General features: G+C 70.8%; 41 protein-coding genes and 4 pseudogenes. 24 read left to right on the top strand and 21 right to left on the bottom strand.

What is annotated here, in order from left to right:
* Positions 1 to 129 precede the first annotated feature (129 nt).
* A complete protein-coding gene (locus tag ACWDAS_RS32905; protein ID WP_450398242.1) occupies positions 130 to 1140 on the bottom strand; it encodes a carbohydrate kinase family protein in 1011 nt (336 codons plus the stop codon).
* A gap of 261 nt (positions 1141 to 1401) precedes the next feature.
* Here ACWDAS_RS32905 and ACWDAS_RS32900 point away from each other — a divergent pair, with 261 nt between their 5' ends.
* Genes ACWDAS_RS32900 through ACWDAS_RS32885 form a run of 4 tightly spaced genes read left to right on the top strand, consistent with a single transcriptional unit; the run spans position 1402 to position 5399 of the window.
* Complete coding sequence (locus ACWDAS_RS32900; protein WP_450398240.1) at positions 1402 to 2403, top strand: substrate-binding domain-containing protein; 1002 nt, start codon at positions 1402 to 1404, stop codon at positions 2401 to 2403.
* 5 nt (positions 2404 to 2408) lie between these two features.
* On the top strand, positions 2409 to 3404 hold the full coding sequence (locus ACWDAS_RS32895; RefSeq protein ID WP_450398238.1) for an ABC transporter permease: 996 nt from the start codon (positions 2409 to 2411) through the stop codon (positions 3402 to 3404).
* The gene (locus tag ACWDAS_RS32890; protein WP_450398236.1) at positions 3401 to 4312 is read left to right on the top strand and encodes an ATP-binding cassette domain-containing protein; all 912 of its coding nucleotides are present in this window, start codon (positions 3401 to 3403) and stop codon (positions 4310 to 4312) included. Before ACWDAS_RS32895 ends, ACWDAS_RS32890 begins: the two co-directional genes overlap by 4 nt.
* A 49-nt stretch (positions 4313 to 4361) precedes the next feature.
* Positions 4362 to 5399 carry a LacI family DNA-binding transcriptional regulator gene (locus ACWDAS_RS32885; RefSeq protein WP_450398234.1) on the top strand — a complete coding sequence of 346 codons (1038 nt, stop codon included), beginning with the start codon at positions 4362 to 4364 and terminating at the stop codon, positions 5397 to 5399.
* Between the two features lie 173 nt (positions 5400 to 5572).
* Here the strand turns inward: ACWDAS_RS32885 and ACWDAS_RS32880 are convergent, their stop codons facing one another.
* Positions 5573 to 6928 (bottom strand): mycothione reductase, encoded by a 1356-nt coding sequence (locus ACWDAS_RS32880; protein WP_450398232.1) that lies wholly within the window; start codon positions 6926 to 6928, stop codon positions 5573 to 5575.
* Between the two features lie 247 nt (positions 6929 to 7175).
* Between ACWDAS_RS32880 and ACWDAS_RS32875 the strand changes: the two genes are divergently transcribed.
* On the top strand, positions 7176 to 7799 hold the full coding sequence (locus ACWDAS_RS32875) for a hypothetical protein (protein ID WP_450398230.1): 624 nt from the start codon (positions 7176 to 7178) through the stop codon (positions 7797 to 7799).
* Between the two features lie 68 nt (positions 7800 to 7867).
* On the opposite strand, the gene ACWDAS_RS32870 is transcribed toward ACWDAS_RS32875, so the two are convergent.
* From ACWDAS_RS32870 to ACWDAS_RS32840, 7 genes are all read right to left on the bottom strand, one after another.
* Positions 7868 to 8587, bottom strand: coding sequence for a hypothetical protein (locus ACWDAS_RS32870; RefSeq protein ID WP_450398228.1), 720 nt, complete (start codon positions 8585 to 8587; stop codon positions 7868 to 7870).
* Between the two features lie 254 nt (positions 8588 to 8841).
* The gene (locus tag ACWDAS_RS32865; RefSeq protein ID WP_450398227.1) at positions 8842 to 11817 is read right to left on the bottom strand and encodes a glycoside hydrolase family 2 TIM barrel-domain containing protein; all 2976 of its coding nucleotides are present in this window, start codon (positions 11815 to 11817) and stop codon (positions 8842 to 8844) included.
* A gap of 58 nt (positions 11818 to 11875) precedes the next feature.
* Positions 11876 to 14605, bottom strand: coding sequence for a glycoside hydrolase family 38 N-terminal domain-containing protein (locus ACWDAS_RS32860; protein ID WP_450398225.1), 2730 nt, complete (start codon positions 14603 to 14605; stop codon positions 11876 to 11878).
* A 56-nt stretch (positions 14606 to 14661) separates the two neighbouring features.
* The gene (locus ACWDAS_RS32855) at positions 14662 to 15468 is read right to left on the bottom strand and encodes a carbohydrate ABC transporter permease (protein WP_450398293.1); all 807 of its coding nucleotides are present in this window, start codon (positions 15466 to 15468) and stop codon (positions 14662 to 14664) included.
* Between the two features lie 47 nt (positions 15469 to 15515).
* Entirely contained in the window at positions 15516 to 16463 is a 948-nt protein-coding gene (locus ACWDAS_RS32850; RefSeq protein WP_450398224.1) for a carbohydrate ABC transporter permease, read from the bottom strand.
* A gap of 7 nt (positions 16464 to 16470) precedes the next feature.
* On the bottom strand, positions 16471 to 17805 hold the full coding sequence (locus tag ACWDAS_RS32845; protein ID WP_450398223.1) for an ABC transporter substrate-binding protein: 1335 nt from the start codon (positions 17803 to 17805) through the stop codon (positions 16471 to 16473).
* 275 nt (positions 17806 to 18080) lie between these two features.
* On the bottom strand, positions 18081 to 19085 hold the full coding sequence (locus tag ACWDAS_RS32840) for a LacI family DNA-binding transcriptional regulator (RefSeq protein WP_450398221.1): 1005 nt from the start codon (positions 19083 to 19085) through the stop codon (positions 18081 to 18083).
* Between the two features lie 193 nt (positions 19086 to 19278).
* Here ACWDAS_RS32840 and ACWDAS_RS32835 point away from each other — a divergent pair, with 193 nt between their 5' ends.
* Complete coding sequence (locus tag ACWDAS_RS32835; RefSeq protein WP_450398220.1) at positions 19279 to 20001, top strand: DUF2625 domain-containing protein; 723 nt, start codon at positions 19279 to 19281, stop codon at positions 19999 to 20001.
* Between the two features lie 104 nt (positions 20002 to 20105).
* Here ACWDAS_RS32835 and gap read toward each other — a convergent pair whose 3' ends face one another.
* Both gap and ACWDAS_RS32825 read right to left on the bottom strand, forming a co-directional pair.
* On the bottom strand, positions 20106 to 21104 hold the full coding sequence (gene gap, locus ACWDAS_RS32830) for a type I glyceraldehyde-3-phosphate dehydrogenase (RefSeq protein ID WP_450398218.1): 999 nt from the start codon (positions 21102 to 21104) through the stop codon (positions 20106 to 20108).
* Positions 21105 to 21286: 182 nt separating this feature from the next.
* Positions 21287 to 22255: a GlxA family transcriptional regulator gene (locus tag ACWDAS_RS32825; RefSeq protein WP_450398217.1), complete on the bottom strand. Its 969-nt coding sequence runs from the start codon at positions 22253 to 22255 to the stop codon at positions 21287 to 21289.
* 309 nt (positions 22256 to 22564) lie between these two features.
* On the opposite strand from ACWDAS_RS32825, the gene ACWDAS_RS32820 reads away from it, so the two are divergent.
* Both ACWDAS_RS32820 and ACWDAS_RS32815 read left to right on the top strand, forming a co-directional pair.
* Positions 22565 to 23359, top strand: coding sequence for an SGNH/GDSL hydrolase family protein (locus ACWDAS_RS32820; protein WP_450398215.1), 795 nt, complete (start codon positions 22565 to 22567; stop codon positions 23357 to 23359).
* Between the two features lie 619 nt (positions 23360 to 23978).
* Positions 23979 to 26192, top strand: a complete 2214-nt coding sequence (locus ACWDAS_RS32815) for a TIGR03767 family metallophosphoesterase (RefSeq protein ID WP_450398213.1) — start codon at positions 23979 to 23981, stop codon at positions 26190 to 26192.
* 63 nt (positions 26193 to 26255) lie between these two features.
* Here ACWDAS_RS32815 and ACWDAS_RS32810 read toward each other — a convergent pair whose 3' ends face one another.
* Positions 26256 to 30062 (bottom strand): GH92 family glycosyl hydrolase, encoded by a 3807-nt coding sequence (locus ACWDAS_RS32810; RefSeq protein ID WP_450398211.1) that lies wholly within the window; start codon positions 30060 to 30062, stop codon positions 26256 to 26258.
* A gap of 263 nt (positions 30063 to 30325) precedes the next feature.
* Here ACWDAS_RS32810 and ACWDAS_RS32805 point away from each other — a divergent pair.
* Positions 30326 to 30876 (top strand): annotated as a pseudogene (locus tag ACWDAS_RS32805) (DUF7873 family protein); the annotation flags it as partial.
* Between the two features lie 340 nt (positions 30877 to 31216).
* Here ACWDAS_RS32805 and ACWDAS_RS32800 read toward each other — a convergent pair.
* Positions 31217 to 31555, bottom strand: coding sequence for a hypothetical protein (locus ACWDAS_RS32800; RefSeq protein WP_450398209.1), 339 nt, complete (start codon positions 31553 to 31555; stop codon positions 31217 to 31219).
* A gap of 80 nt (positions 31556 to 31635) precedes the next feature.
* Complete coding sequence (locus ACWDAS_RS32795) at positions 31636 to 33672, bottom strand: S9 family peptidase (protein WP_450398208.1); 2037 nt, start codon at positions 33670 to 33672, stop codon at positions 31636 to 31638.
* Between the two features lie 425 nt (positions 33673 to 34097).
* On the opposite strand from ACWDAS_RS32795, the gene ACWDAS_RS32790 reads away from it, so the two are divergent.
* The 4 genes and pseudogenes from ACWDAS_RS32790 (at position 34098) to ACWDAS_RS32775 (ending at position 40631) form a co-directional block, all read left to right on the top strand.
* Positions 34098 to 35360, top strand: a complete 1263-nt coding sequence (locus tag ACWDAS_RS32790) for an acetamidase/formamidase family protein (RefSeq protein ID WP_450398207.1) — start codon at positions 34098 to 34100, stop codon at positions 35358 to 35360.
* A 138-nt stretch (positions 35361 to 35498) separates the two neighbouring features.
* Positions 35499 to 36290, top strand: a pseudogene (locus tag ACWDAS_RS32785) (transglutaminase domain-containing protein); the annotation flags it as partial.
* Between the two features lie 89 nt (positions 36291 to 36379).
* Positions 36380 to 36763, top strand: a complete 384-nt coding sequence (locus ACWDAS_RS32780; protein WP_450398205.1) for a VOC family protein — start codon at positions 36380 to 36382, stop codon at positions 36761 to 36763.
* Between the two features lie 589 nt (positions 36764 to 37352).
* Positions 37353 to 40631, top strand: a complete 3279-nt coding sequence (locus ACWDAS_RS32775; protein ID WP_450398203.1) for a GH92 family glycosyl hydrolase — start codon at positions 37353 to 37355, stop codon at positions 40629 to 40631.
* Between the two features lie 99 nt (positions 40632 to 40730).
* Here ACWDAS_RS32775 and ACWDAS_RS32770 read toward each other — a convergent pair whose 3' ends face one another.
* Positions 40731 to 41333 carry a TetR/AcrR family transcriptional regulator gene (locus ACWDAS_RS32770; RefSeq protein ID WP_450398201.1) on the bottom strand — a complete coding sequence of 201 codons (603 nt, stop codon included), beginning with the start codon at positions 41331 to 41333 and terminating at the stop codon, positions 40731 to 40733.
* Positions 41334 to 41491: 158 nt separating this feature from the next.
* Between ACWDAS_RS32770 and ACWDAS_RS32765 the strand changes: the two genes are divergently transcribed.
* Both ACWDAS_RS32765 and ACWDAS_RS32760 read left to right on the top strand, forming a co-directional pair.
* Positions 41492 to 42511 carry an aldo/keto reductase gene (locus ACWDAS_RS32765; RefSeq protein ID WP_450398199.1) on the top strand — a complete coding sequence of 340 codons (1020 nt, stop codon included), beginning with the start codon at positions 41492 to 41494 and terminating at the stop codon, positions 42509 to 42511.
* 290 nt (positions 42512 to 42801) lie between these two features.
* Positions 42802 to 43203, top strand: a complete 402-nt coding sequence (locus tag ACWDAS_RS32760) for a DUF6457 domain-containing protein (RefSeq protein ID WP_450398197.1) — start codon at positions 42802 to 42804, stop codon at positions 43201 to 43203.
* A 71-nt stretch (positions 43204 to 43274) separates the two neighbouring features.
* Here ACWDAS_RS32760 and ACWDAS_RS32755 read toward each other — a convergent pair whose 3' ends face one another.
* Positions 43275 to 43751: a GreA/GreB family elongation factor gene (locus tag ACWDAS_RS32755; protein ID WP_450398196.1), complete on the bottom strand. Its 477-nt coding sequence runs from the start codon at positions 43749 to 43751 to the stop codon at positions 43275 to 43277.
* Positions 43752 to 44001: 250 nt separating this feature from the next.
* Here ACWDAS_RS32755 and ACWDAS_RS32750 point away from each other — a divergent pair, with 250 nt between their 5' ends.
* Both ACWDAS_RS32750 and ACWDAS_RS32745 read left to right on the top strand, forming a co-directional pair.
* Positions 44002 to 44352 carry an alpha/beta hydrolase fold domain-containing protein gene (locus ACWDAS_RS32750; protein ID WP_450398194.1) on the top strand — a complete coding sequence of 117 codons (351 nt, stop codon included), beginning with the start codon at positions 44002 to 44004 and terminating at the stop codon, positions 44350 to 44352.
* A gap of 88 nt (positions 44353 to 44440) precedes the next feature.
* A complete protein-coding gene (locus tag ACWDAS_RS32745) occupies positions 44441 to 45094 on the top strand; it encodes a class I SAM-dependent DNA methyltransferase (RefSeq protein WP_450398192.1) in 654 nt (217 codons plus the stop codon).
* A gap of 82 nt (positions 45095 to 45176) precedes the next feature.
* Here ACWDAS_RS32745 and ACWDAS_RS32740 read toward each other — a convergent pair whose 3' ends face one another.
* A complete protein-coding gene (locus tag ACWDAS_RS32740) occupies positions 45177 to 46328 on the bottom strand; it encodes a methyltransferase (RefSeq protein ID WP_450398191.1) in 1152 nt (383 codons plus the stop codon).
* Positions 46329 to 46570: 242 nt separating this feature from the next.
* Here ACWDAS_RS32740 and ACWDAS_RS32735 point away from each other — a divergent pair, with 242 nt between their 5' ends.
* Positions 46571 to 47524, top strand: coding sequence for an AraC family transcriptional regulator (locus ACWDAS_RS32735; protein ID WP_450398189.1), 954 nt, complete (start codon positions 46571 to 46573; stop codon positions 47522 to 47524).
* Between the two features lie 20 nt (positions 47525 to 47544).
* Here ACWDAS_RS32735 and ACWDAS_RS32730 read toward each other — a convergent pair.
* A pseudogene (locus ACWDAS_RS32730) lies at positions 47545 to 47667 on the bottom strand (phosphotriesterase family protein); the annotation flags it as partial.
* Positions 47668 to 47724: 57 nt separating this feature from the next.
* A complete protein-coding gene (locus tag ACWDAS_RS32725; RefSeq protein ID WP_450398188.1) occupies positions 47725 to 50664 on the bottom strand; it encodes an AAA family ATPase in 2940 nt (979 codons plus the stop codon).
* Between the two features lie 628 nt (positions 50665 to 51292).
* Between ACWDAS_RS32725 and ACWDAS_RS32720 the strand changes: the two genes are divergently transcribed.
* A complete protein-coding gene (locus tag ACWDAS_RS32720; protein ID WP_450398186.1) occupies positions 51293 to 51985 on the top strand; it encodes an alpha/beta fold hydrolase in 693 nt (230 codons plus the stop codon).
* Between the two features lie 119 nt (positions 51986 to 52104).
* Positions 52105 to 52950 carry an alpha/beta fold hydrolase gene (locus tag ACWDAS_RS32715; RefSeq protein WP_450398185.1) on the top strand — a complete coding sequence of 282 codons (846 nt, stop codon included), beginning with the start codon at positions 52105 to 52107 and terminating at the stop codon, positions 52948 to 52950.
* Between the two features lie 708 nt (positions 52951 to 53658).
* Here ACWDAS_RS32715 and ACWDAS_RS32710 read toward each other — a convergent pair.
* A pseudogene (locus tag ACWDAS_RS32710) lies at positions 53659 to 53835 on the bottom strand (IS982 family transposase); the annotation flags it as partial.
* Between the two features lie 101 nt (positions 53836 to 53936).
* Here ACWDAS_RS32710 and ACWDAS_RS32705 point away from each other — a divergent pair.
* From ACWDAS_RS32705 to ACWDAS_RS32690, 4 genes are all read left to right on the top strand, one after another.
* Positions 53937 to 54398 (top strand): nuclear transport factor 2 family protein, encoded by a 462-nt coding sequence (locus ACWDAS_RS32705; protein ID WP_450398183.1) that lies wholly within the window; start codon positions 53937 to 53939, stop codon positions 54396 to 54398.
* A 148-nt stretch (positions 54399 to 54546) separates the two neighbouring features.
* Positions 54547 to 55404, top strand: a complete 858-nt coding sequence (locus ACWDAS_RS32700) for a HEAT repeat domain-containing protein (protein ID WP_450398181.1) — start codon at positions 54547 to 54549, stop codon at positions 55402 to 55404.
* 78 nt (positions 55405 to 55482) lie between these two features.
* Positions 55483 to 56250 (top strand): transposase, encoded by a 768-nt coding sequence (locus ACWDAS_RS32695; protein ID WP_450398179.1) that lies wholly within the window; start codon positions 55483 to 55485, stop codon positions 56248 to 56250.
* A gap of 174 nt (positions 56251 to 56424) precedes the next feature.
* A complete protein-coding gene (locus ACWDAS_RS32690; RefSeq protein ID WP_450398177.1) occupies positions 56425 to 56952 on the top strand; it encodes a hypothetical protein in 528 nt (175 codons plus the stop codon).
* 66 nt (positions 56953 to 57018) lie between these two features.
* On the opposite strand, the gene ACWDAS_RS32685 is transcribed toward ACWDAS_RS32690, so the two are convergent.
* Positions 57019 to 57474, bottom strand: coding sequence for a VOC family protein (locus ACWDAS_RS32685; RefSeq protein WP_450398175.1), 456 nt, complete (start codon positions 57472 to 57474; stop codon positions 57019 to 57021).
* Positions 57475 to 57671 lie beyond the last annotated feature (197 nt).

The raw sequence follows: 57671 nt of genomic DNA, 5'->3' as shown, positions 1-57671 counted from the left end.
ACTCTCTGGACATCGGTGCTGAGTGTCATCGTTGACACATGTCATCGCTGACATCCGATCGATGTCAGATGATGGGTGTGCGTCGGGGGTGCGTCAACTGTGCAGGCGAGATCGAATTCTGACTGTCGATCAGCAGATGGTCGCGTCCTGGCCGCCGCGACCGGCTGTGACTTCGTGCGCCCACGGCGGGTTGGGACCGGCGACTGCGCAGGTCAGCGCGGCGACGCGGACGGCGTACGCACAGGCCGCCGCGACCTCGGCCGGTTCGAGTCGGTCGAGCCGGCCACCCAGCAGGCCGCGCCCGCCGAGGAAGTGGAGCAGTCCCGCGGTGAAGGAGTCGCCGGCGCCCACGGTGTCGACGACCCGCGTCGGCACGCCGGGAACCGATACGCGCCGTCCGTCGAGCGACGCGAGTGCGCCGTGCGCGCCGCGGGTGACCACGACGAGTCGCGCGCCCGCCGCGTGGAACTCGTCGCAGGCCGCCTCGGCCGCCGTGCCCGGCGCCACCGCGCCGAGGTCGTCCTCGCTCAGCCGCAGGATGTCCGCCACCGCGCACCAGCGGGGCAGTCGCTCACGGTAGACGTCCGGGTCGACCAGGGCGGGCCTGACGTTGGGGTCGATGCTGACGGTGGCGTGCCTCCGCGCCCTGGTCAGCAGCTCCTCCACGAGTGGGCCGCCCGGCTCGCGGACCAGCGCGAGCGAGCCGGAGTGCACGCAGGCCGTTCCGCTCAGGTCGGCCCGGTCCAGTTCCTCGCGGGTCCACTGCCAGTCCGCCGTGGCCTCGGCGTGGAAGGAGTACGCGGCCTGCCCTCCGGTGTCCACGTCGGCGACCGCGAGTGTGCTGGGTTCGGCCGCGGCCGTCGCGTCCGACAGGTCCACGCCCGAGTCCAGCAGATGACCGCGGAACAGCCGGCCGAAGACGTCGCCCGACAGCCGGGCCAGCAGCCGGGTCGGCGTGCCGAGACGGGCCAGGCCCACAGCGGTGTTGGCGGGGCCTCCGCCGGGGAGGACGCGCAGGCTCAGGCCCTGCTCCGCGCCCCGGGAGGGGCCCTGCCCCGAGGGGGGCGGGAGTGGGGAACCGGGGACGGCGAAGACGTCGGCGACGCACTCTCCCAGCACAGTGACCGGACGCGGCTGCATGCGAGGGTTCCTCCAGGTGGGACGTGGGGCGGGGGTCGGGGCCGACCCGCGGGCCGGGCGGCGCCCGTGGGTGACGATCCGTTGTGTTGCCAACTCGTGTTCGCCACAAGGCATTGACGTTGCCGGAGCGGGAGTCCATCATCCTCCGCAAGCGGTGTCAACGATGACATGTGTCAACGATGGCACCGACTCCGGCGATGTCTCTCGCCGCCCGCAGCGCTGCACGGTCGTCCCGCTCACTGCTTCCCGTAGGAGTCGCACATGTCCCGTAGAGCCCGCCCGGCCCTCGTCATCGGCGCCGCCGGCCTCGCCCTGTCCCTGGCGGCCTGCGGAGCCGGTTCCGGTGGTGGCTCCCCTTCCGGGGGCAAGGTCAAGGTCGGCCTGATCACCAAGACCGACACCAATCCCTACTTCGTCAAGATGAAGGAGGGCGCCGAGCAGGCCGCCAAGAGCGAGAACGTCGAGCTGACCACCGCGGCGGGCAAGTTCGACGGCGACAACGCCGGCCAGGTCACCGCCCTGGAGAACATGGTCGCCGCCGGCGTCAAGGGCGTGCTGATCACCCCCAACGACTCCAAGGCCATCGTCCCCGCGATCGCGAAGGCCCGCGCCAAGGGTGTGCTGGTCATCGCCCTGGACACCCCGCCGGAGCCGGAGAACGCGGCCGACGCCCTCTTCGCCACCGACAACGTGAAGGCCGGCGAACTCATCGGCGCGTACGCCAAGGCCGCCATGGCCGGCAAGAAGGCGAAGATCGCCACGCTGGACCTCGCCCCCGGCGTGTCGGTGGGCGTGCAGCGGCACGAGGGCTTCATCAAGGGCTTCGGCGTCGGCGCCTCGGACCCCTCGATCGTCTGCTCCCAGGACACCGGCGGCGACCAGGCCAAGGGCCAGACCGCCATGGAGAACTGCCTGCAGAAGGCGCCGGACATCAACCTCGTCTACGCGATCAACGAGCCCGCGGCGCTCGGTGCCTACACCGCCGTCAAGGCCAAGGGACGCGAGAAGGACGTCATGATCGTCGCCATCGACGGCGGCTGCACCGGCGTGCAGGCGGTCAAGGACGGGAAGATCGCGGCGACTTCGCAGCAGTACCCGCTGAAGATGGCCGCCGACGGTGTCAAGGCGGTCGCCGAGTACGCCAAGAGCGGCAAGAAGAGCAGCGGTTACACCGACACCGGCGTCACCCTGATCACCGACAAGCAGCAGACGGGCACGGAGTCCAAGGACACCGGTTTCGGCCTGCAGAACTGCTGGGGCTGAGCACGGTGACCGTGTCCACCTCGCTCCCCGTGGCCGCGAAGGAGTCGACCGCCCTGCGGCGGCTCCTCACGGCCCCCGCCGCGGGGCCGTTCGCGGCCCTGGTCCTCGCCTCGGTCTTCTTCTCCCTGACCACCGACCAGTTCCTCTCCGGCGGCAACTTCTCCCTGATCCTCCAGCAGGTCATGGTCGTCGGCACCCTCGCCATCGGCCAGACGCTCATCATCCTCACCGCCGGGATCGACCTGTCCTGCGGTGCCGTGATGGCCTTCGGCGGCATCCTCATCGCCAAGCTCGCCGTCGAGGGGCCGCTGCCGCCGGCGCTCGCCATCGGTATCGGCATTCTGGCCTGCGGTGTGTTCGGGCTGGTCAACGGGTTGCTGGTCCGGGTCGTCCCGCTGCCGCCGTTCATCGTGACGCTGGGCATGCTCAACGTGGCCTTCGCGCTCACCCACATCTACTCCGCCGAGCAGACGGTCACCGGTCTCCCCGGGCCGCTCACCGCGCTGGGCCGCACCTTCCCGCTCGGCCGGACCGACGTCACATACGGGTCGCTGGTCACCGTCGCCCTCTTCCTCGGCTTCGCCTACGCGCTGAGCAGCACCGCCTGGGGCCGGCACGTCTACGCCCTCGGCAACAGCGCGGAGAGCGCCCGCCTCAGCGGCATCCGCGTGTCCCGGCTCACCGTCGGCGTCTACACGGTGGCCGGACTCGTCTACGGGATCGCGGCCCTGCTGCTGGTGTCGCGGACCGGGGTCGGCGACCCGCAGGCCGGCCAGACCGACAACCTCGACAGCATCACCGCGGTGGTGCTCGGCGGCACGAGCCTGTTCGGCGGGCGCGGCACCGTGCTCGGCACGTTCGTCGGCGTGCTCATCGTCGGTGTCTTCCGCAACGGCCTGCAGCTGATGGGCGTCTCGTCCATCTACCAGACACTGGTCACCGGCGTCCTGGTGATCCTCGCGGTCACCGTCGACCAGCTCTCGCGAAAGGGCACCCGATGAGCGGCCCCGCCTCCTCTGACGACCCGGCGGCCCGCGACGCGGGTACCGCCCACCGCCCGGAGCCCGAGCCCGCAGCGGAGGCCGCCGCGCCGACACCCGTCCTCAGCGCGCGCGGGCTGGTCAAGCGCTACGGGCACGTCACCGCGATCGACGAGGCCGACTTCGACCTCATGCCCGGCGAGGTGCTCGCCGTCATCGGCGACAACGGCGCGGGCAAGACCAGCCTCATCAAGGCACTCACCGGCGCACTGGTGCCGGACGCCGGCGAGATCCGGCTGCACGGCAGGCCGATCAGGTTCGCCGGACCGCAGGAGGCACGGGCGTACGGCATCGAGACGGTGTACCAGGACCTCGCCGTCGCCGCGTCCATGGACATCGCCTCCAACATGTTCCTCGGACGGGAGATCCGCCGCCCGGGCGTGCTCGGGTCGGTGTTCCGCATGCTCGACAAGAAGGCCATGCGCCGGCAGGCCGCGGCGCACATGGCGGAGCTGAAGGTCGGAGTGGGCTCGCTCGCGCAGCCGGTCGAGACGCTCTCCGGCGGCCAGCGGCAGGCCGTGGCGGTCGCCCGCGCCGCCGCCTGGGCTCGCAGCGTCGTCGTCATGGACGAGCCGACGGCGGCCCTGGGCGTCAAGGAGTCCGGGCAGGTGCTCGACCTGATCCGCCGGGTACGGGACAAGGGCGTGCCGGTCATCCTCATCAGCCACAACATGCCGCACGTCTTCGAGATCGCCGACCGCATCCACGTCCACCGGCTCGGCAGGCGCGAGGCCGTGATCAAGCCGTCGGACTACACCATGGCCGAGGTGGTGGCCATCATGACCGGCGCGCTCACCGTGCGCCCCGACGGCGGTACCGTCGTGGCGGACAGTGACGCGGCCACGGCGGCCGGCGTGCGGGGGAGCTGATCCACGTCCCCGGCATCCGCGCACCGAGGCCCTCAGGAGAAGGTGGTTTATGACAGCGACCCGCAGACCGACCCTCGCCGACGTCGCCCGCGAGGTCGGCGTGAGCGCCAAAACGGTCTCCCGGGTCCTCAATGAGGACGGCCCCAGTTCCCCCGAGACCAGGAAGCGGGTACTGGCGGCCGTCGCGAAACTCGGCTTCCAGCCGAACCTGATGGCCAGGAGCATGCGGGTCGGCGGGCCCGACACCACCGTCGGCCTGGTGGTGCCCGACCTCGGCAACCCGTTCTTCGGCGCCGTCGCGGGCGGCATCGAGGACGCGGTGCACGGCCGCGGGCTCACCTTGCTGATGGGCTCGTCGGACGACGACCCGGAGCGGGAGCACGCGCTGATCCGGACGTTCCTGGCCCGCCGGGTCAGCGTGCTCATGGTCGCGCCGGCGGTGGGCGCCGACCACGCCCACCTCAAGGCGCAGCGGGCCGCCGGAATGCCGGTCGTCTTCCTGGACCGTCCCGGCAACGGGCTCACCACCGACACCGTGGTCAGCTCCAACCGCTCCGGCACCCAGGAGGGCGTCGCCCACCTGATCGCCGGCGGGCACCGCAGGATCGGGTTCATCGGCGACCTGCCGTCCCGCCTCTACACGCGCCGCGAGCGGCTCGCCGGTTACCGCGCGGCCCTCGCCGACGCGGGCCTGCCCCACGACCGGGCGCTGGTCGTCGACGCCCACGACCCGGCGGGGGCCGCCGAGGCCACGGCCCGGCTGCTCGCTCTGCCCGACCCGCCCACCGCGCTGCTGTCGGGCAACAACGTCATGACCATCGGCGTCCTGTCGGAGCTCTCCCGCAGCCGCCGCAAGGACGTCGCCGTGGTCGCCTTCGACGACGTCCCCATGGCGTCCATCCTGGAACCCGCGCTGACCGTGGTCGCCCAGAACCCGGTCGCCATGGGTGAGTTGGCGGGTGCCACCGCCATCGAGCGCCTTGAGGGCGACCGCTCCCGCGCCCGTACCCTCATGGTCGACACACGTCTCGTGGCCCGCGGCTCGGGCGAACTCCCCGCCCCCGGCCGCATCGCCGCCGTCAGGTAGACCGGAGGGCTCTGGTCAGCGCTTCCAGGACGGCCTGGACCGCCTCCACAGAGGCGGTGTTGCCGAGTTCGGGGTCCCCGGCGGTCTGCAGGGCCAGGCATTGGTGGATCGCGTTGAGCACGCGGGCGAGACCGTCGGCCGGCCGCCCCGCCGCCGTTCCCGTGGCCGGCGTACTACAGGTCCAGCAGGGCCTGTTCGACGGCCTCGGTCAGCGCCGGGTGGATGTACAGCACGTCGCGGCCGACCTGGTCCACCGTCAGGCCCAGCGTCATCGCCTGGATCAGCGGCTGGATGAGCGTCGCGGCCTGGGGGCCGATGATGTGCGCGCCGAGGACCGTGCGGTCGGCGGGATCCGCCAGCACTTTCACGAAGCCGCTGGTGTCCTCCAGCGCCCATCCGTACGCGGTGTCCGCGTAGTCGCGGACGCTCACCAGGCAGGCGATCCCGCGGCGGCGCGCCTCCTGTTCGGTCAGCCCGACGCTCGCGATCTGCGGGCTGGTGAAGACCGCGTGCGGCGCGACCCTGTTGGAGAGCGTGCGCAGGTCCTCCGGGTGGAGCAGGTTGTGCCGCACCAGCCGTGCCTCGGCGTTGGCCATGTGCTTGAGCTGGAAGTGGTTCACCGCGTCGCCGAGGGCCCAGACCCCCGGTACGGACGTACGGTAGGCGCTGTCGGTCACGATGTGGCCGTGCCCGTCGAGTTCCAGCCCGCCGGCGGCCGCGTCGAGCCGGTCGGTGTTGGGCCGGCGGCCGACGCACACCAGCAGGGTGGCGGCTTCGACGACCTCGTCGCCTTCCGGGCAGGTCACGGCCACCGAGACACCGCCGGCGCGCCGTTCGACAGCGGTGACCGTGGCACCGAGCAGTACGCGATGCCGCCGGGAGACGAGTTCGGTGAACCGGGCCGAGACCTGCTCGTCCTCCGCCGTCAGCAGGCGCGGCCCGCGCTGCAGGATCGTGACCTCCGTGCCGAACGCCTCGAACACATGGCTGAACTCGGCCGCGATGAAACCGCCGCCGATGACCACCATGGACGCGGGCGCGTCGTCGATCCGCATGATGGTGTCCGAGGTGTGGTACGGCACGGTGTCGAGACCCGGGATGTCCGGGATCACCGGCCGGGACCCGACCCCGACGACGAACGTGTCGGCGGTGATCTGCTCCGATCCCACCTGCAGCACCTTCGGCGCGACGAATCGCCCCTCCGCGGGGTACACGTCGATGCCGTTGTCCGTGCGGTACTCCAGCGCGCTGTCGTGCAGCGGATCGATGCGGCGGAACACCCGGTCGCGGACGGTCTTCCAGTCGACGGGCTCGACGGTGGCACGGACGCCCAGGCGCGCCGCCGCCCGCGCGTCCTCGGCCGCGTCGGCGGTGATGACGAACATCTTGCTCGGAATGCAGCCCCGGTTCAGGCACGTTCCGCCGAAGCGGTCCGGCTCCACGATGGCGGTGCGCAGATGGGCCAGTGAGTCGTCGGGCAGCATGTTGCCGCTGCCCGCCCCCAGGATCACCAGATCGTAGTGCGGCACGCTCGTCAACCTTCCGCCGGCGACAATGGGCGGCCCCGCAGCGCGAGGCCGCGCGTGACCTCGTGGATATTCCATGCAATTCAGGTACTTATCACGGAAATGGGGCACAGGTCGGCAATGCCGGTGCGACATCAGGCCGTGCCGCAGTTCCCAAATGGGGCGACCGCGGGTCCACTGGATCAGCGTTGGCTCACCGGGATCGACACCCCCCTGGTGAAAGGCGCGTCGGCCCCGGGAGACTTTCGCCATGGACGCAGGACTCGCAGGGCTTCTCGGAGGTGTCATCGGTGCTGCTGTCGGCGCGCTCGGCGCCACGCTGTCCGCATGGATCTCCGGAAAGAAGGCGGAAGGCCAGGCCCACATCCAGTCGTCGACTCAGATACGCCAAGCCCGTCTGCAGATCGAGGCCGACCGCTCCCGCGCACTGCGCGAGTCACGCAAGGCGGCCTACATAGCCTTCGCCGATGGCTGGAACCTCGTGTACGGAACGCTGAGCGAAGCGGCCATCAAGCTGGGCGGCATTGAGCCGCACGATCCACCGGAAGAACGCGAGGAGCGGCGCCGGACCGCCCGCAGGCTGTGGGGTGAAGCGCGTGATCTGCAACGAGCGCTCCTACGGCTGATGCACGTTGTCCACGTGGAAGGACCGGAGCCGTTGAAGGGTGCCGCGGGGGAGGCGACCGGCGCCTTGGTTCCCTACTTCGGAGCGGTGCTCGATTGGCTGCACGCTGTCGACGGAGGAACGGAGACGCCCCAGCATTCCGAGGAGGCGAATCGGGCGGCCGGCGAGGCGAACATGAAGCATCTGGACTTTCTCCATGCCACCTCGGATGCCCTCACTCCGGATATCCCGGGCCTCCGCGATGAATGAGCACGGCGTGGCGCGGTACGACAGTGGGTAGCGGCGTCCGTGTCGGCGGGGTCGCGCCCCGGACACCGCTAGCGGAAGCGGATGTCGCTGAGGTCGATGGAGACCATGAGCCGGCTCGGGACGGGGCGGCCCTCGGGGTCGCGGCGGTAGGCGCGGCGTTTGGTCGGCAGCACGATGCCGTCCGCCTCCGCGTAGTCGTGGACGTACTGCGCGGCGGCGAATCCGCCCGCGACGTCGACGTGGTAGTCGTGGCGACGCAGGAGCCCGTCGGGACCGAAGTAGAAGTCCTGGTGGGTGCTGTGGCTGGCGATGTGGGGAGGGAAAGAGGCGCGCAGTCCTCGCCAGACCTCGCCTCCTTCGCGCAACGGCTCGATCCCGGTGACCGTGAAGCCGGGCATGGCCAGGAGGAACGGCGTGGTGAGGTAGGTCCACAGCGTGTAGCCGTTGAAGTAGGCGCGGTCCAGCGGGTCCCATGGGGTCTCCAGCGTGTGCCCGGAGAACGACGCCCGGGGGTTCTGGCGCTCGGCCACCACGCGTCCGTCGAGCTTCTCGATGCGCACCCGCCCCGGGGTGAAGTCGGTCCTCTGGTCGGGAGCACCGAAGGGCTCGACCGATGCCCGCTCCTCGTGGAGCCGCACGGTCATCTCGCGGGGTGCGGGATCCTGTGGCAGGCCCTTGACGGCGAACAGTTCGCCACCGCTGACGATGGTGGCCCGCGCCTCGGTCAGTTCCCGCCAGCGGCCCATGCCGCCGTGGGCTTCGATGGCACGGGTGAGCAACTCGTTCACGCCGGTCTCCTCGGGAGTGCGTCCCGCTGCCCGGCCCGGGAGGCGGCGGCGTCCGCGGCGGCGAGTTCCATGCCGGAGATGATGCGGCAGGCGCGGACGCCAGGTGCTCCGGCGCGCCGACGTCTGCTCGCAGTTGCACCGGGCACGCGCGGAGGCCGGCGGCACCCCCGAGGTGGTGCCGCCGGCCTCCGCGCGTGGGAACCGGCCACGGGGACCTGCCTCAGGCGTCCGTACGTGCCATGGCGCGACGGCCCTCAGCCCGCCGCGATGCGCAGCCTGATGGTGCGCGATTCGGGGCGAAGGGCGTACTCGGGCCACACGTCCGGCCCGCAGGCCCGGGAGCCGAGCCCGTGCTGGGCCGCGTCGACGATCAGGTGGCTCGCCGTCGAATCCGGAAGTTCGAACGGGTGTCCGGCTCGGGCGATCTGCTGGGGGGTGTGGCGGCTGAGCGTGAAGCCGGGGCGGCGTCCGTGAGTGTCCGGCAGCGTGACGATGCGCAGCACCCGGGCGCCGGCACTCGTCAGCGCCAGTTCCCGCAGCCGGGAGCGGTGCCCGGTCTCCTGGGGGCGCGCGTACTCGACCCAGAGGTCGCGGACGGTGGCGGAGAAACGGCCGGTGCGCGCCGCGCGGAGACTGTCGGGGTAGGACTCGAACGGGCCGAGGCCGAACCACTCGGCGCCGTCGACGGGAGCGGTGCCATCGGGAAATTCGAAGCGGATCCCGATCCGCGGCCATACCGTCGGCCAACCGCGCGAGGGCTCGATCTCCACGCGCAGTTCGAGCTCGTCGTCCTCGACGGACCAGACGGTCTCCACCGTCACCGACAGGGCCGAGTTCGCCGCGGAGACCTTGGAGACCGTTCGCAGTGCTCCCGTGGCGTGCTCCACGGCCACCAGCCGAGAGGTCAGCCGGTCGAGGCCGTCACGGCGCCACAGTTCGGCGTGGGACACCCCGGCGACACTGGCATCGCTCTCCTCGACTTCGCCGGACGTGCCCTCGTCGTTGTCGGTGGGGGCACGGAACAGTTCCAGCCGCGGACCCGCCGCCGCGCGGCCCGCGAGGCGTACGAGGGAGCCGCCGACGAACTCGGCGATGCCCAGCGTCAGCGTGCCGTCGCCCTGCCGCCAATCGGTTCGGGGCCGCACAGCCGGTACGGGTCGACGCACCGAACGGTCCAGCTGGGCGGTCGCGACAACATGCCCGCCGGGCGCCCAGGCGGTCGCGGCCGCCAGTACCGCGTCGACGGTCAGCCAGGTCTCCGCGTCCTGCGACACCGCGATCGACGGCAGCGCCACGCGCGCCGACTCACCCGCGGCGATGACCGGGATCTGCATCTCCCCGGAGTCCACCGGCGTCCCGTCGTGCTCGACGCGCCAGTGGAAGCGCAGGTCGGACGTGTCGGCCGAGTGCCGCAGGTTGGCGATCGCCACTTCGTCACCGTCGAAGGTGAAGCGCAGGGGCTGCACGACGGCCTTGTACTCGTGGAGGCCGGGTGTCGGGACGTCGTCGCTGAGCAGCATCCCGTCCATCACGAAGTTGCCGTCGTGCACGACCTCGCCGAAGTCGCCACCGTACGCGTAGTAGGGCGTGCCGTCCGGGGCCGTCGTCAGGATGCCGTGATCGCGCCACTCCCACACGAAGCCTCCGTGCAGCCGTGGATACCGGTGCACCAGTGCCTCGTACTGGTCGAGCGCCCCCGGACCGTTGCCCATCGCGTGGGCGTACTCGCAGAGCAGGAACGGCCTGGTGCGCTGCCGGGCGCCCTGCGCGGGAGTGCAGTTCAGCAGTTTGGTGCGCGAGCCGTCGGTACCGATCTGCTCGGTCTCCGGCACCGACGCGTACATGCGCGAGTAGACGTCGGTGTATTCGCCGGCGTGGTCGCCCTCGTAGTGCACGGGCCGTCCGGCGTCACGGGCGCGGACCCACGCCGACATCGCGGCGAGGTTGCTGCCGGTTCCCGCTTCGTTGCCGAGCGACCAGATCACGATGCTGGGGTGGTTCTTGTCCCGTTCGACGGTGCGCTGGATGCGGTCGAGGTACGCCGCGCGCCACGCCGGGTCGTCGCTGGGATTGCCGGCCCAGTCGAGCTTGTCGAAGCCGTGCGTCTCGAGATCGCACTCGAGGACGACCCAGAACCCGAGTTCGTCGGCGAGGTCGAGCAGCCGCGGGTGCGGCGGGTAGTGGCTGGTGCGGATCGCGTTCACGTTGAAGCGCTTCATCCGGGCCAGGTCCTCGCGGGCGTGTTCCTCGTCGAAGACCCGGCCGCGTTCGGGGTGGGTCTCGTGGCGGTTCATCCCGTGGAACACGACACGGCGGCCGTTGACCAGGAACCGGTCGCCGCGGATCTCGACCGTACGGAAACCCACCCGCAGCGCGATGGTCTCCGCGGCCGTGGACACGGTGGCGTCGTAGAGGCGGGGCTGCTCGGCCGACCAGGGCTCCACGCCGTCCACATCGAGCGGGGCCACGTCGGCGGCCGTCGCCCAGACCTGCTCGACACCGAGTTCGGGGACGCGGAGGGTGACCGGGAACGCCGCCGGACCGGCGGTGACCTCCGTCTCGATCCGTCCGCGCCCGTCGTCGAACCCGGTGCGCAGCCAGACGTCCTCGATGCCTCCGGCCGGGCGGGCGATCACGGTGACATCGCGGAAGATGCCCGGCAGCCACCACTGGTCCTGGTCCTCGAGGTAGCTGGCCGCGGACCACTGGTGCACGCGCACGGCGACGACGTTGTCGCCCGGGCGCACCGACGAGGTCACGTCGAATTCGTGGGCGAGCCGGCTGCCGGCGGCGCTGCCGATCTCGACGCCGTTCACCCACACCCTGAAGAGCGACTCGACACCGTCGAACCGCAGCAGGACGCGCTCGGCTCCCGACCATTCGGCGGGCAGGTCGAAGTGGCGGCGGTAGTCGCCGGTGGGGTTCTCGTCAGGGACATGAGGCGGGTCGATCGGGAACGGGAACTGCACGTTCGTGTAGATCGGCCGGCCGTAGGCGCCGTCACCCCGGAGCACCCAGTGCGAGGGCACCGGGAGGGTGTCCCAGTCGCCGTCGTCGAAGCCTTCGGCCGCGAAATCCTCCGCCACCCGCACCGTCGGTGACAGACGGAAACGCCAAGGCCCGTTCAGCGAGAGAGAGGGGGCGTCGGAGTGCAGCCACGAGCGGGCCGCGCGCAGCGCGCCACGCCCGGGTGTCGTGTCCGAAACATACTGGGAAAGGTCGGAGGGCACGAGGTCACAACTCTTTCTTGATGACAAAGGGTCCGAACACCGGCTGCGTGAGTGCGTCCTAGCGGACGACGACCGTGCGGATCTCCCATGGGCCGAGGGCGAGTTCGAGTTCGCCCGCGGCCGGCGTCGTGGACAGCGGCCGGCCGAGCAGGTCGACCGTGGTGGCCTCGGTGAACGTGCCGGTCACGCGGGCGGCCGTTCCCGTGTCGCTCATCGCGGTCAACCGCACCTCGGTGCCGGCGGGGCGGTCGTCGCCGGCGACGCGGCGGATGCCGGAGACGAGGACGTCCGCACCGTCGACCCGCACTCCGGCCGCGTCGGGGGGCAGTTGGCCCTCGGCGGGTGCGGTGCCGCGGGCGAGCAGCACGTCGTTGCGGAAGTCCTCGGCGAGGGCGACCACACCGGCACCCCGCCAGCCGGTCGCCGAGGGCACGACGGCGAAGCGGTTCTCGATGCGGACGCCGAGGTCCTGCGCGCCCGGTGCGGGGATCTCGCTCGCCGCGGGTTCGTCGCGCAGCGGATGGATGTTGACGCTGATGGAGCCGATCGCGCGCAGCAACGTGATGGCGAGTTCCGTGCCGTCGCCGACGATCTCGTACTCGGTGACGTGGTCGAGCAGCACGTTGGCGGCGCCGGCCGACACGAACGAACCCGCGGGGAACGTCGGGATCGGGTATTCGCCCCAGCCGCCCTCTGCGGTGAGCCCGCGCTCGGTGACGGCGAACTGCCCCGCAGACGCGGACGCGGTCACCGGTTCGGGCAGCGGCACGTGGAAGCGGAGCCGGTGGTCGGCGGACTGGTTCAGGAACGACGTGGACACGCGCACGAACGGCTCGCCCGCGCGCACCTCCACGAGGGTCTCCACCGGGGTCGGCACGGTCTGCCCGCCGCGCAGGTCGCGCTCGGAGGAGAGCGCGGTGGGCCATTCGTAGACGCGGGTGACACGCGTCCGCGAACGCAGCGGACCGTTCTCGAGGGGTTCGACGGTGATTTCCGCAGGCTCCGAGACGAGCACGTCCCGTGCCGGGGGAGCGTAGTTGTAGCTGTCGCCGCGGTCACCGCCGTCGACGAGGCGGCCGACCCCGCGCAGCACGGTACCGTCGGCCCCGGTCACGTCCAGGGTGCCGTCGGCGGTGACGGTGACCTCGACCAGCCCGTTCGACAGCGTCCCGGCCGTGGCCGTCGCCGGGGCGAGCGCCGTCGACGCCGCTGCCGCCCGCTCGGCGGGTGCGACCCGGAAGCTCGCGAGCCCGGAGGCGGGGACGTGCACGGGCACCAGCGCGGTGGCCCGCGCCTCCTCCAGCGTCAGTACCCGCCACTCACCCGGGTGCGCGGCGGCCGCGGCGGCCACCTCCCGGCGCAGGATCAGCAGGTCGAACGGTCCGCTCGCCGGCACTTCGGCGAGGTGGAAGACGAGCGATCCCGGGGTGAGGTCGTAGTGGTCGATCTGACGGCCGAAGAGCTCGCGGCGGTGGATGCGGCGCAGGACGCGCTCGAGCTGCGAGGCGTCCATGCGCTCGTCGCTGAGCACGGTCGGGGCCTGCGAGACCAGCTGTACGGGATGCTGCGAACCGTCGGCCGCGGTCGCGACCAGGACGGTGCCCTCGGGCGGGGCCACGACGTCGACCTCGACCAGTGCCGTGCGCGGGAAGGGCAGCGGGTTGGCGACCAGGTGGGCGTCGCTCGGCACCAGGGCGGCGGGCTCGGCGAGAGCGGCGTCCCGGACGGCCCGCGCGGCGTGCGCGGCCTCGGCAAGACGCGCTTCGACCTGGTCGGCGGTCTCGTCCGTACCGGAGCCCACGACCGAGTCGTGGGCGCTCGACTCGATGATCTTGTGCCAGGCGAGCGCGAGGAACGGCGAGTCGTCGCGCCGGGACCACAGCGCGTTCATCCGCTCGGCGTGGTCGACGGTGCGCTCCGCGACGGCCATCCGGTGCTTCAGCCCGCGCCGTACCGAGAGAACGCCCGGGAGGATGTTGCCGCGGACGTGGCTGCGCAGCTCACCGGTGACGACGGCCGAGACCTCGTCGCGCACGTGCTTGCGGATGTACTCGTCGAGCGTCGCGATGGTGATGGCGCGCTCTTCGCCGGAGGCGCGCCGCAGCCACTCCGCCAGGTGCGGGTCGGGAGCGTTGTGGTCGGTGCCGGCCATCGCGAGCACCGGATCGTCACCCCACCGCCCGGCCGTCATCTGCGCGTACTCGCCGAGCGCGCGCCCGATCCGGTCGGGCACCAGCAGGACGTCGAGGCCGTTGTCATAGCCGTCGAAGAGGAACTCGGTGCGCACTTCGGAGCCGTCGGGAGCGCGCCAGCGGAAGGCGTGACCGTCGACCGAGCCGGGAACCCCGCGCCACAGCGCGGCGTGCTCGATTCCGGCGCGCGCCAGGATCTGCGGCATCTGCGCGACGTGGCCGAACATGTCCGGCAGGTAGCCGATGGGCATCGAGCCGCCGAGCTCCGCCGCGGCCGCCCAGCCCATCTGCAGGTTGCGCACGATGGTCTCGCCGGAGCAGAGGAACTCGTCGAGGAGGATGAGCCACGGCCCGATGGCGAGCCGGCCGCCGGAGACCAGGGCCACGACCCGCTCGCGGTTCTCCGGGCGCATCTCCAGGTAGTCCTCGATCGCGGCCATCTGCCCGTCTGCGGTGAACCGGAAGTCGGGGTCGGCCTCGGCCGTCTCCAGCACGGTGTCGAGGGCGGCGACAAGCCGGTGCCGGAACACCTGGAAAGGCTCGTACCATTCCCGGTCCCAATGGAAATGGGGCACGAAGACGGCGGAGTTGCGCATGGGAGACCTTCTGCGTAGGCGGGGGAGCCGGGCGGCGGGCCGGCGGGAGTACGGGGTTACTTGAGGGAGCCGGCGGCCAGGCCGGTGCGCCAGAACCGCTGGAGGAGGATGAACACGATGATCACCGGCACGATCGAGACCAGCGAGCCGGTGATCACGGATTCCTGGAGGAGCGGGGCGCGGGCGGTCTGGCCGTTCCACTGGTAGAGGCCCAGGGTGATCGGGAAGAGCGACTCCTTCTGCAGCATCACCATCGGCAGGAAGAAGTTGTTCCAGATGGCGACGAACTGGAACAGGAAGATGGTCACCAGCGACGGCGTCATCAGCCGCATCGCCACCGAGAAGAACGTGCGGAACTCGCCTGCGCCGTCCAGGCGCGCCGACTCGATGATCTCCTGGGGGACGGCGGCGGAGGCGAAGATGCGGGCGAGGTAGACGCCGAACGGGCTGACGATGCTGGGCAGGAACACCGCGAGGTAGGTGTTGACGATCCCGGTCGCCGAGAACAGCAGGAACAGCGGGAGCGCGAGCGCGGTCGTGGGAACCAGGACACCGCCGAGGACGACGGAGAACAGGAACCCGCGGCCCCGGAACTCGAACTTGGCGAGCGCGTAGCCGCACAGCGCGGAGATCAGGGTGCCGACGGCCGCGCCCAGCACCGCGTAGATCACGCTGTTCAGGGCCCATCGCCCGAAGACGCCGTCGCTGCGGGTGAACAGGGTGCCCAGGTTGTCGAACAGGTCGAAGTGCGAGAACGCCAGCCCGTTGGTGGCCGCGAGGTCGCCCTGCGGCTTCGTCGCCGCGACGGCCAGGAAGTAGACCGGCAGCAGGAAGTAGATCGCCAGGAGGAACATCAGGGCCATGGCGGCCGTGCGGCTGACGCGGCTTTCGCGGATCGGGGTCTGGTCGGTCACAGTCCGGCCTTCTTCGAGGTCAGTCGCATGAACCCGAAGCTCAAGACGAAGGTGATGACGGCGATGACCACGGAGACGGCCGCCGCCTGCTGGTAGTTGTTCCCGGAGGCCACCGCGTAGGCGAGCATGTTCGGCGTGTACGTGCTCGAGATGTTCGAGGAGATCTGGCGCAGTACGGCCGGCTCGGCGTAGAGCTGCAGCGTGCCGATGATCGAGAACACCGTGGTGAGGATGATCGACGGGGCGATGATCGGGACCTTGATCCGCCACGCGATCGCCCAGTTGCTCGCACCGTCGAGCTTGGCGGCCTCGTAGAGCTCCTGCGGGATCGACTGCAGTGCCGAGAACATGATCAGCATGTTGTAGCCGGTCCAGAGCCAGGTGGAGACGTTCGCCGCCGACCACAGCACGGCGCCGGGGCCGAGGAAGTCGGGGTGCAGGCCGATGCCCTGCAGCAGGTCGACGACCGGGCTGAGCTGCGGCGAGTACAGGTACGACCACATGATCGCGGCGATGACGCCGGGCACGGCGTACGGCATGAACGCCGAGATGCGGAAGAACGCCTTGAGCTTCAGCAGGGGAGTGTCGAGCAGCAGCGCCATGATCAGCGCGACGAACAGCATGACCGGCACCTGGACGATGCCGAACAGTCCGATGCGCCCGATGCTGGACCAGAACTCGGTGTTCCGGAAGACCTGCGTGTACTGCTCGAAACCGCCGAAGGTCGTGTACGAGGTGCCGTACTGGCCGCCGGTGCGGCGCACGACGAGGAAGCTCTGCCAGATCGCGTAGCCGACCGGTACCAGGTAGAAGAGCACGAACGGCAGGAAGAACGGGGTCAGGAACGCGGTGACGGTGCCCGCCCGGGGGCCGCCGCCGTTGTGCCGGCGGCGGCTCCCGGGCTTCGCCACCACGCGGGTCGCGCGGGTTGCGATGTCGGTCATGCTGCGGTCACTTGCCCGCCGCAGCCGGGATCGCCTGGTCCTTCATGGACTTCAGCGCGGCCGCCTGGGCGGCCGAGAGCGCGTCGGTGAGCGTGCCGTCGCCGGCCGCCGCCTTGGCCACCGCGTCCTGGAGCGCCAGGTTCACCGTCTTCTGGGTGGGACCCCAGGTGAAGCTGGTGTCGATGTTCTTGGACGAGTCGGCGAAGACGTCGAAGATCTTCTCGTTGTTGTAGTACGGGACGCCCTGCGAGAGTGCGGGAAGGTCCAGGCCGGCGGTGGCCGCGGGGTACAGGCCGCCCAGCTTGTTCTCCAGCGCGAGGGCCTCCGGGTCGGTGTTCAGCCAGGAGTTGAACTTGACCGACTCGTACAGGTGCGTGTTGCCCTTCATGAACGCGACGGTCGATCCGCCCCAGTCGCCGGACGCGGCGCTCGAGCCCCAGGTCGGCATCGGGACGATCGACCACTTGCCGGCCTGGTCGGGCAGGTTGTCGCGGAACATGCTGTAACCCCAGGCGGCGCCGACGTAGCTGGCTATCTGGTTCTTCTGGTACGCGGCGTACATCTGGGTCGAACCGTGGGCGAGGTCGGTGCGGACGAGCTTGGCGTCGATCAGCTTCTGCCAGTACTCGGCGACCTGCTTGCTCTGCTCGGACGCGACGGTGACGTGCCACTTGTCGCCGGAGTAGCTGTACATCTCGGCGTTGTTCTGCCAGAGGAGCCCGTTGAACCACTCGGCGTTGTTCGGGTCGAAGAACGTGATGCTGAGCTTGGGGTCCGCCTTGTGCAGCTTCTGCGCTTCCGCCGCGTACTCGTCCCAGGTCTTGGGGATCTCGAGGCCGTGCTGCTCGAAGATGTCGCTGCGCACGTAGAGGGCCATCGGGCCGGTGTCCTGCGGGAAGGCGAACACGCCGGTGTCGCCGAAGCTGGTCTGCGACCAGGTCCACGGCACGAACTTGGACTTGGCCGCGGTGGCGTCCTTGCAGGCCGAGGCGTCGACGAAGGCGTCCTGGGAGCGCAGGTTGGGGAGCTCGTCGTAACCGACCTGGGCGAGTTCCGGTGCCTTGCCGGCCTTGAGGGCGTTGCCGAGGGTGCCGTACTGGTCGTTGGAGATGTTCTTCATCTCGACCTGGATGTCCGGGTTCTTCTTGTTCCACAGGTCGATGACCTTGTCCATGCCCGGAACGGTGTTCCAGTACTGGAGGGTGACCTTGCCCTTCGCCGGCGCACAGGAGGCCGCGGATGCTTCACCCGACGGAGCGGGCGACGAGCACCCGGCGAGTACGGCGATACTGGCTGCCGCGGCGACGACGCCGAGGCGGATGCGCGTGACTGTGCTGCTCATATCTTCCGTTCCAGAGGACGACTAGCGACGGCGCTAGGCGGGTCGACGTTGACACCTCAGGCGGGATGCCTTCTGGTTGGAATGGACTGGACGCGACGGTGTCGGTACGAGCGCCGAGCGCCGTGGCGAGCAGGAGAAACCACGTGTTCGGTACCCGTGAGCGTTCACGTGAGCGTTCACGTGAACGCTCACGGGCGCTTTGTGAATTGTTCGGAAGTGTGCGCTCGGGTGCCGTCGAGTGTCAAGGCTTTCGGGTCGCGCGCGGGTCCGGCAGGTTACGCGGAGCCGCCCGGCCGCAGTTCGGCCCGGACGACGAGTTCGTCCGCCCCGAGCGGGTCCACCCCGGTCAGCAGCCGTGCGACCTGCTCGATCGCGAGGCGGCCGAGCTTGCGCGTGTCGAGGGCGACGCTGGTGAGCGGGGGCTCGACCAGAGTGCCGAGCTGCAGGCCGTCGAAACCGATCACTGCCAGATCCTGTGGGACGCTCCTGCCGAGCCGACGCGCCTCGCGCAGGGCGCCGATCGCGATGATGTCGTTGAAGGTGAGGACCGCCGTGACATCGGGATGGGCGGCGAGCAGGGCCCTGAGTGCCGCTCCGCCGCCGTCGGCCGACTGTGCGGCCCCGACCACCATGCCGGCGTCGATCCCGTGGGCCGCGGCGGCCGCCGCGAACCACTCGCGCCGGATGCTCGGCTCGGCGCGGCCGTCGTGGTCGAGCATGCCGATGCGCCGATGGCCCTGCGCGACCAGGTGCGCGACCGCGGCGTGGACGCCCTCCTCGCCCTCGATCCGGATCGAGCTGAACCGTGCCGTGCGGTGCTCGCGGCCGATGAGCACCACGGGGGCGCCGCGGGTGAACCGTTCGAGATCGTCCTCGGAGCAGCTGAAGTAGCCGACGACCGCGTCCACTTGCGAGGCGATCACCTGCAGGGTGGCGAGTTCCTCCGCGGCCCTGTCCCCGGTGTCGTACACCACGACGTGCCAGCCGCGGGCCCGCGCCGCCTCCAGCGCGGCCGCGGCGACCTCGGTGAAGAACGGGTTGAGCAGGTCCGGGATCACCAGCCCGATGGTGGTGGTGTCCTGCCGGACCAGACCGCGGGCGAACCGGCTCGGCCGGTAGCCGAGCTCGCGGGCGGCGTCGAGCACGCGCTGCTTGGTGGTGCCGTCGATCTCGTCCTTGTCGTTGAGCGCCCGCGAAACGGTCTGCCGGGACACCCCCGCGGACCGGGCGACGTCATGGATGGTGACCCTCCGGGGTTCCGTTCCCGACGACGACGCCATGTGCACCTCCAGCTGCCGGCGGGCACCCACGCGCCCGCACGGCCCGAGTATGCACGTGCCGGGCGCGACGGCGCGATATCGGCCGAGCTCGGGGACGTGACCACAGGATTCCGGGAGGGGCCGCTCGCCTGCGGAGAACCGGGGTTCCGACCCCGGCCCCGGTCGGTCGGAGGGGCGCTGCGATCATGCTCGGGTGCGTGAACTCGACGAGCTGATCAACGTCGGCGATCCGGCCTGGCCCGAGCTGCAGGAGGCGTTCACGGCCTCCGCCGGGCCGCTGGAGGTGCTGCCGGCCGACGCTTCCGAGGCCCGCCGCGGCCTCCTGCAGATGCAGGTCACCGTGCGATCGACGCTCGGCGGTCTGGTGCTGAACAGCGGTGGCCTGGTCCTGGACGACGGATGGCTCCGGGTGTTCGGCGCTGGTTCGGCGGACCGCGACCTGCCGAGCCTGGCCCGGGTCAACCGGTTCCCCCCGGACTTCGATCCCGCATGGCATCCCGCGACGGGACTCGTCGTCGGGCACGACGTGCTGGGCGGGGTGTTCGCCCTCAACGGCCACGATCCCGCCGCCGCGGGCCGTCCCGGCGCCCCCGGGCAGATGACCTACTTCGCGCCCGACACGCTGGAGTGGGAGGCCATGGACATGGGTCACTCCGCGTGGCTGTCCTGGCTGCTCGCCGGTCGCCTGGAGATGTTCTACGCGGGACTCAGGTGGCCCACCTGGCGTGAGGAGACCGCGGCCCTGGCCTTCTCCCAGGGGCTGTCCGTCTTCCCGTTCCTGTGGTCGAAGGAGGCCCATGCGGATCTCGCGGCGACCAGCCGCAGGGCGGTGCCCATGCGCGAGGTCCTGGGGGTCGCCGCGGACTTCGCGCGGCAGATGGGTCCGGCCGACCCGGGTTTCCTCGGCGACGTGTAGGACACGCCGCGGCGGGTCGGCGGCCGGGCGGCTCAGGAGCCGGTCGGGTCCCGGCTCCTGACGGCCGGTTGCGGGTGATCGGTCGCGGGTGGCCGGTCGGGCGCTCAGTCGCGGGCGAGGAGTTCGAGCGTGTCGACGACGCGGTTGGAGAAGCCCCACTCGTTGTCGTACCAGGCCACGACCTTGACGTGCCTGCCGTCGACGCGGGTGAGGGCGGCGTCGAAGATCGATGACGCGGGCTGGCCGGTGATGTCGCTGGAGACCAGGGGGATGTCGGCGTAGTCGAGGATGCCCTTGAGCCTGCCGTCGGCGGCGGCGCGGTAGGCCGCGAGCACCTCGTCGCGGGTGACCTCGCGCGAGACCGTGGTGTTGAGCTCCACGATCGAACCCACCGGGACCGGCACGCGGATCGAGTCGCCCGACAGCTTGCCGTCGAGGTTCGGCAGCACCTTGCCGATGGCCTTCGCGGCCCCGGTGGTCGTGGGCACGATGTTCACGCCGGCGGCGCGGGCGCGGCGCAGGTCGCGGTGGGGGCCGTCCTGCAGGTTCTGCTCCTGGGTGTAGGCGTGCACCGTGGTCATGAAGCCGTGCTCGATGCCGGCCAGGTCGTCCAGCACGGATGCCAGCGGAGCGAGCGCGTTCGTGGTGCACGAGGCGTTCGAGACGATCACGTGCTCGGCGGGGTCGTAGACGTCGGTGTTCACACCGTAGGCGAGAGTGACGTCGGCTCCGTCGGAGGGAGCGCTCACCAGCACACGCCTGGCGCCCGCGTCGATGTGCGCGCGGGCGGCGTCCGCCGCGGTGAAGCGGCCGGTGGACTCGAGCACGATGTCGACGCCGAGCTCGGCCCACGGCAGCTTGGCGGGCTCACGCTCGGCGAGCACCTTGATGCGGCGGCCGTCCACGACGAGATCGGTCCCGTCCGTCTCGACGGGCCGGCCGAGGCGGCCCAGCACGCTGTCGAAGGCGAGCAGGTGCGCGAGGGTCTCGGGGGCGGTGAGGTCGTTGACGGCGACCACTTCGAGGTCGCTGTCGCGCTCCAGCAGGGCGCGGAGGGTGTTGCGTCCGATGCGGCCGAATCCGTTGACGGCGATGCGGGTCATGGAGGGTTCCTTTCGTTCCGCCCTCCATGTTCGGCATCGGGCGCCCGCGGCGGCAGTGGCCTGAACGACAGTGTGCGCAAGTATCTCGCCACACATTTCGCCATGGCCCGCAAGGATCCCGCCACCCCTTCCCGAGTGCGGCACGGGTGCGTCCGCCCCCGCCGTGGGGCGGCCCGTCCCGCCTACGCGGGGCCCTCGGGGAGCTCGGGCGAGAAGGTGTGCCGGTACTCGGTCGGGGAGGTGCCGAGAATGCGGTGGAAGTGCAGACGCAGGTTCGCGCCGGTGCCGAGCCCGACCCGGTCCGCGATCTGCTCCACGCCCAGATCGGTGCGTTCGAGCAGCTCGCGTGCCAGGTCCACCCGCGCCCGGAGCACCCACTGCATCGGCGTGTAGCCGGTGTCCTCCACGAACCGACGCGAGAAGGTACGTGCCGACACCCGCGCGTTGCGGGCGAGCGTCTCCAGGGTCAGCGGTTCGGCCAGGTGCGCCAGGGCCCACTCGCGGGTGCTCGCGAACAGGTCGCCGAGCGGTTCGGGCACGCTGCGGGGCACGTACTGCGCCTGCCCCCCGCTGCGGTAGGGCGCCGCAACCAGCCGTCTCGCCACGTGGTTGGAGAGCCCGACGCCGTGGTCGCGGCGCACCAGGTGCAGGCACAGGTCGATGCCGGACGCGGCGCCCGCCGAGGTGAGCACGTCGCCCTCGTCCACGAACAGCACGTTCTCGTCGACCCGCACGAGCGGATGCCGCTCGGCGAGCGCTTTCGTGTAGTGCCAGTGGGTCGTCGCCCGCTTGCCGTTGAGCAGGCCCGTCGCGGCGAGCGCGAACGCCCCGGTCGAGATGGCCGCGAGCCGGGTCCCGCGCTCGTGGGCGGCGATGAGCGCGCCGACGACCGCCGCGGGCGGTTGTGTGGTCGCCGGATCCCGGTAGCCGGGGATGAAGACGGTGTCGGCGTGCTCGAAGGCCTCCAGGCCCTCGGCCACGTGGTACGAGAGGCCGTCGCCGCCGGTCACCAGTCCGGGCGTGGCCCCGCACACCCGCACCTCGTAGGGCATGCTCGGCCGGCTGGAGAACACCTGCGCGGGGATGCCGACGTCGAGCGGCTTCGCGCCCTCGAGCACGAGCACGGCGACGTGGTGGTTCTTCCGGCCCATGGGCTTCCTTCGGCTCTCCCGCGGTCGACCGGGCGTCCGCACCACCGGTGACCTTGATGACATCTCCCGCAGGCATCCTGCCACTGCCCGGCGGATGCCCCGAAGCGCCGGCCGGCGCAGCGGCCGCCCGGGCGGCGTCCGTCGGGGGGCGGTGGGCGGCAGCGGCCGTGAAGCCCTCTGTGCGTGGTGCATCAGGCGAACGGGTGTCTACGCGGGGAGAAATTTTAACATTCTATTGTCATGGACACTTCCCACTGGCCGGATCCGGCGCTACCAAGTGGTAGTCAGCTCTCCGCCCAGGGAGGTTCCGTGAGACGCACCACGTCGTTGTCGGCCCTGACCACCCTCCTCCTCGCCATGGTGTTCGGCCTGCTGCTGTCGAGCCCGGCACACGCCGCCGGGCCCGCGTATGTCGCGCTGGGGGACTCGTACTCCTCCGGCAACGGTGCCGGTAACTACGACAGCGCCAGCGGCAGTTGCCACCGGAGTTTCAGCGCGTACCCGTACCTGTGGAAGAACGCCCACGCCCCTTCCTCGTTCGCCGACACCTCCTGCTCGGGTGCGGTGACCACGGACGTGACCAACAGTCAGCTCGGCCCGCTGAACTCCTCGACCGGACTGGTCTCCCTCACCATCGGCGGCAACGACGCCGGCTTCTCCGACGTCATGACCACCTGTGTGGTCGGCTCCGACACCGACTGCGTCAACCGCGTGAACCAGGCCGAGACCTACGCGCGTAACACCCTCCCCGCCCGCCTGGACGCCACCTACAACGCGATCCGCGCCAAGGCGCCCAACGCCAAGGTGGTCGTCCTGGGCTACCCGCACGTGTACACCCTCAATGTGTTCTGCGTCGGGCTGTCCGACACCAAGCACCGCAAGATCGACGAGGCCGCCGACGTCCTCGACAGCGTGACAGCGACCCGCGCCGCCGCCCACGGCTTCGTCTTCGGCGACGTCCGGGGGACCTTCAACAACCACGAGCTCTGCTCGGGCGACGACTGGCTGCACTCCCTGGTGGTCTCACCCAGCTGGGAGTCCTACCACCCCACTGCCGTGGGCCATTCGAGCGGCTACTACCCCGTCCTCAACGCCAACAGCTGACACCACGCCACACCGACCGGAATCCGGCAGGTTCCCGTCCGCGGTCGTCCGCGGGCGGGAACCGGCCGCGCCCGGGCAGCGGCCGAGCCTGCGGCACCCGGGACGCCGCGGCACGCCACGGCCCGCGCCGCTTGCCCGGCGCTACGCCGCAACGGCCGTCGCGCCCCTCCTGCCCGGACCGCGCCGGTGACCGCGACCCTGGTGCGCGCCCGCCTGAACGCCACTGCGGCGGCCTGCCCTTGACGACACGTGAGGCCGCTTCACGCATCCGGACGGCGCCTTCGGCCCCCGCGCGGGCCGCCGCCGTGGGCGGACCACTCGGCACCAACAGCCGCAAAGCACACCTGTGTTGTCGTTGCGCCGAAGTCAGTCAGTCACAAAGTGGATGAGTGGCTGAACCACTCCTTGCGGTCCACGCCCCCTCTTTGCCAGGCTTGGCGAGCCCGGTGCTCCGCTGCGCGACCGGGCGGTTCCGTCCCCCCACCCGTCCTCATCCCGTCTCGCCCACCTCCGCCTGCGCCCGTCCAGGCGGTACGGAACGGATCGGCGCGCCCCCTCGTCTCCCCTCGCCATGCCGTGCTGCCCCTGCGCGGCGGCCGACGACCGAACAGGACTCGGAATGCCTCTGACTCGCCGAAGAATGCTGATGGCGGCCGCCGTGAGCGTGGCGGCCGCCGCCGTCGCGCCGGGCGGCCTCGCCGGCGTCGCCATCGCCGCACCCGCGGCCGACGACGGTGCCGTGCCGGGCCTGACGACAGTGGACCGGACGCTGCTGCGCGGCCCCGACCTCGGCGCCGGCTACCGCGGAATCGTCGCCGGACCGGGCGAACCCCACCTGATCCGGAAGGAGTTGGCCAACGTCACCGCGCCCACGGTGACCCGGTCACTGACCGCCTTCGCCCAGATGTCCGACCTGCACATCGTCGACGACCAGTCGCCGCTGCGCGTCGAGTGCCTGGACCGGCTCGCCGACTACGGTCCCCCGCACTACAACTCGTACCCCACCGAGTCCGCGTACCGCGCTCACGAGTTCCTGTCGACCCAGACGACCGACGCGATGTGCCGGTCCATCAGGCAGATCGGCCGGGGACCGCGTACGGGCGCGCCGCTCGCCTTCACGGTCGTCACCGGCGACGCGGTCGACAACTGCCAGTACAACGAGACCCGGTGGTACATCGACCTGCTGGACGGCAACACGGTGACCCCCGACTCCGGCAACCTCGGCCTCGACGAGAGCGTCGGCAGCGGGCGCTTCGGCCCCGACGTCCACTACTGGCACCCCCAGGCGCGGCAGAGCCCGCCCGACAACAACGAGCTGAGCGGCTTCCCGCTGGTGACCGGCCTGCTCACCGCCGCCCGCCGGCCGTTCACCGCGTCGGGTCTGCGCATGCCCTGGTACGCCGCCTACGGCAACCACGACGGACTCGTGCAGGGCAACGTCGCGCCCGACGTCCTGCCGTTCGACCCGCTGAAGAGCATCGCGACCGGCTCGACGAAGCTGACGCAGGTCGAGGGCGTCCCGGACGTCTTCGACAACGGAGCCTCCTACTACATCGAGCTGCTGACGGACATCCTGACCGGTGACTTCACCCTCGACACCGAGAAGGTCACGGCCGACGCCGGGCGCCGTCTCCTGGAGCGGCGGGAGTTCGTCGCCGAGCACTTCCGGACCACCGGCAGCCCGGCGGGCCACGGCTTCACCTCCGGCAGCGACCGGGCCTACTACGCGATACCCTCCGGCCCCGACGACCTCTTCCAGTTCCTGGTGCTGGACACGACCAATGCGAACGGCGGCGCGGACGGCGCCATCGACACCGCGCAGTGGGAGTGGCTGGAAGGACAGCTCAAGGCGAACAGCTCCCGCTACCAGTCCGTCGGCGCGAACGGGGCGCCCGGCGCCGTCGTCACCCAGCCCGGGGTCAAGGACAAGCTGATCGTGGTCTGCTGCCACCACACGCTCGACTCGATGGACAACACCGACGACGACTCGCCCTACAGCGGCGCCGACCTCCGCGACAAGCTGCTGCGTTTCCCGAACGTGGTCCTCATGGTGGACGGCCACACGCACACCAACAACATCACCCCGCGCAAGCCCTCCTGGTCCCCTGCCATCAGCGCGGGCTTCTGGGAGGTGAACACCGCCTCCCACATCGACTGGCCCATCCAGAGCCGGATCGTCGAGATCGCCGAGGGCGGCGGCTACCTGTCGGTCTTCACCACGATGGTCGACGCCGACGCGCCGCTGTCGTACGCCGGGGACACCGGCAGCCCCGCCGCGCTCGCCTCGCTCGCCCGCGAGCTGGCGGCCAACGACATCCAGGCCGTCGGCCGCGGCATCGACCTGCGGCGCGGAGCGCCCACGGCCCGCAACACGCAACTGCTGCTCCCGCTGCCCTTCCCGCTGCCCACCGGTGCCGGCACCCCCGCGCCCGACTGGCCGCTCCTCCAGCAGGGGCAGAGCGGCAGCCGGGTCAGGGCCCTGCAGTACCTGCTGAACGCCCGCAACGTGGGGGTGACGGTGGACGGCGTGTTCGGCACGCTGACGGCGGCCGGGGTGCGCTCCTTCCAGACGGCGCGCGGCCTGCCCTCGAACGGGGTCGTCGGACCGGCGACCTGGCAGCCGCTCGTCGTCGTTCCCCTCCACCAGGGCGACACAGGGCCCGCGGTCTCCGCGGTGCAGTACCTGCTGAACGCCCGCGGGACCGCGCTGACGGTGGACGGCGTCTTCGGCACGGCCACGGACGCCGCGGTGCGTTCCTTCCAGACGGCCCGGGGTCTGCCCGCGGACGGGACCGTCCGGTCGGGGACCTGGCTGAACCTTCTGGCGCCCTGAGCCCGAAAGGGCGGGCGCGGAGTCGGCTCCGCGCCCGCCCCTACCCGCTGTGCGGGATGCGGCTCAGGCCAGCAGTTCCACCTCGGCCAGGGTCGACTCGCTGTCCAGCACCAGGCGGTACTTCGCGTACTCGCCCGGCGACGCGACCGAGAAGGCCCGGGTCTGGCGGTCCCAGGTGAAGGACTCACCGGAGCGCTTGTCGAGCGTCTTCCAGGTGGTGCCGTCCGCCGAACCCTGGAGGGTCCACCCGGTGGGTGCCTTGCTGTGGTCCGCCGACGACGTCAGCGTGTACTGGACGGCCTTGGTCCCTCCGTCCACCGGCAGGTCCACCGACGTGGCGGCCGCGGCCGTCGCCGAGGTGTTGTCGAACAGCGGGCCCTCACCCTTGACGGCGTCCGCGCGGGGCGCGGGCACCTTGTCGTCCTGGGTGATCGACACGGGCGCGGCGTCCTTGCCGGTGCCCCAGGACGACGGCCTGGAGCCCATGTCGAACTCCAGGACACCGCCCTTGGCGATCAGCGAGTGGGGGAGCGAGGTCGACTTCCAGGACCGGCCGTTGACCTTGAGTCCCTGCACGTACACGTTCCGCGCGCTGTTCCCCGGCGCCTTGACCACCAGGTCCTCGCCGTTCTCCAGGTGGACCGTCGCCTTGGTGAACAGCGGTGAGCCGATGGCGTACTCGCCGCTGCCCATCACCAGCGGGTAGAAGCCGAGCGCGGAGAAGAGGAACCAGGCCGACTGCTCGCCGTTGTCCTCGTCGCCGTGGTAGCCCTGGCCGATGTCGCTGCCGGTGTAGAGGCGGGAGAGCACCTCGCGGACGTTCTTCTGCGTCTCCCAGGGGCGGCCGGCCGCGTCGTACATGTAGTTCACGTGGTGCGCGACCTGGTTGGAGTGCCCGTACATGCCCATCCGCACGTCACGCGCCTCCGTCATCTCGTGGATGACGCCCCCGTACGAGCCCACGAACTCCGGAGAGGCCGTCTCCGGGGTCGCGAAGTACTCGTCCAGCTTGTCGGCGAGGCCGCTGCGGCCGCCGTACAGGTTCGCCAGGCCCCGGCTGTCCTGCGGGGCGGTGAAGGCGTAGCCCCAGCCGTTGGTCTCGGTGTAGTCGTAGCCCCACACCCGCGGGTCGTACTTCGCCGAGTCGACCCGCCAGTTGCCCTGGGCGTCACGGCCCTGGAAGAAGCCGGCCTTGGTGTCGAAGAGGTTGACGTAGTCCTGGGCGCGGTTGAGGAAGTACGCGGACTCCTCCTTGTAGCGCTTCTTGCCCGTCTTCGCGTACAGGGCCTGGCCCATCTTCGCGATGCCGTAGTCGTTGAGGTAGCCCTCCAGCGCCCACGAAAGGCCCTCACCCGTGGAGGTGCTCGTGTAGCCGAGGAAGGGGGCGGTGGCCATCCCCTTGCGGCCGACACCCGACTGCGGCGGGACGACCGTGGCGTTCTTCACCGCCGCGTCGTACGCCGACTCGGCGTCGAAGTCCACGCCCTTGACGTAGGCGTCCGCGAACGCGACGTCCGACGAGGTGCCCGTCATCAGGTCCGCGTACCCGGGGGACGACCAGCGAGAGGTCCAGCCGCCGTCCTTGTACTGCTGCACGAAGCCGTCGACCATCTCACCCGCCTGACTCGGGGTCAGGAAGGAGTAGGCGGGCCAGGTCGTCCGGTAGGTGTCCCAGAAGCCGTTGTTGACGTAGACCTTGCCGTCGACGATCTTCGCGCCGGTGTGCGTCGGGCTGTCGGGGCCGGGCATCGGCGAGAACGGCGAGGCGTACTGGTACTTGGTACCGACCTTCTCGAAGCCCGAGTTGGGGTACAGGTACAGCCGGTACAGGCTGGAGTAGAGCGTCGTCAGCTGGTCCGGCGTCGCCCCCTCGACCTCGACCTTGCCGAGCAGCCTGTCCCACTGCCGCTGGGCGCGCTTCTTGACCGCCTCGAAGGACGTGCCGTCCGGGATCTCCTGACGCAGGTTGTCCTTCGCCTGGTCGATGCTGATCAGCGAGGTGGCCAGCCGCAGGGAGACGGTGCGGTCCTCGCCCGCGTCGAAGCGCAGATAGCCCTTCACCCCGCTCGACGAGCCCTCCGTCACCGGCGCGTCGAACACCCCGTACACGAACAGCCGGGTCGCACCGGTCGACAGCCCCGACTTCACGTCGGAGTAGCCGGTGACGATCCCGTTCTCCTTGTCGAGCGTCAGGCCCGCCTGCTCGGTGACGTTGTCGAAGAGCACGCTCGCGTCGTCACCGGGGTAGGTGAAGCGCAGCACGGCCGCGTGGTCCGTCGGGGCCATCTCCGTCTTCAGACCGTTCTCGAACCGCACGCCGTAGTAGTACGGGCGCGCCGTCTCGTTCTCGTGCCGGAAGGCCAGCGCCCGGGCGGTGCGGCCGGTGTCCGGGGTGCCGGCGGCGGCGGACGGCATCACCTGGAAGGTCTGCCGGTCACCCATCCAGGGGCTGGGCTCGTGGCTCGCGCTGAACGCCTGGATCGTCGGCAGGTTGTCCGCGTTGTTCGCCTTGGCGTAGTCGTACAGCCAGTTCAGGGTGCCCGCGTTGGTCACCGGCGTCCAGAAGTTGAAGCCGTGCGGGACGGCCGTCGCCGGGAAGGTGTTGCCGCGCGAGAAGTTGCCGCTGGAGTTGGTGCCGCGGGTCGTCAGCGCGTAGTCGGACAGGTGCGCCTTCGGCTGCTCCGGCGCGACGGGCCCCAGGGCCACGTCGTCCAGCCAGCCGCGGAACTTCGCCGGGCCCTTGGGGGAGTCGTAGGCGACCAGGATCCGGTCGACGGTCTTCCCGGCCGCGACCGACCCGATCCGCGAGGCGACGTCGTTCCACTGGTTGACGTAGAGCACCTTGGCCGCGCCCTGCCCCTGCGGGGTGAGTGCGAAGCCGTGCTGGTCGGTGGCATTGAGGTCGCTCAGGTACGTGCCGTCGGTGAACGCCAGGTCCACGGCGACGTTCGTGGCGTCGTAGTCCCGGTCGCCGTCCGCCATCGACGGGTAGATCCGGTAGGACAGCTGGGTGTCCCGCTCGACGGCCACATTGACGTCGAAGACCTTGTTGTACGAGTACGCCCGGCCCTCCGCCGTGTGGCGCCCGGCGTAGCGCAGCGCCCGCGTGCCGGTGAAGCCGGCGCCCGACTTGGCGGTCGGCGAGCCGCTCGGGCCGCGGTCGACGAGCGAGAGCACGTCCTGCGGCACGGGGTCGCCGGTGGTGCCCGTCGAGAACTGGAGGTCGGCGAGCTGGGTGATGCCGGAGGCGCCGTTGTTCTTGGTGATGTCGAGCCGGAAGTGCTGGTACGCGGCGGGCTCCGCGATGTCGTACGACTTCGTCTGGAACCGTTCGGGGAAGGACTCGCCCGAGCGGGTGTCCAGGGTCTTCCAGTCCTTGCCGTCGGTGGAGCCCTGCAGCGTCCAGTCCCGCGGATCGCGTTCGGCGGCGTCGTTGGCGGAGGTCAGCGCGTAGGTGACCGCCTTCGCGGGGGCGTCGAGGTCGAACTCCAGCCAGCCGGTGGGCTGGAAGACCAGCCACTTGGTCCCCGGCTCGGCGTCGACGAGGTTCTCCTTCACCTCGCCCGCGTCCGTGTACTCGCCGTTGGCGCGGACGTCCGTGACGTGGTCGTTGAGGTTGCCGGGTATGCCGGTGCTGTAGCCGCCGTCCACGCCCGACGCCCGCTTCGACCCGTCGGGCGCGGTGTCGACCGTGTTGCGCCAGTCGGGCGCCGGGTCGCCCGACTCGAACGACGACGCGAAGGTGTCGACGGGTGCCTTCTGTTCGGGCACGGCGACCGCCGCTTGCTGTGTGGCCAGGGCCAGAGCGAAGGCGGTCGCCAACACGACCGCTGAGGAACCCCATCTGTGCCGGGCAGCTCTCTGCTGCATGCGCGAGTACCCTTTCTGCGCCTAGACAACGTTGTCAAGTTCGCTGTGCAAGGGCTAGTAGGGGGGTAAGTGGCCGGTGGTGTCAAGGGTGTTGCTGTGACTTTGGGACCGGGGGACCCGTGATCGCCCGCCGCGCGCCGGTCCGTCCGGACCGTGCGTCCCTGCTGTGGCGCGGGCCGGCCGGTGCGATCACACCGGCGATCCGGGGTGCGGCGGGGAATATTCGGGTGTATGCGAGAGAGGGCGCTGATGACTTCCGTGCTGTGCCGAAGCTCAATCAGATGATCGCCGTGGAAAAGGGCGTCAAGTCGAAGTCCCTCCGGGAACTGACCCAGGCCCATCGCGATGTCCGGAAACCCGCTCTGCCGGCCGGGATTTCGCGGACCCATCAGCCCAAGGACGAGGAGGGCGAACAACTGCCGCCCGAATCGACGCGGGTGCAGGTCAAGGCGGAGGACGTGCTGCGGGCGGCGGCGGGGACACTGACCCGGCTTTTCGCCGTCACGGCGACGAAGGACTGGGCGAACCGGACCGCGGCCGCCGATGTGGCGTGGACGGGCGGGTGTCGCCGGCGCAGGTCCGGGTTCCGTATCTGCCCTTCCTGGAGAAGCAGCTCACGGATCTGCACACGTTCGTACGGAAGCTGCCGGTGCTGGACGCGGCGGAGTCGTGGAACCTGGACCCGTCCACGGACTGCTGGAAGACGGACCCGGTGCGGACGATCCGTACGAAGAAGGTGCCGTGCAACCACGTGAAGGCGGAGGCCGCGGAGAAGCACCCGGCGCAGGTCGAGGTGTACTTCGAGGACAATCCCTCCCCCGGCACAACGCGCCGGGGTGGCCCAAGCCGGCAGAGGCGGCCCCGTGAAACTCAGATTCTCGCTCCAGTCTCAGTATTCGCCGCCGAACGCCGGATCGACCGAATGCGGACGATCACCGACGGATGGGGGTTCAAGTCCCCTCTGTGCCTCTTTCACGGCACGGTAGTTCAAAGGTGGAACACGTCGATCTCAGAATGATCCGCATCTCTTGAACGCCGCCGGTGTGCGCAATTGGGTGGCACAGCAGGAGCCCGGGCAGCTGGATACCGCTCCCGGGCTCCGTCACGTCCGCCGGGCACCGCGCCCGCCGAGGTGGAGCACAACGGGCCGATCGTCAGCCGAACGGGTGGGGTGGGGCACCGTCGACCCGGCGTATTCCCTCACCGTCGTCCATCCAGCTCGGGCGCGTCCGCAGGAATGACGTGTCCTCGGCAGACGGGTCGGCGGTGTCGCGAAGCCGTTCGCCCTCCGCGGTGGTGAGCCGGCTGTACCAGCTCGTCAGGTCGTCGCCACCGCCGGACCAGCCGGGGTACTCGTGGAAGCGGTGGAACCAGAAGGTCAGGCATCCCGTGCACCGCAGCAGGGACTCCTGGTCGTGGTGGGACTCGTACAGCGTGCGCACCCAGGCGAGTTCGGGCTCGGTGCAGCAGTCGATGCAGCTCGGGGTCGGCACGGTGCGTCATCCTCTCGCGGCCATGTTCGCTGTGGGCGCCGCCGGGGCCCGGTGAGACCGGGCCCCGGCGGCGCCGGGTGTCAGACGAGATCGGGGCGTTGCCACTCCTCGCCCAGCACGTGGTGGGCCAGGAAGCCCAGCACCGTGGCGTACCAGAGGCGGATGTTGTTCGGCTTGAGGATCCAGTGCCCCTCGTCCGGGAAGTACAGGAACTTCGCCGGGACCTCGAACCGCGCCAGGTCGTTCCACAGGGCCAGGCCCTCGCCGATGGGTACCCGGTAGTCCTTGTCGCCGTGGATGACCAGCATCGGAGTGGTGATCTGCGCGGCCCGCAGGTGCGGGGACTCGCGCGCGTACCGCTCGGTGCGCAGCAGCGGGTCGCCCTGCCGCCGCATCCAGTAGGCCGGGAAGTCGGTGACCTGCGCGAAGCTGTACATGTTCCACAGGCTCGCGTGGGTGACGATCGCCTTGAAGCGATCGGTGCGGGTGGCGATCCAGTTGGCCATGTAGCCGCCGTACGAGCCGCCCATCATGGCGGTGCGCTCACCGTCCAGGTCGTCCCGCAGCAGCGCGGCGTCGGTCAGCGCGATCACGTCCTCGTACGGCGTGCCGCCCCAGTGCGCCCAGCCGCGTTCGTGCATGTGCTGACCGTAGCCGGTGGACAGCGCCGGGTCCGGCAGCAGGACCGCGTAGCCGGCGGCCGCGGCGACCCAGGGACTCCAGCGCCAGTGCCAGGCGTTCCAGCTGGTCTGCGGGCCGCCGTGCACCCACAGCAGCAGCGGGGCGGGGGTGTCGGCGTGGGCGTCGTGCGGCAGCACGAGCCAGGCGCGCAGCGCCGTCCCGTCCTCTGCCGTGGTGTGCACCTCGGTGAGGCTGCCGGGCAACGGGCCCACCTGCCCGGGGCAGGGCAGCGGCGCCGGCTGCTGTTCGGGCGTCCCGGCGTCGAGGCGCACGGGGACCGGCGGGCTGTCCACGGCCGAGCGCAACGCGTACAGGGTGCCGCCGTCCGGGCTCACGACCACGTCGGAGTACGCACCGGAGGCCGTGAGCCGGACCAGGTCGCCGCTGCCGGTGGAGAGCCGGAAGACCGGCGCGTGCCCGGCCTCGTCCGCGGTGAAGTAGACCACCGGCGTGCCGTCCTGGCCGGGCACGGGCGAGACGACCGGGGCGCCGGGCCACTGGCCGAAGCCAGGCAGCAGATCGCGGCCGGCGTCCTGGTCGTCGGTGGCGCTCGCCAGCCACAGGGTGACGTCGCCGGGGGTGTCCCAGGTGATCCGGCGGTGGCGGGTGCAGACCAGATGCCGGTTGTCCGGGGTGAAGGCGGGAGCGCCGAACTCGGCGTCGGGGGACTCCAGCACCCGCAGCTGCTTGCCCGTGTCGGCGTCCGCCACCACGATCACGCCGCGGATCTCGTCGGGGAGCGTGCCCACGGCCGTGGCGTAGGCGACCAGCGAGCCGTCGGGGGAGACCGCGATGCCCTCGGTGAGGGCGGCCCGGCGCGCACCGCAGTCCACCACGGCGGGCTGCTCGACGGTGGCGTCCGGGACGCCGAACACATGGGGGATGCCGGGACCCAGGTCGTGGTCCCAGTGCCGTACCGGCACCGACTCGTGGAGGATCGCCGTGACCTTCGCCTTCCGGCGGGCCTCGCGCAGCCGCTCGTCCTGCTCGGCATTGGCCGCGCCGGGCAGCAGGGAGGCCGCCAGGGCGATCCGGGAACTACCGGTGGAGGTCGCGTACTCGTCGATGCCGCCGGGCCTTGCCAGCACCTGTGACGCCTCGCCGCCGCCCTCCGGCAGGCTCCACAGCGCCGCTTCCCGCTTGTCGTCCTCGCCCTCGCCGGGGTCCGCGACCGGGCGGGAGGAGAGGAAGAGCAGGGTGCCGTCGGGCAGGAACCGGGGGGCGGACTCGCCGCGACCGGAGCGGGTGAGCCGCCGGGCCGGGCGCTGTCCGGTCGGGTCGACGTCCCACAGAGCGCCGATGAACCGGGTGCCGTCGGCGGACGGCTCCTGAACGGTCGTCACCAGACGGGTCCCGTCGGGCGACAGGGCCAGCGAGGAGACTCGGGGCAGCGCGAGGAACGCCGCCAGGTCGTGGAAAGCAGTGGGTTCGGGCATGGGGATCATCCTGATTCCCGGCGCGTGCGAGCACCAGTGCTGCCACCAGCGAGATTCGGACCGAGTTCCGAAAGTGGCGAGCTCGGAGCGCCCCTGGGCCGCCGCCGGGTCAGTGCGCCCGGAGAGGCCGACGCTGTACGGCGGGCTGCCGCGGGCCGGGGCCGGATGCCGCCGCTCCCGGGGGCCCGAGCGGCGGCGCTCCCGCGCCGGGACGGCCCGGGCCTGCGGGCACGGAGCGCCGCACACGGCGCCACCGGTTGCCGACGTGCTTCCGGAGGGTGATTCTGAAGAACAGGACTGCCCTGGCACCGGAATCCGGAGTCGATCGAGCCCTCACCCCCGCAGGCCGCCCGGTTTCCCGCCGCTTCGCCCCGCGCCCGCGGGTGCGTCCGGGCACCCGGGGCACAGGCTCACGGGAGGCCACGATGTGCTTCGTCCATTCCGGAACCGTCAGTGCCCGCAGTCTGGTGCAGCAGGCCTCGGTGGGCCCGGACGCGGCCGCGCTGTCGGCACTGGCCGCCGGTGGTGGAGTCGTCGGCGGAATGGACGTCGCCGGGTCCGGCAGCCCGGACACGACCGCGGGACCGGGCGGAGACAAGGTCGTGGACGGGTACGACCACGTGCTGCACAACCGCTGGAACCGGGACCTGCCGCCGGTCGCCACGGTACGGCCGGGCGAGGTCGTCCAATTGCTGTGCCGCGATGCCCTGGACATCGGCGCGGCGGCGCGGACGATGACTCCCGAGGCGACCATGGCCATCGACCTGGGCAAGGTCCATCCCCTCACCGGCCCGGTCGAGGTGGCGGGGGCCGAGCCGGGCGACATCCTCGAGGTCGAGGTCCTGGACGTCGCTCCTCTGGTGGACTTCGGCTACGTCGTCGTCAGCCCCGCTCTCGGCCTCTTCGGGTCCCTGCGCCCGGAACTGCTCGCCCCGCTCGCCGCCTGGAGCGAGGCCTCGCAGCTCAGCGATCCCACTCCGGGCCCGGCGGCCGGTGCCATACCCGAGGACCAGCCCTACAACAGCGGCGCCCCGTACGTTCAGTTGTTCCACTTCGAGCGAGGTCAGGACAGCGGATTCGCCACTTTCACCGGTGCCGACACCGGCCGGCAGGCGCGCATCCCGATCGCGCCCTTCATGGGGATCATGGGGGTCGCACCCCTGCGCAAGGGCATGTACCGCACCTTCCCGCCCGACGTCAGCGGCGCCATGGGCGGCAACACGGACATCCGCCAGCTCGTGAAGGGAACACGCATCCAGATCCCGGTCTATGCCGAGGGCGCGAGGTTCTCCGCCGGGGACGGGCACATGGCGCAAGGCGACGGCGAAGTGACGGGGACGGCCATCGAGACGCTGATGGCGGTCACGCTTCGATTCGACGTGATACCGAACACCGTGATCGCCGGCCCCCGGGCCGTCGTGCCCGCCGCGGACCCGACCCAGCTGGCCATGTCCGACGAGATGCTGGCCCACGGCTACTACCAGACGACCGGCACCGGGCCCGACCTGATGGAGAACGCGAAGACCGCGGTCAGGGACATGGTCGACTGGCTCGTGAGCGACCAGCAGGTGAGCCTGCACGAGGCCTACACGCTCTGCAGCGTGGCCGGCGATCTGAAGATCAACGAGACGGTGGACCTCCCGTCCTGGCTCGTGTCGATGACCCTGCCGCGCGGCATCTTCACGTGACCGCGCGCGCGGACCTCGGGGGGACCACGTGTGCGACCGTGCCGGTCACCTGCCCGCGGATTCATAGTTGAACGCGTTCAATTCCTCTGTCACCATGAGTCCTGCCATCAGGGGACGCAGGACGAGGGGCCCATGACCATGACGAGCTCGCTTCTCACGCCCCGAGGCCGTCCCAGAGCGGGCACGCCCGGCGGGGGAACGGCGGCCGGAGGCACGGCCCCGACACGGATACTCGACTGGCGGCATCCGCGTGTCGCCTCGTTGCTCCGGCAGATCGACACGGCGGCGGGCTCGGGGGACACCCCGGATCCGGCCCTCCGGACAGCGGCCCTGCGCGAGGCCCATCGAAGGATCGCCGCAGCTGTGCGGCCGGTGTACTCGGTGCAGGACGAGCGACCCGTGTCCGAGGTCCTTCGGCGCGGCCGTGGCTCGTGCAGCCAGCGACTGGCCGTGCTGGAGTCCGTCGCGCGGGCCTCCGGAGTGGCCACGCGAGTGCGTGGCCTGCTGGTGGACGGGGCCTTCTGGTATCCGCGCTTCCCCCGGTTGCGCCGGATCGTGCCGGACCAGGTTCTGCTGGCATGGCCGGAATTCCGTCTTGACGGCCTGTCGCCGACCGAACACCCCACCGCGCCGTGGTTGACGGTCTCGGAACTCTTCGGCGGCCTGGACGAGTTGAGCGAGGGGCCTGGCGGGGGCTTCACCAACGCCGGTCCGGAGACGCTCTTCGAGGCGTTGTCCAGGACGGCGATCGACTGGGACGGTGTCACGATCTGCCCGGCAGGCGGTGCCGCGTGCGATCTCTCGGCCCACGTCCTGGCGGACCTGGGCCACTTCGACTCGCGCGACGAGCTCTTCGCCCTGCACGGTCAGACGCTCTGCGGCATGGCGAGGCTGCTGGCCGAGCCCGTCCTGGGCCGCCGCCGCTCGGCGGGCGTCTCATCCGCGTTGCGACAGCGCCGGCAGCGTCCGGAGGCAATCCGGTTGGCGGACCGAGCGGCACTTGGGGCAGACTCACGCGCATGGTCTCGGTGGTGCAGAACGTGGCGATCGACTGTGCGGATGCCTACGGGCTGGCTCGGTTCTGGAGTGAGGTGCTCGATTGCCCGCTGCATCCGGAGGACCGGCCGGGTGATCCGGAAACCGACGTGATGCTGCCGGAGGGCCCGCTGCTGCACTTCAACCAGGTGCCGGAACCGAAGACGATCAAGAACAGGGTTCACCTGTGTCTACGCCCGAAGACCACGCGCGAGGAGGAGGTCGAGAGGCTGCTGAAACTCGGGGCCACCCTCGTCGACGATCGCCGGGAAGCCGATGGTGCCGGCTGGGCCGTCCTCGCGGACCCCGAGGGCAATGAATTCTGTGTTCTCCGCAGCGAGGCCGACCGCGCAGCGATGTCTTCTTGACGCTTCACGCTCAATGGCCGGTCGTGTCCCCGCGGTCACCGGTCCCGGTCACTGGTCGACGGCGGTGATCGGCACCGTTGCCTGGTGGCGCGTCCTTGGCCGGGATAACGGCCTTCACTCGTGGTCCCGGTTCCGGTACGACAGCCCGGCGGCGTGATCGTGGGCAGCGTGCACCAGGGGGCACGGTATGGCCCGGCCGCGCCGAGTGCCTCGACCAGGTGGATACGCTGCTCCGAGCCGTGCAGGACGCCGGGCGGACACCCGACCCGGAACCCGCCCCGGCCGTCGCATGAGACGGGCACTGTCCAGGTGGCCCGGGTCCGCCGGTCGGGCGGTTCCGAGGGCGGGCGGTGGAAGGCGGACGGCGGACGGTGGATGACGGACGGTGGGTGGCTTGTGCGGCGGCACTGTGGTGCGCGACAACGTTGTCACTTGATCGAGACATGACTATACCGCCTCAACCGACAACGATGTCAAGAGAGTTTCCGTGACGAGGCGGTCTTCCGGTGCACCGGTGGCGCACGTTACTGTCCCCGCGGCTTGTGTGACCTGTGGTGCGCGACCCGTCTCGACGAAGAGGGGCCGCGTCATGCGTTTCCGTCCGACGTCCCTGCTGCTGGCCGCCGTTCTGGCAGTCGGCGGCGCCACCCCCGCCCTTGCGGCACCCGCCGCACCGCCGCCCGATCTCGTGCAGGACCCCACCGCGTACGTCGACCCTCTCATCGGCACCAAGAACGGCGGCGATGTCTTCCCCGGCGCCGTCGTCCCGTTCGGCATGCTGTCCTGGAGTCCCGAGAACACCCGCGGCAACGCCACCCGTACCACCGCGCCCGGCGGCTACCACTACGACGCCACCCGCATCCGGGGTTTCAGCCTCACCCACATGTCCGGCACGGGCTGCGCCGGCGGCAGCGGCGACATCCCGTTCTTCCCCTACGCCGGCGAGGTCACCTCCTCGCCCGCCGCGGACACCAAGGACGCGGTGTACGCGGCGGACTTCGAGCACGCCGACGAGATCGCCGAGCCGGGCCACTACAAGGTGGCCCTCTCCTCGGGGGTCACGGCCGACCTGACGGCGACCGCTCGCACCGGGTCCGCCCGCTTCGCCTTCCCCGCCGACAAGCCCGCCTCGATGCTGATCCGCACCGCCAACTCCGAGGTGGGGTCGACCGATTCCACGGTGACGATCGATCCGAAGACCCGTACGGTCTCGGGTTCGGTCACCTCCGGGAACTTCTGCGGCTACCTCGACCCCGAAGGCCGGCGCGCCTACTACACCCTCCACTTCACCGCCCGCTTCGACCGCCCCTTCAAGGCGACCGGCACCTGGCAGGACGACAAGCTGAACCCCGGCTCCACCACCGCCTCCGGCGGCACCGGGGGCTTCTCCAGCGGCGGAACGCCCGCCACGGGCAAGGGAGCCGGCGGATACCTCGAATTCGCCCCCGGCACCGGCCCGGTGAACGTCAAGGTCGGCATCTCGTACGTCAGCAAGGCCGGCGCCGAGGCCAACCTCGCGGCGGAGAACCCGCCGAACCGCTCCTTCGACGCGGTGCGGGACGCCGCCCACGACGCCTGGCGCGAGCGGCTCGGCGCCGTCAAGGTGGGCGGCGGCACGGAGGACGAGCGCACCACCTTCTACACCGCCCTCTACCACGCCCTGATGCACCCGAACGTGATCAGTGACGCCGACTTCAGATACCGGGGCAGCGACGGCGAGGTGCACACCGTGGCCCGCGGGCACCGGGCGCAGTACGGCACCTTCTCGGGCTGGGACGTCTACCGCTCGCAGGTCCAGTTGCTCACGCTGCTGAGCCCGCGCACCGGCTCGGACATCGCCCAGTCGCTGTACGAGCTCGCCCGTCAGAACGGCGGGGTCTGGGACCGCTGGCTGCACGGTGCCGCCGGCACACACGTCATGAACGGTGATCCGTCGCCCGCCGCCCTCGCCGGCATCCGCGCCTTCGGCGGCACGGACTTCGACCTGCGCGGCGCCCTCGGCTCACTGGTGAAGGCGGCGACCGTCCCCACCGACCTCGACCTCTCGCCGGCCGGCAAGCCGATCCTCTCCGTGGGCCAGCGCCCGTCCCTGGACAAGTACCTGAAGCTGCACTACATGCCGTCCGTCTCCAACGCCTGGGGCGGCGCGGCCGAGACGCTGGAGATGTCCGGCGCCGACTTCGCGCTCTCCCAGCTCGCCACGGCCGCGGGGGAGAAGGACACCGCGGCGGACTTCGCGCGGCGTGCCCAGTGGTGGCAGAACAACTTCAACGTCGCGGCCGACCCGGGCGGCGGCTACATCGCCAACCGCGCGGCGGACGGCAGCTGGGTCACCGGGTTCACCCCGGCCACCGGCAACGGTTTCGTCGAGGGCACGGCGGCCCAGTACACCTGGATGGTGCAGCACGACCCCGCCGGCCTGTTCGCCGCCATGGGCGGCCGGGACCAGGCCCTCGCCCGGCTGGACGCCTTCTTCCACAAGGCCGACGGCAGCTGGGCCTTCACCGGGAGCGGCGGCGAGAAGTCGGAGATGGACAACGAGCCGTCGATCAACGTGCCCTATCTATACGCCTACGCCGGCGCGCCCTACAAGACGCAGGAGACGGTCCGGGCCGCGATGACCGCGCTCTGGTCGACCAAGCCGGGCGGCATCCCCGGCAACGACGACCTCGGCGCGATGTCGTCCTGGTTCGTCTTCTCCGCGCTCGGCATGTACCCGCAGGTGCCGTCCCGCGCCGAACTGGTGCTGGCCTCGCCGCTGTTCCCCCGGATCGAGATCCAGCGCCCGTCCGGCAACGACATCTCCATCCGCGCGGCGGGCGCGGCGGCCGACGCGCCGTACGTCCGGTCGCTGAAGGTCAACGGCCGCGGCACCGACCGGCCGTGGCTCCCCGCTTCCTTCGTACGGGACGGTGGAAGGCTCGACTACACGCTCTCCGGCACCCCGGACCGTGCCTGGGGGGCCGACGCGGCCGACGCGCCGCCGTCCTTCCGGGCGGGCGAGCAGCCGTACCAGGTCGGCGTCGGCCCGACCACGGCGACGCTCGCCCCGGGAGGGAGCACGAAGCTCGGCGTCCGCGGCCTGTCGCTGAGCGGCGGCACGGGCCCGCGGGTGCGCTTCCGCGTCGACACGCCGGACGGCGTCACCGCGACGCCCGCGGAGGGCGAGTTCACCGGCGGCACCCAGGACATCACCCTGTCCACCGGGGAGGACGTCAAGCAGGGCTTCTACGACGTGAAGGTCGCGGTGAGCTTCGGCGACACGTCGTACGAGCAGCCGGTGTCCCTGACGGTGGCCGCGCCGGGCTCCCTCATCGCGGCCTACAACAGCACGGGGATCTCGGACGACTCCGGTGACCACGACGAGGCGGACTACGACGGCGGCGGCTGGAGCTACTCCCGTCAGGCCCTCGCGGCGGCCGGCCTGACCGCCGGCTCGCAGGGCACGGTCACCGGAGGCCTCGCGTTCACCTGGCCGGACTCCCCCGACGGCCGTCCCGACAACGCGGCGGCGACCGGCCAGACCATCGAACTGACGACCCCCGCAGCCCGGTTGTCGTTCGTCGGCAGCGCAGTCAACGGCGACCAGGAGACGAAGGCGACGGTCACCTACGCCGACGGCACCACGGAGGCCGTCGACCTTTCCTTCACCGACTGGACAAGAGGCGGTGGCGGCGGCAGCGTCCGGTTCGGCAACGAGGTGGTCGCCGAGACCGCCTACCGCAATGTCGCGGGCGCGGACAAGGACCCGGTGTCCACCTACGTCTTCGCCACGAAGCCGTTCGCGGCACCGGCCGGCAAGACCATCACGAGCGTGAAGCTCCCGGACAACGCCGATCTGCACGTCTTCACCCTCGCGGTGGGCTGACGCACGGCAGGGGCGGGCGCGGAGCCGACTCCGCGCCCGCCTCCGTCGATCCCGCAACGGATGGTGTCCGAGCGCGGGGGCGGGGCACGGGCTGCCGGGTCATCGGCCGGTCGGGCGCGACTGGAGGAGTCCGGCGATGAGCAGCCCGACCATGCGGCGCGCGTCGTAGCGTGCGTCGCCGTCGACGCCGACGCAGAGGTTGCCGATGCCGCGCAGGAGTCCGTAGGCGTCCATGCCGGGGCCGATCTCGCCGGCGGCGGCAGCGGCGTCGAGCAGCTCGGCGCACACGGGCACGAGGCGGTCGAGGAAGTACGCGTGCAGAGCCTCGAAGCGCGCGCTGTCGGACTGCAGAGCCGCGGCGAGCCCGTGCTTGGTGGTCAGGAAGTCGACGAAGAGATCGGCCCAGCGCGTCAGCGCGACGTGCGGTGAGCTGCTGCTCGCCAGCAGGGCCGGTCCGGCCTCGGCGCACGCGTCGACCTGGTGGCGGTAGACGGCGATCACGAGGTCCGCGCGTGTCGGGAAGTGGCGGTAGATCGTGCCCAACCCGACGCCGGCCCTGGCCGCGATGTCCCGTACCGGCGCGTCCACGCCGGAGGCGACGAACGCGGCGGCAGCGGCGTCGAGCAGGGTCTGCTCGTTGCGCCGGGCGTCGGCCCGTTTCCGTTGGGGCGTTCGCCCTGTTCGCCCATCGACCTCGGACACCGCGCCGACTCCTCTCGCCGTTGAACCTTGCTAATCGGAACAGCGTTCCGTATGTTAGGTGGATCGCTGTTCCGCTTAGTCATGATGGCAGAGCGGACGACCGGCGACCAATGAGACGTGCCCTTCGGCAGTCCACCCCTGATGGAGGAGAGACATCCATGCAGTACCGAACCCTGGGCCGCACCGGTGTACAGGTGAGCTCCCTCGTGCTCGGAGCGATGAACTTCGGCGCCCTCGGGCGGACGACCCAGGACGAGGCCACCGCCATCGTCGACGCCGCGCTCGAAGGCGGGATCAACCTCATCGACACCGCCGACATGTACAGCGGCGGCGAGTCCGAGGAAATGGTCGGCAAGGCCATCGCCGGTCGCCGCGACGACATCGTGCTCGCCACCAAGGCGAACATGCCGATGGGCGAGGAGCGCAACCACCAGGGCAGCTCCCGCCGCTGGCTGGTCACCGCCCTCGACGGCAGCCTGCGCCGCCTCGGCGTCGACCACGTCGACCTTTACCAGATCCACCGGTGGGACCCGCGGACCAGCGACGAGGAGACGCTGTCGGCGCTGACCGACCTGCAACGCGCCGGGAAGATCCGCTACTTCGGCACCTCGACCTTCCCGGCCTACCGTCTCGTCCAGGCCCAGTGGGCCGCCCGGGAGAACCACCTGGGCCGGTACGTCACCGAACAGCCCAGCTACTCGATCCTGCAGCGGGGCGTGGAGACCCACGTGCTGCCCGTCACCGAGCAGTACGGGCTCGGCGTGCTGGCATGGAGCCCGTTGGCCTCCGGCTGGCTGTCGGGCGCGATCCGTGAGGGCCGGGAGATCACGACCAGCCGCTCCGCTTTTATGCCGCAGCGCTTCGACACCGCCGTCCCCGCCAACCGTGCCAGGCTTCACGCCGTCGAGCGGCTGGCGAAGGTCGCCGACGAGGCCGGCCTGACGATGATCCAGCTCGCGCTCGGCTTCGTGACCGCGCACCCCGCCGTGACCAGCGCGATCATCGGCCCCCGCACACCGGACCACCTGCACTCCCAGCTCGCCGCCGCGGACACCGTGCTGTCCGCCGACGTTCTCGACGCGATCGACGCGATCGTCGCTCCAGGTGTCGACCTCGCCCCGCAGGAGAAGCACGACACTCCGCCGGCCCTGCTCGACCCGGCACTGCGACGCCGCTGACGGCGCCCGCGCACTCGCCCGAGCCCGAAAGGACCAAGCACCCCATGCCGCTCCCGTGCGCAACGGCGCGCCCGGTCTGCGCCGGCGGTCGGCGAAGAGCGATGGAGAACGGCGGAGGACGGCGAAGAACGGCGGAGTGCGCCTGAATTCCGACTTCCGAAGCGATTTCCGTTCGGTCGCCGGACCGAACCTCCGTTCGCCCGTGGAGGAAAATCGAAGAGGCGATCCCGAGCGGTCGACAAGTCGCGCCTATCGCGGGTGCCGGATCGGTGCAGGCGAGGGGTCCCGTGGTGTCCGCCCGCACCCCGATGGGCCCTTTTGCCGAGCGATCTGGAATTCCTTTTCGGCATTCGTCACAGATTTCGCCGGCGATCGTCGTCGAGTGGAATTCGGTGCCCATGCGGCAGGTGCCCGAGCCTGCCGAAGCGCGAGAGGTGAGATCAGTGGAGGCATGGATCGCCGCAGTCAAGGACGAACTCGGAATCGACCTGGGGGTCGACGTGGCCGAGCTGCGCGACATGACCGCGGTGGTCGCACACGAAACGGCAGGCCGCGCCGTCCCGCTGACCTCGTTCCTCGTCGGCCACGTCGCCGCGCGGGCCGGCGGCGGTGGCCGTCACCGAGGCGAGTCGCCGGGCGGCGACCCCGGCGGAGAGCCGGGCGTGCGGCAGGAACGGCCACAGACCGTGTGAACGGCGTGGCCCTCTCGGTGCGCGACATCCCGTTCCCGGCTCCGACAGGCCCCCCCGCGTGCCGCCGCCCTCTACGGCTCGTCGTTCCCCTCGCCGATGGCCAGCACGAGCGCACTCGTACCGCCCTCGGGCGTCTCGTAGTCCACGGTGTCGCCGGCGCGGTGCCCGAGCAGCGCACGCCCGAGCGGGCTGTCGGCGGTGACCAGGGTGCGGTCCCGTTCCTCGGCGGCCTCTCCGATCTGCAGGGTCGATTCCGTCCCGTCCGCGAACCGCACGGAGAGGGTGCTGCCCACGCCGACCACGTCGGTCGGTGGCGGCCCCGCGATGGCCGCCCCTCGGATCCGGTCCTCGATCTCGGCGACGCGCCCGTCCAGACGCGCGAGTTCCGAGGCGCGCTGCAACTCGTCGGCCTCGTCGGCCCTGTCCCCGACGGAGTCGTCGTCCCGCAAGGTCGCGGCCACCGACGCGCGTTCGGTGCGGAGCTCGCTGAGCTCCTGCTGAAGCGCACGAAGGGCGGCGGCGCTGATGGGCTCGGGTCCACCGGACATTCCTGCTCCCGGGTACGGGCCGGACGGGCTGGGCAAGGAACCTCAATTACCGCACTCCATGGTATTCGCGGCAAATCAGTGACGCCGGTCCGGTGGCCTCCGTGGTCGACCATCCGGCGAGGTGGAAGGGGTGCGGGGTGGGGGCCGCACCACTCCGTCACCCGAAGTTGCGCCGATGCGCCGCTGCGGGACGATGGAAAAGATTGGCGCTATTTGTTAGGACCGTATCCGCTCGCACGGGAGGCCTAACATGCCCGAGTCACGGTCTATGGCCCCTGTCCTGGAACCCGTGGCCAAGGAATTGGCGGATGCCACATCACAGCATCCGCGCATGATCTACGCCTCCCCGCTGCGGGCAGACATCGAGCAACTGCGTGGCCTCCCCACCACCCTGGTCATCACCGACGAGGCCGACGTGCTGCGTGACGAGGGCGAGGCGTACGCGGCCAAGCTGCGCGAGGCCGGGGTCGACGTCACCGCGGTGCGGGTGCTGGGGATGGTCCACGACTTCCTCATGCTCGACAGCCTGCGCGACTCCAAGGCGTCGGCCGTCGCGCGGACGCCGGCCATCGAGGCACTGCGCCGGGCTCTCCAGACCTAGACCGCGGTGTTGTGACGGCCCGCCGGAAGTGGCCCGGCGGGCCGTCCGGTCCATGGAGCGGGCAACTGGTCGGCTACCGTGTCGGAGTATGGACGTGGACGGATGGCTGGCGGACACCCGGAGCTCCTACGACACGGTCGCGGTCAGCTATGCCGACCGGATCCGCGAGGCCCTGGCGGGGCAGCCGTACCTCCGGGCCGCACTGGCCCTGTTCGCCGACATGGTCCACGCAGCCGGCGGCGGCCCGGTGGCGGACGTGGGCTGCGGACCGGGGCACGTCACCGCCCACCTGCGTGAGTTGGGGGTCGACGCATTCGGCATCGACCTCTCACCCGCGATGATCGACGTGGCCCGGCGCGACCACCCCGACCTGCGGTTCGAGGTGGGCTCGATGACAGAGCTCGATCTCGCAGACGCGTCGGTCACCGCCCTGCTGGCCTTCTGGTCGTTGATCCACGTCCCCGACGACGCGATCCCCGTGGTCCTCGGCCATTTCCAGCGGGTGTTGCGCCCCGATGGACCGCTGCTGCTCGGCTTTCACGTCGGCGACGGGTCGCGACTGAAGACGCAGGGCTACGGCGGCCACCCGATGAGGGTCCACGTCCACCGCCGCCGGCCCGACCGAATGGCGGCCTGGCTGCGCGATGCCGGATTCACCGTCGAGGCTCACCTGCTGCTCGGACTCGACGAGCGCGACGACCGTCCTCCGGGAGCGGTCCTTTTCGCGCGCCGCGGTTCCTGACTCCGCCGTCGACCCGGCCGGGCGCGCGGCAGCAGACCCGTCATCCCCCGTCTTCCCTTGAATCCGGGGGCGGTTCGCGCTCTCAGCGCTTGACCGCCCGCAGGATCACGAACTTGGGGTTAGACGCGATGACGTCGCAGTCGCCGAAGAGCCGCCGCAGGCGCACGTGGTAGCGCAGGTGCCGGTTCCCGATGACCAGCAGCTCGCCGCCGACGCGCAGCGCGGTGTGGGCGGTGTCGAACATGCGGCGGGCGGTCGCGTCGGTGACCGAATGGTGGGAGTGGAACGGGGGGTTGTTGATCACGAGGTCGGCGCTGCCGGGCGGGCTCACGGTCAGGACGTCCGCGGCGTCACCGACGAGGAACCGGGCCTTGGCCCCGGGCCCGGCGTTGTCGTGGAACGTGGCCTCGGCGGAGGCCACGGCCTGGTGGGACTCGTCGACGAACACGACGTCGCTGTCCGGGTTGGCGAGGGCCACCGCGGTCCCCACGACGCCGTTGCCGCAGCCCAGGTCGATGACGTGGTCCGGGCCGTGCCGGGACGGCAGGTGCTGGAGCAGGAATCGGGTGCCGATGTCGAGGTGGTCGGCGCAGAAGACGCCCGCGTGGTTGGTGACGGTGCGGCCGGACAGCGGTCCGATGCCGTCGGGCAGCGCGTACCGCAGCGGCCACGGGTTGGTCCCGCGGGCCGCCGCGGGGTCGGGGGTGCTGAAGATCAGCCGGGCCTTGCGGACGGCCAGTGAGGTGCGGGTGGGCCCGACGATCCGCTCGAAGAGCCGCAGCGTCGAGGTGTGGATCTCGGTGACCATGCCCGCGCCCACGACGACGGTGCCGGGGTGCAGCGCGGGCGCCAGCCGGTGCAGCTGGTCCTCCAGCAGGGCCAGGCTCTTGGGCACCCTCACCAGCAGAACGTCGATGCGCGCCGGCGGGTCGTCGCGCGTCGTCAGCATCCGCACCTGTGCCTGCGGGGCGTTGCGCCGCAGGTTCGCCCGGGTGGCCTGCTGTCCGAGGGAGGAGTCCGTGATCTGTACCGGACGGTGTGCGGCCAGCGCTGTCGCCAGCGCTCCCCAGCGGTCTCCCAGGACGGTGATCCGGCCCGCCAGGTCCGTCCCGGACTCCGCGAGGTGACGCAGAAGGTAGTCGTCCGCGGCGTCCCACGCCCGCAGCTGCTCCCGCGGGTCCGCAGGGAAGCGTGTCAGTTCGAGTGCGCCCCACGGCGTGCTGAAGAGGTTCATCGCCTCCTCAGCGTACGGGCTGCCCGCGCGGTCGCCGTCCGGTGGGCTCCTGGAGGCGCGGCGGGGGCGGCTTTGAGCGGGACCACAGCCCCTCGAAAAGTGCTCACGCCGGTGCATGGGAATTCGCCCCTACCCCGGGAATGGCGCCGACGATCAGGAGAAGGGCTCACTCGTTGTGACGGCCGGTGTTGTGTGTATTCCCGTCGGCACCATCGTCCCTGGTCGGATGGATATGATGGGAGGTGTACCACTGGAATCAGGGTGACTCCATTTCCTCGGTGGGGGTCTGGGACGACGTTTTCACCGATCTGCACGGCGCGAGCCGGATCAGCGTGCCGGATCGCACCGCCCCGTGGACGGGGCGGTTGGACTGGCAGCAGTCGCAGGAATTCGGCATCGCCCTGTGCAGCGGTGGCCGGGAGACGGTCAGCCGGGACGCCCGGCACATCCGCTCCGACCCCCGGGGCACCTATGAGCTGCTCGTGCCCCTCGCCGGGACGGCCTGGGTGGAGCAGGGAACGTCGTCGGGCGAGCTCCGGCCCGGATACATGGCGCTGTGTGACATCGACCGTCCGATGACGTTCGCGCACGACTCCGACTTCCTGTCGATCGCGTTGATCATGCCTGGCCGGCAAGTCGCGGGCCGCAGCCCGGCAGCGGCCCGCGAGCCGCAGATGTTCAGCGGTGCCGGCGGCCTGGGCCGGGTGGTCCGGCGGATGGTGACCACGCTGCAGGAGGAACGCGAACAGTTCTCGGAGACGACCTTCGACATGGCCTGCGAGCGGCTGCTCGACCTGGTGTGCCTGGCCGCGGAAGGCGCCACCGACTCGGCACCGGCCGGGCAGCGTGCGACGGTGGAAGCCGAGATCAGGCGCTACGTGCGCCGCCACGCCTGCGACGACTCCCTCGACGTCGGCGGTATCGCCCGGGCGCTCGGCTGGTCGACCCGTTACATCCAGCAGGTGCTGCAGGCCGCCGACACGACATCGCGTGATCTCATCCGCCGGGAACGGCTGCGCCTCGCCCGGACCCGGCTCGCGAGTTCCGGCTGGGCCGGGCATTCGATCGCGGAGATCGCCCACTCCTGCGGTTTCGGCAGCCATGCGTCGTTCACCACCGCGTTCCGGCAGGAGTTCGGCATGACGCCCCGTGACGTCAGGCACGGTGCCCTCCCGCTGCCGGCGGAGGAAGGCTGAGCGTTGTCCGCCACCGGTGATCAGCCGTTGGCCGGGCTGAAGTACCGGCGGGGATTGTCGAACAGCATGGTGGTGAGCTGCCCCTCGGTCACGCCGGCGCGGCGCAGTGCCGGCAGCACGGTGTCGTGCAGGGGGGTGTGGTGCCAGTCGGGGCCGCTTGCCGATCTCGGCGGACGGACGGCCGTCCCGCCCGTGTTCCGTCAGGTCGAGCAGCGGCATCGCGGGGCGGTTGTGCCGGCGTCGGTGGTCTCAGCGGATGAGGGCGGCTGCGGTAGGCCGGTGAGGGCGTCGCGAAGCCCGGCGCGGGAGGTGATGTCCAGTTTGGGGAAGACACCGCGCAGGTGGGCGGCGACTGTTCGGGGGGACAGGAAGAGCCGGGCGCCGATCTGCTTGTTGGTCAGTCCCGTGGCGGCCAGTTGCGCGATCTGCCGTTCCTGCGGGGTCAGCGGAGCATTGCGGCCATCGGCTGCGATGACGGGGGCCGTCGGTGTTCCGGCGGCGCGCAGCTCGTTCGCCGCGCGGGCGCACCACGGCGTGGCGCCGAGGCGTTCGAAGGTGCACAGGGCGGCGCTCAGGTGGGCGCGTGCCTCGACGTTCGCCTTGGCTCTGCGGAGCCGTTCACCAAAGGCCAGGCGGATCCGGGCCAGTTCGAAGGGCCAGCGCTCGGCGCCGGGGGTGGCGATGGCGCCTTCGAACAGATCGCGGTCCACGAAGCGAGCATTGGCCAGAGCCGTCGCCGCGCCCGTGATCATGGCCAGCCGCGGTGAGATGAAGGGGACGCCGGCGTCCCGGACGGCCGCAAGATGTGCGGCGGCTTCGGTGTGGTGGCCGGCACGGGTCGCAGCTTCGGTGAAGTCCCAGATGAGCCAGAGGACATGGGGGACGTGCGGTGTGAGCCGGCCCGCAGGGCTGACCATGACCGACGTCAGATGCCGGTAGGCGCTGTCGAAGTCCGAGCTGCCCAGAGCGGACAGGGCCTTGATGTGGGAGGCGTAGACGCACAGCGCGCGCAGCCCCCGAGGGCCGCCCCAGGAGACGAGACGGTTCGCGATGCTTTGCGCTGCTTGGCCGTCGCCCCGTGCGGCGGCGAGCAGGCCCTGGAGGAAGTGGCCCGGCCAGGCCTGGAGGCGGTAGCTGTACGTCGAGCACCATTCCAGGGCCTCCTCGATGAGCCCGGGGAGCTCGTCCCACTGTCCGGTGGCGTAGGCGTCGTTGGCCAGGAGGAAGAGGGCCTCGATGGCCGAGGTGACGGCTCCGCCCCCTCGTCCGTCGTCGACGACGCGCCGCAGAGGGTTGCGGCAACCCGGCAGGCGGTCGACGTACGCCGCGCAGACGGCGGTGCGGATGATGCGGGTGGGGTCGGTTTCCCGGTGGAGGACGGAGATGACCTCGTCCAGGCGGGGCAGTACCGCGGACGCAGCGTGGGCCGGGTCGCCGAAGGTGGCGCGCAGAACGGGCAGCAGGGTGTCGGGGGTGTGCGGGCGGAGTCGCTCCAGAGCGGTGTCGAAGGAGCGCCACAGTTCAGGCCGCCCGCTGAAGAAGCACACCATGAGCAAGGTGTGGAGTGCTTCGCGGAGCATGGTGTCGTCGGCCCGGCGCAGGGGGGCGTGGTTGTCGATCGCCGCGGCCAGGAGCCGGTGGGCGGTATCGGCGTCGCCCTCGCCGTTGAGGAGCTGGCTGGCCGCCGCGGCGGCGGCCGCGAGTGACGCGTTGCCCAGCGGGTCCGCGGCCGCGGCACGGTCGAGGAGGGCACGGACGTTGCGCAGGTCCCCGGTGACGTTGGCGCCCAGGCAGGCCGCCTCGGCCAGTCTCCGTCCCCTGGCTGTTCCCGTACCACTGAGCTCCGAGGCACGCAGCAGGTCGGTGATGGCGCCTACGGCGTCGCCGCGGCGCAGGGTGCGGTGGGCGACCTCGTGCAGGAGGGCGGCCACCCGCTCGTCCGGCCCGACGGCCGCGTCGGCCAGATGCCGGGCGCGGCGTTCGGAACCTTCCGGGAACTCCTCGGCCAGCGCCCGATGTGCCCGGCGGCGTTCGGCACCGGTCGACAGTTCCATGACGGCGGAGCGGGTCAGCGGGTGCCGGAAGACCAGGCGTCCGTTGTGGGCGTCGGCCTGCACCAGCCCGGCCCGTTCGGCAGGGCACAGCGCGGTGAGCGCGCCGGGTCCGTCGGCGACCCGCTGCAGGGTGTGCAGGTCACCGGAGCCGTCCAGAACCGCCAGCAGGAGCAGTTTCCGTGTGGCGTCGGGCAGGCCGCCGACGCGCTCGGAGAAGATCATCCGCAGGCGCTCGGTCAGGGGCAGCACCGTCGGGAGCGACCGTCGCTCGGACTGCTGCGCGACGTCGAGCGAGACGGGCAGCTCCAGCAGCGCCAGAGGGTTCCCGCGGGCCTCCGCCAGGAGCCGGCGGCGAACCCGGGGTGCCATCGCCGGAAAGCGCTCGGTCACCAGTTCTGCCGCGGACTCCTCGTCGAGGGGCTGAACCTCGTGCACGGCTGTCCCGGTACCTGGGAGGAAGGACTCCTCACCGGTCCGGGACGCGACGAGCAGGGCGACGGACCCGGTGTTGATGCAGCCGGCCACGGTCCCCAGTACCACCGCGCTGGGCCGGTCCAGCCACGCGCCGTCATCGATGATCAGCGCCAGGGGACCGCTACCCGCGCTGATCCGGGACAGCAGCGCATGCACCGCGTTGGCGACGGTCAGCAGCTCGACGGGTTCGCCCTCGGAAAGGCCCAGGATCACCTGAAGTGCTCGCGCCTGCCGGGGAGGCAAGGACGAGATGCCTCCCGCCAACGGCTGCAGGACCTGGTTCAGCCCCGCGAAGCCGACACTCCGGTCGAATTGCGATCCCGCGACACGGAGGACCCGGAACCCGCGCTCCACCGCCCGCCGGGCCGCGGCGTCGAGCAGCGCACTCTTGCCCACCCCGGCTGCACCGGTCAGCAGCAGCGCGGCGCCGCGCGTGGCGGCCTCGGTGAAGAGGGCGTCGACCAGCACGAGATCCGCCGATCGTCCTACGAGACGGCCTGTGGCGGCGTTCGGCCCGCTCGAGGTGAAGACGTGCTCGCAGGCGGGGAGGGTGCCGAGGTCGGCCGCCGCAACGAGACTGCGAACATCGGGTATTCGGGGTGTCGAGGTCATGCGGGTCCTTCGTTGCTCTCACCGGTGCCACCGCGGGGCGCGGGACGTGATCGGTGTACGAGGTGCTGCGGTCGTCGTCCGGCGGGTGCGCCTCGCCGGCGCGCTCGGCTTGCCGCCGGGGTGCGCCGTTGTGCGGCACGGCTCGCGGTCCGCCGTTCACTCTCGGGCATCACGTCCGGTCCGTCTTTCGCTCCGGCGCACGGTCCTTTTTCGCGGGCGCAGTCCGTCGGTGGGGACGGCCCGGCTCCACGCAAGCAGGGTGCGACCCCTGGGCGCCGGGGGGGCGAGGCGATCGGTGGGTCGCTGTTCTCGCACGGGTGGGGCGGGGAAGCAGAACACTTCGTATCCAGCGCTCATGGGCCGCCATATTGCCGAACCGTGGAATCACAACCTCCAGCGCATTGTCATGAAATCCCTTCGGGCCTCGCCGGGCTCGCAAACCAACTGGATCCTGCGCGGCCCGCCGGCCCCTGCATGCACGTCCGCGGGTTCCTTCACCTCGCGGGACAGGCCATGGATCCACAGAAGGTGAATCTAGGCCATCTGACCGAAGCCGCCCAGGGTGGCGAATCCCTACGGTGAGCGGGTCCGAACAACTGAGAATCCCTAATGGAGGGGAGACATCACCATGACAGCGCACATCGCAATACGGAACGTGGTTCTCGTGCATGGCGGATTCGTGGACGGATCCGGCTGGCAGGGCGTCCACGAGCGTCTCGTGAGCGAGGGCTACAACGTCAGCGTCGTGCAGAATCCGACCGAGTCCCTCGCCGGGGACGTGGCGGCGACGCTCCAGGTCGTCGCGGAACTGGACGGCCCGGTCGCCCTGGTGGGGCACTCCTACGGCGGTGTCGTGATCACCGAAGCCGGTCAGGACCCCAAGGTCGCCGCCCTCGTCTACATCGCGGCCTTCGCCCCGGACAAGGGCGAGTCCGTCAACGCACTGATCGCCGACCCGCCGCCCGGCGCGCCCGTCCCGCCGATCCTTCCGCCCAAGGACGGCTACCTCTTCCTCGACCGTCAGCGGTTCCACGCCTCCTTCGCAGGGGATCTGCCGCAGGCACAGGCGCAGTTCATGGCCGACTCGCAGGTCCCCTGGGGTCTCGAAGCCCTCAACGGCGCGGTCAGCGAACCCGCGTGGAGGTCGAAGCCCAGCTGGTACCTGGTCGCCGCCGACGACCGCATGATCCCCCCGCCGGCCCAGCGCGCCATGGCCGAGCGTGCCGGTGCCACGGCCACCGAGAGCCCGGGCAGCCATTCGGTCTACGTGTCACAGCCCGACGCGGTGACCGACCTCATCCGGCAGGCCACCACCTCCTGATCCACGTCCCCGGGTCGCCGCCTCCGGCACCCGTCCACCGGTGCGGTGGCACCGCGGCTTTGTCGCGAGCCGCGTGAATGCCCGCCGCACCCCGCCAACCGTCCCGCATGGAGCAAGCAATGAGAACCACCCGATTCACCCGCCGCAGACAGTTCGCCGTCGCCGCCGGCGTCCTCACCCTCGGCGCCGCACTTCTGGCCCCGGCCGCCTCGGCGACCGTCCTGCAGGAGACGTCGTCCTCCGACCCCACCCCCAAGCCGACCGTTGTGCTCGTGCACGGCGGATTCGCGGACGCGTCCAATTGGAACGGGGTCGTGCGGCGGCTGCAGAGCGACGGCTACCCGGTCATCGCTCCGGCCAACCCGTTGCGCGGCCTGGCCGGGGACTCGGCCTACGTCGCCAGCGTCCTGAAGTCGCTCAAGGGACCGATCGTCCTGGTCGGACACTCCTACGGCGGCGCCGTCATCACCAACGCCGCAGCCGACAACCCCAATGTCAAGGCGCTGGTCTACATCGCCGCGTTCGTCCCGGACGAGGGGGAGAAGCTCGGCGAACTGATCAACAAGTACCCGGGCAGCGAGATCCAGGCCGCGCTCAACCCCGTCCCCTACCCGAACCCCGACGGGACCACCGGAACCGACCTCTACCTGCAGGCCGACAGGTTCCGCAGCGTGTTCGCCGCCGACCTGCCCGAGTCCACGACCCGCCTCATGCAGGCCGAGCAGCGTCCGTTCAGCGCCGTGTCGTTCGAGGAGCCGACGAAGGACGCCGCCTGGCGCGACATCCCCTCCTTCGGTCTCGTCGCCGGCGCCGACAAAGCGATCCCGCCTGCGCTCGAGCGGTTCGAGTACCAGCGGGCGGGCGCCACCACCGTGGAGATCCCCGGCGCCTCGCATGTCGCCATGATCAGCCACCCGGGCGCCACGACCGAGCTCATCGAGAGGGCGGCCGCGGCCACGCGTTGACGCAGCCCATGAGGGGCATGGCCCTGACGGGTAGAGCTGACAACTGACGGGACGTTCGGAGCCCCAGGTGTCGGCCACCAGGCGTGGGGCCGGAGACCGTATCCGGCCCCACGCCTGTGATCAAGGCGTGGCCACCAGCCGTTGGCCACGCCTGTCTCTTTGTGGCGGCCACAGGCGGCGGGGCTCCCGCGCAATCCGCGTCCGTATGCCGGTGGCCGCTGTGCTCAGGCGCCTGTCAGGTGGTACGTAGTCCCGCTGCTGCCGGGAATCCCGGCGTCGGGGAAGGCGGCGGCCAAGGCGTGCTGGGCCCGCCATCCCGTGCAGTGACCGGGCGCGATCACGTCGAGGGCGAGGCCGGCCAGGGCCGCGACGGTCGGGGCGATGATGGGCTCGAACGCCGGGCCGCTCAGATGCAGGCCCCCGATCAGGGCGTGGGCGTACGAGCCGGCGGCGCGTCCAGACGTGGGGGTGCAGAACCATCGGCATCCTGCTCGGGCCGAGGCGTCCGGCGTGCTTGCTGCGGGTGCCGGGAGCGAGCAGGGCGGTGCCCCTTGATCAACGCGAGTCGGGCTTCGTACCCTCACCCGATGAGACGTGACGACCTTCCGACTCTTGAACTCGCCTTTCCCGGCCCGGAACGTGACCGTGGCGTGGCGGCAATCCTGAGCGGTCAGAAGACCGCGCTCACCGGCCTCCTGGGGGCTTGCGGGCGAAGCGCGGCCACCGTGCCTCCGAGCGGTAGCCGAGAAGGGCCTGTGCCACCGCCACGCAGACGAGTTCGGAGTCGCTGAGCTTGGGCGGTCGTCCCATCCACCGCGTTCCTCCGATCTTGTCGTCGATCTTCACGTAGAGTGCGGTCAAGAGGGTCTCCAAGTCGGACGTCACAACCGGATCTTGGAGGCCCTCACGACGTCCGCACGCCCGAAGTCCCGGCCCACCGCTCGAATGAGCTCAGCCGCGCGTCGACCGAACGGAGCCCAACCGCCATGCCGGACGCAACCTCGGCCGACTGCGGCCCTCGCGAGGTCTTGGCCCGCTACCAGCGGGCGGTGCTCGACAAGTCCGCCGACGACCTGGCCGACCTGTACGCGGTCGACGCCGTCCACGAGTTCCCCTTCCTCTTCCCCGGTATGCCCGGGCGTTACGACGGCCGTGAAGAGGTCCGCGCTGGCTACCGAGCAGCCTGGGGTGCAAGCCCGGCGCAACCGCAGGAGATCCGCGAGGTCGTCGTGCACGAGAGCACCGACCCCGAGGTGATCACCGTCGAGCAGGTCGTCACCGGGACCGTGACCACCACCGGCCAGTCCTTCAGCTTCCCCGGCCTCCTGGTGATCCGGATCCGCAACGGCCTGATCGTGCATGTCCGCGACTACATGGACGGGCTCGGCGTGGCCCACACCATGGGCCGACTGGCCGCCGTGGTCGCCGGCCTCAGCGACCGCCACTGAGGCTCGGACATCGGACTCATTCGTCCAAGGGCTGTCCCGTATCTCCGCGTCGGCGGCACGCGAGCGGGATGGCGGCTGCGGACTGTCCGGAGGGTGATGGTGGTGACACCGCGATGGTGGTGACACCACTCCCCATAGGGTGAGCGGCATGGCAGGGACGGATCGGGAAGAAGGCGGCGCAGAGCGCGCTGCGCTGCGCTGTGCGTTGGACGACTTGGACGCGCGGCTGGCCGCAAGTGCCGAGCGTGGGCCCCGGGCCTACCTTCGGTTCGAGCCCTTGGTGGAGAAGCTGCGGACACCGGCAGCCGCGTTCCTGCAGCCGGAGCTGGAACAGCGACTCGCCCGTTACGTCGCCGCGGACGATTCTTTCGCGCGGGACCAGATGGCCCACGCCCTGGCGGGTGCCTGTGGCCAAGAGGCCCTGCCTGCCTTGCTGCGCGCGATGGCGACCGATCGCAACGAGGACGGGGACATGCTGCATGTCGACATCCTCGAACTCTTCGAGGCATGGCCCGAGACCGCGTTCGAGCTGTCCATAGACTGCACCGCTTCCGACGATCCGGGTCTGCGGAGAGTGGGCCTCTGGGGCGCGTGCTTCTTCGACACGCTCGGGACCAAGTACTTCGATCTGGTCGCCGAAGCGGCCTACGATCCGGACCCCGGGGTGCGCGCCGACGTGATGACCACCCTCGGCTCTGGCTTCGGCACGGGTGATCCCTCGCGGGCCCTCGCCATCCTGATCACCGGCACATCCGACGCCGCCCCCGAGGTCCGACGAGCAGCTGTGAGCGCACTCTACGGGTCACGCGAAGCGACGGTCACCGATGCCCTGATCGCCTGCGCCAGCGACGCCGATCATGAGGTGCGGTCCTGGGCGGCGTGGGCACTGTCCGGAAGGCCGGCCCCCGAGGTCCGAGCCGCACTCGAACGACTCACGACGGATGAGGAGGCGAACGTACGCGATGCTGCACGCCGAGCCCTCGCACCGCCGACCGGGTGGCCATGAACGGTTCCTCGGGCAACAGCCTCAGCAGCCGATTCGAAGTTGGGCGGCCGTGCCGTCGCGGCCAGTCATGATCTTGGCATGGCTGCTGTGATCACCACGTCGGAACCGTCCTGGATGGCCCCGTTTGCCGGGCTGAGCCCGCATGCGTTCCGCAAGCTGACCACGATGCTGCGTCATGACGGCGCCGACCAGGTCCGTCCCGGACGTCGATGGTCACTGTCGTTGGAGGACCGGGTCCTGCTGGTGACGGCCTACTGGCGGACAAACCTGACGCTGCGACAGCTCGCGCCGCTGTTCGGGGTGTCCAGGTCTGCGGTCGGACGGATCATCGGCCACGTCGGGCCCCCGCTCGCGCTCAAGCCCCGGCACCGGTTCCGCGGGGACACCGTGCTGATCGTGGACGGCACCCTGGTTCCCACCCGCGACCACAGCATCGCCGAGCAGTCGAAGAGCTTCCGGTACTCGACGAACCACCAGATCCTCATCGATGCCGACACCCAGCTGGTCGTGACCATCGGACGTCCGGTGCCTGGTCATCGCCACGACAGCAGGGCATGGGATGAGTCCGGGGCGAAGGCCGCCGTCGGCAGTATCACCACGCTCGCTGACGGTGGCTACCTGGGCACTGGCTTGATCATCCCGCACCGCCGCCCGCCTGGCGGCGAACTCCCGGAGTGGAAGCAGGAGCACAATCACTCCCACAAGCAGGTCCGCGCCCGCGTCGAGCACGTCTTCGCCCGTATGAAGAACTGGAAGATCCTGCGTGACTGCCGGCTCAAGGGCGACGGCGTCCACCACGCCATGCTCGGCATCGCCCGCCTGCACAACCTCCTGCAGGGCGCGTAACCGAGCGAGCGGCACTGGGATGACCCACATCCGTAGCGGGAAGTGGCAACTCCACTCGAAGATCATCGGTAACGGCTGAGTCCGGCCCAGAAAATCAGACGGCAGTAGGCCACCGCCCGTCCTATCGTTCACCGCTGCCGTCTGCGCCGGGACGGCCCGACGAGAGGCAGCAGATTGCTGGACGCGTACGAGGTCATGCTGGACGCCGAGTCGAACAAGGCGTTTGACGTGTGGTCCGGCTATCTGGACGCCCGGACGGGCGAGGACCCCCAGGTTCGTGGCGAACTGCGCTCCATGCTGGAGTCGGCTCGCTCGGCCGCCGCCGAGGACGAAGACGCCATCGCACGCTCCTGGATCGCGGACATGTACGACGAGGCCCGGGAGGCCGGCCTCCCCTGGGCTCCCTCGCTGCCCCGTCCCTGCGCGGTGGACCAGCAAGTGCGCGACTATGCCAAAGACACCCTGCCGCGGGTACTCCCTGTCGGCCTACGAGACCGACTCGACCGCATCGCGGTTTCCCTGCGCGTCACGGAACACCGCATCCAGGACGCCGCACCCAGCGTCGACGCGGCCACCCACCAGGACATCCTCTACATCACCGCCCGCGCTTGGATGGCCCTCGACCTCGCCCACCCGGCCGCAGCGCAACGCGAACTGGAACGTCTCAAGGTGATCGCGCGACGCTGCGGCGTGGAGCCCTGAGAGCGGAGTCGTAGGGCCTACTGATGACCTCCGAGTGGAGTCGCCTGTGCTCGACCACCGCCGCAGTCACAGGGTTGTGCCAGGCGACATCGCGCCGCGATTCTCAGTAACCTTGGGACCGATCATCTGGTTGGACGGTGCCAGGGTGCGCAGGACATCGAACTCGTTGCCCTCGGGGTCGGCCATGACCACCCAGCTCCGGCCGGGGCCCTGGCCCACGTCCACCTTGGCGGCGCCGAGGCCGAGCAGCCTGGCCACCTCGTCGTCGGTGCTGCCGTCGATCGGGCTGACGTCGAGGTGGAGCCGGTTCTTCACGGTCTTGCCCTCGGGCACCCGGATGAACACCAGGGTGGGCGGCATCTGGCGGGCCCGGACCTCCTCGACGGTCGGCACCCAGGAGCCGATCTCGACCTTGCCCTCGCTCCGGTCGATCACCTTGAAGCCCAGGACCGCGCACCAGAAGGCCGCGAGCCTCTCCGGATCGTGGCAGTCGACAACCAACTCGGTGAACCTACTGGTCATTACTCCCCCAGACAGTGCGGACGGGGGCTCAGCCTAGGGGGCCGCGCCGCCCGTCCGGCAAGTCCGGGATCGCTACGACCACCAACCCTTGGAATCGATCATCTAGAAGACTGCTGAAAATCTCGGGTTCTGGCCCCGGCTCTGTGGAGTCGGGGCCAGTCTTGTAGGCATGCAGGGGGAATGGGCCGGGGAGTCGG

It is taken from the genome of Streptomyces sp. NPDC001070 (assembly GCF_053598835.1).
This window is presented reverse-complemented; position numbering and strand designations above follow the sequence as displayed.

What these genes read in the sequence shown, in the direction of transcription:
- ACWDAS_RS32905 (WP_450398242.1), bottom strand. Translation starts at nt 1,140, where the DNA reads ATGCAGCCGCGTCCGGTCACTGTGCTGGGAGAGTGCGTCGCCGACGTC.
- ACWDAS_RS32900 (WP_450398240.1), top strand. Translation starts at nt 1,402, where the DNA reads ATGTCCCGTAGAGCCCGCCCGGCCCTCGTCATCGGCGCCGCCGGCCTC.
- ACWDAS_RS32890 (WP_450398236.1), top strand. Translation starts at nt 3,401, where the DNA reads ATGAGCGGCCCCGCCTCCTCTGACGACCCGGCGGCCCGCGACGCGGGT.
- ACWDAS_RS32885 (WP_450398234.1), top strand. Translation starts at nt 4,362, where the DNA reads ATGACAGCGACCCGCAGACCGACCCTCGCCGACGTCGCCCGCGAGGTC.
- ACWDAS_RS32875 (WP_450398230.1), top strand. Translation starts at nt 7,176, where the DNA reads ATGGACGCAGGACTCGCAGGGCTTCTCGGAGGTGTCATCGGTGCTGCT.
- ACWDAS_RS32860 (WP_450398225.1), bottom strand. Translation starts at nt 14,605, where the DNA reads ATGCGCAACTCCGCCGTCTTCGTGCCCCATTTCCATTGGGACCGGGAA.
- ACWDAS_RS32855 (WP_450398293.1), bottom strand. Translation starts at nt 15,468, where the DNA reads ATGGCCCTGATGTTCCTCCTGGCGATCTACTTCCTGCTGCCGGTCTAC.
- ACWDAS_RS32850 (WP_450398224.1), bottom strand. Translation starts at nt 16,463, where the DNA reads ATGACCGACATCGCAACCCGCGCGACCCGCGTGGTGGCGAAGCCCGGG.
- ACWDAS_RS32845 (WP_450398223.1), bottom strand. Translation starts at nt 17,805, where the DNA reads ATGAGCAGCACAGTCACGCGCATCCGCCTCGGCGTCGTCGCCGCGGCA.
- ACWDAS_RS32840 (WP_450398221.1), bottom strand. Translation starts at nt 19,085, where the DNA reads ATGGCGTCGTCGTCGGGAACGGAACCCCGGAGGGTCACCATCCATGAC.
- gap (WP_450398218.1), bottom strand. Translation starts at nt 21,104, where the DNA reads ATGACCCGCATCGCCGTCAACGGATTCGGCCGCATCGGACGCAACACC.
- ACWDAS_RS32825 (WP_450398217.1), bottom strand. Translation starts at nt 22,255, where the DNA reads ATGGGCCGGAAGAACCACCACGTCGCCGTGCTCGTGCTCGAGGGCGCG.
- ACWDAS_RS32815 (WP_450398213.1), top strand. Translation starts at nt 23,979, where the DNA reads ATGCCTCTGACTCGCCGAAGAATGCTGATGGCGGCCGCCGTGAGCGTG.
- ACWDAS_RS32810 (WP_450398211.1), bottom strand. Translation starts at nt 30,062, where the DNA reads ATGCAGCAGAGAGCTGCCCGGCACAGATGGGGTTCCTCAGCGGTCGTG.
- ACWDAS_RS32795 (WP_450398208.1), bottom strand. Translation starts at nt 33,672, where the DNA reads ATGCCCGAACCCACTGCTTTCCACGACCTGGCGGCGTTCCTCGCGCTG.
- ACWDAS_RS32790 (WP_450398207.1), top strand. Translation starts at nt 34,098, where the DNA reads ATGTGCTTCGTCCATTCCGGAACCGTCAGTGCCCGCAGTCTGGTGCAG.
- ACWDAS_RS32780 (WP_450398205.1), top strand. Translation starts at nt 36,380, where the DNA reads ATGGTCTCGGTGGTGCAGAACGTGGCGATCGACTGTGCGGATGCCTAC.
- ACWDAS_RS32775 (WP_450398203.1), top strand. Translation starts at nt 37,353, where the DNA reads ATGCGTTTCCGTCCGACGTCCCTGCTGCTGGCCGCCGTTCTGGCAGTC.
- ACWDAS_RS32765 (WP_450398199.1), top strand. Translation starts at nt 41,492, where the DNA reads ATGCAGTACCGAACCCTGGGCCGCACCGGTGTACAGGTGAGCTCCCTC.
- ACWDAS_RS32755 (WP_450398196.1), bottom strand. Translation starts at nt 43,751, where the DNA reads ATGTCCGGTGGACCCGAGCCCATCAGCGCCGCCGCCCTTCGTGCGCTT.
- ACWDAS_RS32750 (WP_450398194.1), top strand. Translation starts at nt 44,002, where the DNA reads ATGCCCGAGTCACGGTCTATGGCCCCTGTCCTGGAACCCGTGGCCAAG.
- ACWDAS_RS32745 (WP_450398192.1), top strand. Translation starts at nt 44,441, where the DNA reads ATGGACGTGGACGGATGGCTGGCGGACACCCGGAGCTCCTACGACACG.
- ACWDAS_RS32740 (WP_450398191.1), bottom strand. Translation starts at nt 46,328, where the DNA reads ATGAACCTCTTCAGCACGCCGTGGGGCGCACTCGAACTGACACGCTTC.
- ACWDAS_RS32725 (WP_450398188.1), bottom strand. Translation starts at nt 50,664, where the DNA reads ATGACCTCGACACCCCGAATACCCGATGTTCGCAGTCTCGTTGCGGCG.
- ACWDAS_RS32720 (WP_450398186.1), top strand. Translation starts at nt 51,293, where the DNA reads ATGACAGCGCACATCGCAATACGGAACGTGGTTCTCGTGCATGGCGGA.
- ACWDAS_RS32715 (WP_450398185.1), top strand. Translation starts at nt 52,105, where the DNA reads ATGAGAACCACCCGATTCACCCGCCGCAGACAGTTCGCCGTCGCCGCC.
- ACWDAS_RS32705 (WP_450398183.1), top strand. Translation starts at nt 53,937, where the DNA reads ATGCCGGACGCAACCTCGGCCGACTGCGGCCCTCGCGAGGTCTTGGCC.
- ACWDAS_RS32700 (WP_450398181.1), top strand. Translation starts at nt 54,547, where the DNA reads ATGGCAGGGACGGATCGGGAAGAAGGCGGCGCAGAGCGCGCTGCGCTG.
- ACWDAS_RS32695 (WP_450398179.1), top strand. Translation starts at nt 55,483, where the DNA reads ATGGCTGCTGTGATCACCACGTCGGAACCGTCCTGGATGGCCCCGTTT.
- ACWDAS_RS32685 (WP_450398175.1), bottom strand. Translation starts at nt 57,474, where the DNA reads ATGACCAGTAGGTTCACCGAGTTGGTTGTCGACTGCCACGATCCGGAG.